This is a genomic window from Cryobacterium luteum (genome assembly GCF_900110125.1).
Classification (GTDB): domain Bacteria; phylum Actinomycetota; class Actinomycetes; order Actinomycetales; family Microbacteriaceae; genus Cryobacterium; species Cryobacterium luteum.
In genome coordinates this window covers 57,672-101,074 of the sequence record NZ_FOCN01000012.1, presented here as the reverse complement: position 1 = coordinate 101,074, position 43,403 = coordinate 57,672, and the positions used below count along the sequence as shown (strand labels likewise).

The following is a 43,403-nucleotide window of genomic DNA, read 5'->3' as shown; positions in this document are numbered from 1 at the left end:
GCAACGATTGCGCGCGGATTATCGCGAGCATATATTTGCGCGTCACCGTGGAGCGAGAGCGCGGCTTTGAGGTCTGCTCGCGCGCGTTGATATCGCGTTCGAGCTGTGGAGGCGCTGATGCCCAAGATCTTGCCGGCTTCGGCGATGGAAAACCCCTCCCAGTGGATAAGCCGAACGAGCTCAGCCTGGTCGGGTGCGAGACGGGCTATGGCATCTCGGACCTCGGCGTCTTCATCGATAGACCGGAGCTCTGCGGGCGTGGTTCGGAGAGTTTCGCGAAGTCGTTCGGCAAGATTCGACTGTCGCCGTTCTGTACGCGCGGCGTTAGCAACGACGTGGCGGGCGATCCCGAAGAGCCACATTCTCGCTTGTTCCGGACCTGTCGGCAACGCATTTGCTCGCCGCCACCCGATGGTCATCAGATCTGCAAGGGCATCGGCGGCATCGTCGCGGTTGAGCCGACGTTCTAGGTATCGCAGTAGATCGGGGGTGTTGAGAGACAGAACATCAGTGAGGCGGAGGGCCGAATCCGTTGGGTTCCGAATCACCAGTCTGCACCGGGGCAGTTGCCCTCCCCGTCGTAGCGGAGATTGGACTCGGATCCATCAATGCCTTGCCGGGCGAGCTCGCTGCTAAGTGTGTTGGTCAAGATGCGATTGACGGCGGAATCATACTCGGAGTCGGCGCTGTAGTGGACAGTTCCGTACCCTGCGGCCTCCGTGGACCCATCGTCGTTCATCCACGTGGATTCTTCAGTCCGGAGTTGAGCGACGGTTTCATCGATCGTTTCTTGGGTGAGAAGGGCATCAATGCTCGCGGCCCGGTAAAGGTCCCGGACTGCACGGACTGCTTCAGGATCGCTTCCGTTAACGTTGCCGATCCGGAGTTCACACTCCGCTCCGCTCGGCAACGTGTAGGTGGCGATGGCGTCCGGGGATTCTGCCCAGGGCGACCACAGTTGAATTGTCGCGGCCGTTGCGGCAGCGGCGCCACCCACCAATGAGAACGTGATGAGCGCTGTTAGGGCTGCTCACGGCGTCCCGCCGGTTGGCGATCCCGCCGCCAGGTGCAGCCCTGCGCCGGGTACCGGGCCGACACCGTCGCTACATTGTGCCGGGCGGTCTGCCGAAGCAGGCTCGGCGGCAGCTTGCCGATCGCCAGGCGGGTCGCCCACACAACGGATCCATTCCCATACGTTGGTACGAGTTAAAGCCCAGATCAGCGGAGAAGTATTCGTGGTGCCCCCACTGGGACTTGAACCCAGACTGTGACGATTTTAAGTCGTCTGCCTCTGCCAATTGGGCTATGGGGGCGTGCCCGAAGACGGGCAGTTACAGCGTAAGTGCTGCCGGGCAATGAAATCGCCCGGCAGCACTTTGCAGTGAACCTACTTCGAAGCGGATGCCTCGGCGGACGCCTTCTCTGCAACCGGTGCGTTGGCTGTGGTGGGAGCCTTGGTGGTGCCAGCAGCGGCATCCGCTGCGGCGGCCTTGACCGTGGGCTTGCGCGGCGCACGGGGCGCGCGCGGGGCGGTCGGCGCCTTGGCTGCGGGTGCTACGGGCGCGGCGGCTGGTGCCGGCGGTTTCGGACGCGACGCGAACTCTTCGAACACGGCGCGCGGGTTCTCGGTGGCGCTCAGCGAGACCACATCGCGGCCGAGGAACACGTTGTTGACCCAGCCCCAGACCACGCGCAGCTTGCGCTCCCAGCTCGGCATGGCGAGACCGTGGTATCCGCGGTGGGCGAACCAGGCCGGCATGCCCTTGATAGCCAGGTTGCCGCTCTGGAACACGCCGACTCCAATGCCAAGGCCGGCGACAGCGCCCAAGTTCTTGTGCAGGTACTGCACGGGCTCTTCGCCGCGCAGCACGGCGACGAGGTTCTTGGCGAGCAGTTTGCCCTGACGCACGGCGTGCTGGGCGTTGGGTACGCAGTTGCCGCCGACGCCGCCGCCGCTCAGGTCGGGGACGCAGCTGACGTCACCGGCGCCCCAGGCATCGGTGATGATGTCATCTTCGGTTCCGACGCGCAGGTCTGCCCGAACCTGCAGGCGACCGCGCTCTTCAATGGGAAGGTCGGTGTGGCGCACGATCGTCGGGTTGGCCATGACGCCGGCGGTCCAGACGATGAGGTCGGTCTCGAAGGTCTCGCCGGTGGAGAGTTCGATCTTGCCGTCGACGGCGCTGGTCAGCTGGGTGTCGAGGTGAATCTGGGCACCGCGGCCGGCCAGATTGTCGATGACCCACAGGCTCGTCTTGAGGGAAACCTCGGGCATGATGCGACCCATGGCTTCGATGAGGTGAAAATTGGTCTCTTCGAAGCTGATCTCCGGGTAGAGGGTGAGCAGCGACGTCGCGAAGGAACGCAGCTCGGCGAAGACCTCGATACCGGCGAACCCGCCACCGACCACGACGAAGGTGAGCAGGCGCTCGCGCTCAGGTCCAGCCGGAAGCGCTGCGGCCTGGTCGAAGTTGGTGAGCACGCGATCGCGAATGGCGACGGCCTCTTCGATGGTCTTGAGGCCGATGGCCTGGTCGGCGACGCCCGGGATGGGGAAGGTGCGCGACACTGCGCCGGCAGTGACCACGACGATGTCGTACGTGAACTCGTACGGCTCACCGATCGGCGGTGTGATCGTCGCGGTCTTCTCAGCGTGGTTCACGTGCGTGACCTTGGCCGAGACGACATTGGTCTTCTTCAGGTGACGACGGTGCGACACGACCGCGTGACGCGGTTCGATGGACCCGGCCGCGACCTCCGGCAGGAAGGGCTGGTACGTCATGTACGGCAGTGGGTCAACAATGGTGACCTCGGCTTCGCCGGATCGCAGCCATTTCTCGAGCTTCCACGCCGTGTAAAAACCGGCGTAACCGCCACCGACAATGAGAATTTTGGGCACGATGAGAAGGCCTCCTACATGATTATGATTGTGCGAAATCTTTGGGGTTGCGCCGAATTCGCTTGATATGCCGAGTGGCCCCAATGCCGAACAGCGTTACTAGGATACCAAACCCCACGAGCACAGCGAGCGGAAGGCTGATATAGGTCAAAGTCAGTTGGTTGGGTAGCCATGCGGTGAGCGCGTTCTGGGCCGGCAGCGCCGGGTCTTCAGTGGCGACCACCGGCGCCTGCTCTGCGGGCACCTCGGTGGGCACGACCTCGATCTCGGCCCGGCGATGCAGCGTGATCCACTCCGTCAGCAGCTCGGTGGGGGTGGCGCCTGTGGCCGGAGCAACAGACCGGGTCACCGCAGCAGCAGCATCGATCAGGCCGTTGCCGTAGATGGGGCTGGGCACCGATTGCCCGTTTGCGTTCGCGGTGGCGATGACCCGGTTCATGACGCCCGCCGCATCCAGGTCGGGGTACGCGGCCCGCACCAGAGCCACCAGACCCGACACGATCGGCGCAGCCGCACTGGTGCCGTCCCACTGCACGTAGGTCGAATCGGGCATGACACCGACCAGTTTCTCGCTCGGCGCCGAAACGGCAATCGTGATGCCCTGCGATGAGGCATCAAAGCTCGCCGTCTTATTGCGATCCACCCCGCCGACCGCCAGTACCCCGGGGATCGTCGCGGGAGCGCCGACCTCGGTGGTGCCGCTCCCCCGGTTGCCGGCCGCAGCCACAACGACGACATCGTTTTCGAAGGCGTAGAGAAAGGCATCGTCCCAGCTCTCCGGCCAGTACAACGTGTTGCGGGTCAGCGACATGTTGATGACGTCAGCCCCGTTGTCCACCGCCCAGCGGATGCCCTGCGCGATCTGGTCATCGTTGCTCACGGTGGATCGGGTGCTGCCGAACCCGACCGAAACGGCGAGGATGGATGCCTCAGGGGCCACGCCGATGAGTCCGGTGCCGTCGCCCGTGCCACGACCCGCGAGCAGTGAGGCCACGAGGGTGCCGTGTTCGCCGTCATCGTCGTCACCGGCGACCGGAGTCTGGCCGTTTGCAGAGCCGAGCCCGGACACATCCGTTCCCCCGATCACCGCCCCTTTGAGCTCGGCGATGCTGCCGTCAACTCCCGAATCGATCACGGCGACGGTGACGCCGGCACCCCTGGTGGTATTCCAGGCTTCGGTGAACCCATAGTCGGTGAGCCAGTACTGCAGGTCGCGAATCTGGTCGGCGTGGGCAGCCGGTGCGTCAAGCACGACGGAACCGGCGACGGTGCCGCCGAGCAGGGCGGTGGCGAGCACCAGGCCGACACTCGCACCGAGCCGACGGGCGGTCACAGTCACGCCGGAGCCGACCCGGGTGTTGCGCCGGCGAAGGGCTCGGCAGAGTAGTCCAGGCAGACACAGACCGTGGGTGACCAGGTAGCGCGCTCGAGCGCGAGGTCGCCGATCGGGTTCACACCGGGTCCGGCAGCGAGCGAGTGGGCGGCGAGAGCGTGCAAACACTTGACCCGGGTGGGCATGCCTCCGGAGGAGATGCCGGCGATTTCGGGCACGCTGCCGAGCTGGTCACGATCGAACAGAAAACTCTCGTGCGCGCGTTCGTAGGCGGCGCGCACGTCGTCATCGACGGCGAGCAGGTCGTTGTACTCGTTCATCACCTGGGTGGCCTCGAGTGAGGAGATCGCTGCGGTCGCGGCCGGGTGGCAGAGGTAGTACAGGGTGGGAAACGGGGTGCCGTCGGCCAGCCGCGGCGCGGTCGCGACCACGGTCGGTGCACCGCAAACGCAGCGCGCGGCGATGCCGACGACGTTGCGAGCCGGGCGCCCGAGCTGAGACGAGACGAGGTCGATATCGGCCGGAGTGAACGGGTCGAACGGCGGACGGGTCACGGAGCCACGGTTTGCGGGGTGGCGGGCGCAGCGGCCTGCGGAGCCAGGCCGGCGGTCATGGTGGAGGCGAACAAGGAACCCAGCCAATCAATTGTCGTGCTTTGAATATTGGTGCTGACCGGGCTCGCGTCCGCTTCGAGCGGGGCGACGACCGGCAGGTCGTTGATGACCAAAAAGCTGATGTCGCCCGGCAGCACGTAGGAAAGTCGTTCGCGTGCCTGCGTCGTGACGTAGGTGCGGTCGTTCCAGCGTTCGCGCTGGCTGGTGAGCTGATCGACCTCCGCCTTCTGGTCGGCGACGGTGGCGCTGAGCTGGCTGATCTGCTGCCGCTGCTCGGCGTAGGTGCGCAGGCTCGGCGCCAGCACCACGACCGCGAGCACCAGCACCACCATCATCACGAGTGAAAATCCCGAGAAGCGGATGCTGCGCAGCCAGCCCCCGGCGGGCGTCTCGGCGGGTGAGACGGCGGGTTGCCGCTGGGCCGACTGAGGTCGGTTGTGGTCCATGGCAACTCCTTTCACAGTTCGAAAAATGCTATCCGGTGTAGCGGGGGCCCCGACCAGCCGAAGAGTTCGGTGGTCGGGAGCCCTCGTTCTGGTGTTGCTCGGTTAGGCCGTGAAGCGGGGGAACGCGGCGCGGCCGGCGTAGACCGCGCCCTCACCGAGTTCTTCTTCGATGCGCAACAGCTGGTTGTACTTGGCGACGCGCTCGCTGCGGGCCGGGGCACCGGTTTTGATCTGGCCGGCATCGGTCGCGACGGCTAGGTCGGCGATGAAGGTGTCTTCGGTTTCGCCGGAGCGGTGCGAGATGATGGCCGTGTAGCCAGCGCGCTGGGCGAGGGCAACGGCATCCATTGTCTCGGTCAGGGTGCCGATCTGATTGACCTTGACCAGAATCGAGTTCGCCGCCTTGAGCGCAAGGCCCTTGGCCAGGCGCACCGGGTTGGTCACGAACAGGTCGTCTCCGACAATCTGCACCTTGTCGCCGAGCTCGGCGGTGAGGTGCACATAGCCGTCCCAGTCGTCTTCTTCGAGCGGGTCTTCGAGAGAGACGAGCGGGTAGTCGGTGACGAGTTCGGCGTAATAGGCGCTCATCTCTGCGGCCGAGAGCTTCTTGCCCTCGAAGTTGTAGCTGCCATCCTTGAAAAATTCGCTCGCGGCGACGTCGAGGGCGAGGGCGATGTCCTTGCCGGGAACGTAGCCAGCGTTTTCGATAGCTTCGACGATGAGGTCGAGCGCGGCGCGATTGCTCGGCAGGTTGGGGGCGAAGCCGCCTTCATCACCGAGGCCGGTAGACAGACCCTTGGACTGCAGCAGCGCCTTGAGCGAGTGGTAGGTTTCGACGCCCCAACGCAGGGCCTCGCTGAACGACTCGGCACCGAGCGGAACAATCATGAATTCCTGAATGTCGACATCGTTGTCGGCGTGCGAACCACCGTTGATGATGTTCATCAGCGGCACCGGCAGGGTGTGCGCGTTCGGGCCGCCGAGGTAGCGGAACAGCGGCAGACCGGCCGAGCTTGCTGCGGCCTTCGCCACGGCCAGGCTCACGCCGAGGATGGCGTTGGCGCCCAGGCGCTCTTTGTTATCGGTGCCGTCGGATTCGATGAGGACAAGGTCGACGATGCGCTGGTCGGTCGCGTCGATGTCTTCGACCGCTGGGCCGAGATCGTCGATGACCGCTTCGACGGCTTTGAGCACACCCTTGCCCTGGTAGCGGGCCTTGTCACCGTCGCGCAGCTCGTAGGCTTCAAACACACCGGTGGACGCGCCGGACGGCACTGCGGCACGGCTGACGGTTCCGTCGCCGAGCAATACCTCGACCTCGATGGTGGGGTTGCCGCGGGAGTCGAGAATTTCGCGTGCGTCTACTGCCTCAATTAGGGCCACAACTGTCTCCTGATTTTGTCGGGGTGAACGTCTCTGCGGACGCCGGGGTTTGGGTCGGGATAAAAGTGGGTGTGCCCGGTGGTCCGCACGGATTCAGTCTAACTAAACCCGTCGGCGGGGCTGCATTAGACGCCGAGCGGTTTGAAGTCGAGATCGGCGGCCGCGTTCGTGTCGGGCGTCACGAACGCGAAACGGCCGTAGCCGGCCTCGCCGGCCCGGTCGAGCAGCGCCTTAAGGTTCTTGGTGCGGCGTTCCAGGCGCACGCGCAGGCCTCCCGCCACGAGGTCGCGCTTGAGGGCCACCAGGCGAGCCGGATCGGCATCCTTCTCGTGCACCAGCACGACCGCGTTCAGAGCGGATGCGGCATCCGCTTCGAGCAGGTCGACGATGCGTTCAAAACCGATCGAGAATCCGCAGGCGGGTACGTCGGTGCCGAGGAACCGGCCGATCATGCCGTCGTACCGGCCGCCGCCGCCGAGGGAATAGGACAGATCGGGGTGGGCGATCTCGAAGATGGTGCCGGTGTAGTAGCCCATGCCGCGCACCAGAGTGGGGTCGAACCTGAGGTCGACGCCGGGCAGGGCGGCGCGCAGGGCTTCGAGGTCAGCGAACGCCGCCGGGTCGAGCCAGCTGGGTGCGCTGCCGTCGGGAGCGTCGCTTCCGAGGCTCCAGCCTCCGGAACCGAGCTCGGTCAGCAGCGTGGCCAGGTCGGGGGCGTCGATGCCGAGGGTGCCGAGTTCAGTCGCGACGCCGTTGACCCCGATCTTGTCGAGCTTGTCGATCACGATGAGCGCCCGCTCGGTCAGCGCGGCGGCGACCCCCCAGTGGGCGAGCAGGGTGGTCAGAATGCGGCGGTCGTTGATGCGAATGGAGCAGCCCGTGAGGCCGAGCTGGTCGAGCGTCGCGGCCGTGGCGGTGATCAGTTCGATCTCGGCGAGCGAGCCGGCTTCGCCGATGATGTCGATGTCGCACTGCATGAACTGGCGGTAGCGCCCCTTCTGGGGACGTTCGGCTCGCCAGACCGGTGCGATCTGAATCGACCGGAACACGGTCGGCAGCGCGGCGCGGTGGGTGGCGTAGAACCGGGCCAGCGGAACCGTCAGGTCGAAGCGCAGGCCGAGGTCGGCCAGGGACAGCAGGTCATCCTGCGCGGCCGCCGCCGCGACATCCGCTGCGCTGAGGCCGCGTTTGAGCACCGCGAAAGCGAGCTTCTCGTTGTCGCCGCCGAGGCCGGAGTGCAGGCGAATGGAATCTTCCATGACCGGCGTTTCGATCTCGTCAAAGCCGTGCGCCCGAAAACTCTCGCGGATGATGCCGAGGGAACGTTCGCGCACGGCCTTGTCGGCGGGGAGAAAATCGCGCATGCCGCGCGGCGGGGTCACTGCAATAGCCATGGGGCCAGTCTCGCAGGTGCGGTGGGCTCTCCGTTGCGGGAGTGGGAGCGCACCCTAGACTCGGGGGAAACAAGTGGGGGTGTTTCTATGTCGGTGACGACAGTTTTCGGCGCAGCGGCCGCGGGGCAGGGGATCGGGCCGAGCGGCGTCGCGGTGAGCGGGGTCAGCCGGTCATTCGGCGCTGTCTCGGTGCTGCGCGATGCCACGTTGACCGTTCCGGCCGGATCGGTCACGGCCCTGATCGGACCCAACGGCTCCGGCAAGACCACCCTGCTGCTCATGCTTGCCACGCTGCTCACCCCCGACACGGGCACCATCCGCATCAACGGTCACGACCCGGTCACCGAACCGGAACGGGTTCGCGCCCTGATGGGTTGGATGCCCGACACCCTCGGCTCCTGGCCGAGCCTGAGTGCCCGCGCTGCCCTGCAGACCACCGGGCGCCTGTACCGCATGACCCGCGAGCAGGCCGCTCTGCGCGCCGACGAGCTGATCGCGCTGACCGACCTCGGCGACTTCGCCGACCGGCCCGCACGAGTGCTGTCGCGCGGCCAGAAACAACGACTGAGTCTGGCGCGTGCCCTCGTGCACTCCCCCGGCGTGCTGCTCCTTGATGAACCGGCCTCCGGCCTCGATCCCGCTTCCCGCGCCTCGCTGCGCCAGCTGCTGCGTCGCCTGGCCGGCGACGGAACTTCCATCCTGGTGTCCAGCCACGTGCTCGCCGAGCTCGACGAGATGGCGGATGCCGCTGTGTACCTCGCCGACGGCCGCACAGCAAGCCCGGAGCAGGTGGCCGCGGCGGGCGCGAGCGCCCGAGCGTGGCGCATCCGCTCTCTGGACGAGGCTGCGCTCGAACGCGCGCTGGCAGCACCCGGCGTGGTCGGCCCCCTCGTGCAGGTTCTCGGTGTGGACCAGCTCGGCACCCTCGTGCAGGTCGAGAACGAGGCCTCCGCCGCCGCTCTGCTGCACAATCTCGTGCTGAGCGGGGTGCCGGTCTGCGACTTCGGCCCGGCCGTCGGCAACCTCGAACACACTTTTCTCGATCTCACCCGGTCGACCGAACCCAATCGGGAGGCCACGAAGTGACCGATTCACGCGTGTTCCTCACCGGACTCTGGCTCATCGTCACCCTCGAACTGCGCCAGCGAGTGCGCGGCGTCTCCTGGTATGTGCTGCTCGGCGTCTTCATGCTGCTCGTGGGTATCGTCACGTTTCTGCTTTGGCTGGCCACCTCGGCCTGGCTGTCGGGCGGCGGCGGCGTGTTCTCGACGATCATCTTCTTCGTGCTGCTGCTCGGCACCCTGGTTTCGCCGGCTCTGTCGGGCAATGCCGTCAACGGTGACCGGGAGGCCGGCACCCTCGCCACCACGCAAGTGACGCTGATCAGCACCGGCCAGCTCGTACTCGGCAAATTCCTGGCCGCGTGGATCACCGCGCTGGCCTTCCTCGCGGCGGCCCTGCCGTTCCTGATTTTCGCCGTGGTGCTCGGCGAGGTCTCACTCGCCACGATCGCGGTCTCGGTGCTCGTGCTCGCCGCGGAGCTCGGCGTCATCGCGGCGGTCGGAGTGGGCCTGTCGGGCATCCTGACCCGGCCGCTGTTCTCGATCGTACTGACCTATCTCGTAGTCGCGGCACTCAGCCTCGGCACGCTCATCGCATTCGCCCTGCTCGGCACGGCAACCCAGCAGCAGGCGACGAGCGTGAACTACTACGTGGTGTCATCGACCTTCGACGAGGCGACCGGTCGGCAGTCGGACATCGTGTGTTCGACGGCGGAAACCACCACCTTCGACGTGGCGCGGTTCGACTACTACTGGTGGATCCTCGCCGCGAACCCGTACGTGGTGGTCGCGGACGCCGCCCCGGGCACCTTCAATGACGACGGATACCCGACCGACCTCTTCGGACAGATCGCCGTCGGTGTGCGCAGCGCGCAGGCACCGCCGGAGCTGTTCACCGAATCCAACGGCTGCGAGGAGGCCGCTCAGAGCAGCTTCAACGACGGCCGATACACCGACGGCAGCTTCAGCGACGGCGGTATGTACTCCGGTCAGACTTACGGCACAGGGCCAACCTCACAGGAGATCTACGACGGCGCGGTGCCGAGCTGGTTCATCGGCCTCACCATGCACTTGCTGCTCGGTGCCGGCGCCCTGACCTGGGCCTGGCGTCGCACCCGAACCCCCGCGCTGCACCTCTCCGCCGGAAGCCGCATAGCTTAGCCCGCCATCCCGCCCCGGCCGGTGGGGTTAGGAGGGAAGCGCGATGATTCCGGCGTCGAAGACGTCGTCATCGGGGGCGGCGGGAGCTTCGGCTGCGCGAATCTCAGCCTGCAGGTCACGCACGGCCGCGCGCAGCGCCCGCTCCGCGTCGAGGCCCTGCGCCCGGGCCGACGCCACGATGGCCAGTAAAAGCGGCCCGAGGTCGGCCTCGGACTCGATCGGCAGCGGGAAACCGGCATCCGCTTCGATCAGGCCGAGCTTCTCGGCTCGGCCGAGCACCTTGTCGGCGAGGGCGAGCGCCGGCATGCCCGCCGGAATGCCGTCGAGCACACTCGTGCGGCCCGGCTTCTCTTGGGCTTTGAACCCGTCCCAGGCGGCCGAGACCTCGTCCGCGGTGTCGAGGGTGACATCGCCGAACACGTGCGGGTGCCGGCCGACCATCTTCTCGGTGAGGCGAGCGGCGACATCCTGAATGTCGAAGTCCTCCCCGGGCGTGTGCGCGGCCAGATCCGCATGGAACAACACCTGGTAGAGCACATCGCCGAGTTCTTCGAGCAGGTCGTCGCGGCTGCCCTCTTCGATCGCCTCGATCAGTTCGTGCGTCTCCTCAACCAGGTGCCGCACCAGCGAGGCGTGGGTCTGGTCGGCGTCCCACGGGCAACCGCCGGGCGCGCGCAGCCGTGCCACCGTACTGATGAGGGTCTCGAGCGAGCTCTGCGGTGCTGCTGTCGGGCCCAGGTCGGCCTCCGGCGCGGGGACGGAGGCGGAGGAAAACAGCGGATTGGTCATGGTCGGCACTCCTCGATCGGTGGCATCACGTACCAATCGTAGGCTGGCCGATCGTTCGAGGGTCGCTCAGGTAGGTCGTGTAATCTGATCAACGGTGAGCCGGGAAGTCTGGTCGGCACATGGATGTGCGCGCCCGAAAGACCAGAGGATACTGATGACCGAACCATCCAACCCACCCACCATTCGTGCTGTTTCCCCCGCACCCTCGACCGCGACCATCCTGCGCCGCGGGAGCCACAACGAGTTTGTGCGCATCTCCGGCATTCTGCGCAAGGAAACTGTCGGCGGTGCCATTCTGCTCGCCGCGACCGTGGCCGCGCTCATCATGGCAAACTCCGGATTCTCCGACGCCTACTACGCCTTTCGCGACTACAAGATCGGTTACGCACCCTGGCACCTCGAGCTGAGCCTCGGCGCCTGGGCGGCCGACGGTTTTCTTGCGATCTTCTTCTTCCTCGCCGGACTCGAACTCAAACGCGAATTCGTCGCCGGCGACCTGCGCAGCGTCAGCCGGGCCATCGTTCCGGTGGCCGCCGCCGTCGGTGGCGTGATCATTCCTGCGGTCATCTACACGCTGATCAACACTGTATTCACCAACACCGAAACTGGGGCTGAAACGCTGCGCGGCTGGGCGATCCCGACCGCGACCGACATCGCCTTCGCCCTCGCCGTGCTCGCCGTGATCGGCTCGAAGCTGCCGCCAGCGCTGCGCATCTTTCTGCTGACCCTCGCCGTGGTCGACGACCTGCTCGCCATCGCGATCATCGCCTTCTTCTACACCACCGACATGAACGTGCCGCTGCTGCTGCTCGCGATCGTGCCGCTGGCGTTGTTCTGGATGGTCACCCACCGGTTCTCGCACATCTTCAAGAGCCAGGCTTGGACGGCCTGGGTGCTGCTGCTTCCGCTTGGTTTCATTGTCTGGGCACTCGTGCACGGCTCCGGCGTGCATGCCACCGTCGCTGGGGTGCTGCTCGGCTTCGCGGTGCCGGTGCTGCGCAGCAAGCGCAGCGGCGGCCCCGACGCCGGTCCGGGCTTGGCCGAGGTGCTGGAGCACCGCATTCGCCCCCTATCGAGCGGGTTCGCCATTCCGGTGTTCGCGTTCTTCTCCGCCGGCGTCACCCTTGGCGGGGTTGACGGCCTGTACCAAGCGCTCACCGACCCGGTCGCCATCGGCATCGTCGTCGCCCTCGTCGTGGGCAAGCCGATCGGCGTGCTGCTGGCGACCTTCATCGTGACGAAGACCACCAAAGCCACCCTCGACCCCGACCTCGCGTGGATCGACGTGATCGGCGTCTCCCTGCTGGCCGGCGTCGGTTTCACCGTGTCGCTGCTGATCAGCGAACTCGCCTTCGGCCAGGGCAGCCCGCACGACGACCATGCCAAGGTCGCCATCCTGGTCGGCTCGCTCCTGGCCGCCCTTCTGGCCACGGCAGTCCTGCGCTCGCGCAACCGGCACTACGGCCGCATCGCCGAGAAGGAAGCGATCGACAGCGACAAGGACGGCATCCCGGATGTCTACCAGCCGGATCAGGCCTCGAAAAGCTAGCTGCCGGCCGGGAGCGCGCTCGGCACGGGCGGCGGAAAGATCGCGGCGAGCAACGTTTTGGTCCACTCGATCAGGGCGTCGTCACCCAGCGGTTCACCGTTCGGCCGCGGCATTGGCACACTGAGCGCACCGGTCGCCGACACATACCGCGAGCCGGGATACATCCGCTGCAGGCGCACCTGAATCGAGTCCGCCAGATCGGCCGGCGCGACCCTCAGGTTCGACCCCATGGCGACGACTTCGCTGAGGTTCGCCTGCTGGGCCTGCCAGCGCAGTCGCGACACGGCCACCAGGTTCTGCACCGGCACGGGCGGTTCGCCGTACCGGTCGGTGAGTTCGTCGAGTACCAGGTCGATCTGATCGTCGGTGGCCGTGGGCGAGCTGGCGCTGGAGAGCTTCTGGTACGCCTCGAGCCGCAACCGTTCACTGTCGACGAAGTCGTGCGGAATGTGCGCGTCGACCGGCAGCTCCAGCCGCAGCTCGGTCTGCCCCTCGGCCACATCGCCGCGGAACGTCGACACGGCCTCCCCGATCATGCGCAGGTAGAGGTCGAACCCGACGCCGGCGATGTGGCCGGCCTGCTCCCCGCCGAGCAGGTTACCGGCCCCGCGAATCTCGAGGTCTTTGAGAGCGACCTGCATGCCGGCGCCGAGCTCGTTGTTCGCGGCGATGGTGGCGAGGCGGTCGTGTGCGGTTTCCGACAGCGGCTTATTCTCATCGTAGAGAAAGTAGGCGTAGGCGCGTTCGCGCCCGCGCCCGACCCGGCCGCGCAGCTGGTGCAGCTGGCTCAGGCCGAATTTGTCGGCGCGGTCGATGATGATGGTGTTGGCGTTGTTGATGTCGAGGCCGGTCTCGATGATCGTGGTGCAGACCAGAATGTCGAACTTGCGCTCCCAGAAATCACCGACCACCTGTTCCAGCTGGGCCTCCGGCAGCTGCCCGTGTGCGATGGCGATGCGCGCTTCCGGTACGAGTTCGGCGAGCTGAGTGGCGATGCGGTTGATGCTCGTGACCCGGTTGTGTACAAAGAAGATCTGGCCCTCACGCAGCAGCTCGCGACGGATGGCCGCGGCCACCTGCCGCTGCGAATACGGCCCGACGAAGGTCAGGATGGGGTGTCGGTCCTCCGGCGGGGTGGCCAGGGTCGACATCTCACGGATACCGGTGACCGCCATCTCGAGCGACCGCGGGATGGGCGTCGCGCTCATCGCGAGAATGTCGACGTTGGTTTTGAGCTTCTTCAGAGCGTCTTTGTGTTCGACGCCGAACCGCTGCTCCTCGTCGATGATGACCAGACCCAGATCTTTGAAGATAATCGACGGTGACAGCAGGCGGTGCGTGCCGATGACGACGTCGACGGTTCCGTCGAGCATGCCGGCGATGGTCTCCCGCGACTCCTTGTCGGTCTGAAACCGGGACAGGGCGCGCAGGTGGATCGGGAAACCGGCGAAGCGTTCCTTGAACGTTTCCATATGCTGGCTGACCAGCAGGGTGGTCGGTACGAGCATGGCCACCTGTTTGCCGTCCTGCACCGCCTTGAACGCGGCACGAATGGCAACCTCGGTCTTGCCGAACCCGACGTCGCCGCTGAGCAGCCGGTCCATCGGAATGGGCCGTTCCATATCGGCCTTGACCTCGTCGATGGTGGTGAGCTGGTCGGGCGTCTCCACGAACGGAAAGGCCTCTTCGAGCTCGCGCTGCCAGGGCGTGTCCGGCCCGAACGCGTGCCCCTTGCTGGCCATGCGTGCCGAATACAATTTGACCAGTTCCACGGCGATGTCCCGCACCGCCTTGCGTGCCTTGGTCTTGGCACTCGACCAGTCGCTGCCGCCCATCTTGCTCAGGGTCGGGGCCTCACCGCCGACATAGCGGGTGACCAGGTCGAGCTGGTCGGTCGGCACATAAAGCCGGTCGCCGGCGTGCCCGCGCTTCGACGGCGCGTACTCCAGCACAAGGTATTCGCGGGTGGTCTTCACCGGGTTGCGGCCACCGCTCGACACCTCCCGCTGGGTGAGTTCGAGAAAACGACCGATGCCGTGCGTCTGATGCACGACGTGGTCGCCGGCCACGAGCTGCAAGGGATCGACGACGTTCTTGCGACGGCTGGCGAGCTTCTTGATCTGTCGCGCGTCATAACCGACCGTGCGGCCGTAGAACTCGCTTTCGCTGATGAGGGTCAGCTTGCTCTGCGGCAGTTCGAAACCATGATCGACGGATGCCTTCAGCAGGTAGGCGATGCCCGGTTCCGGCTCCAGCGGCCACACGTCGACCACCCGCGCCGGCAGTTCACGCTCGGCGAGCACCTGGGCGGCCCGTTCCACCAGCCCGGTGCCTTGGGCGACGATGCCGACGACCCAGCCGTCGTGCAGCCGGGAGGCGACGTGACCCACGGCGCCGTCGACGCTGCCAGCGAAGGTGGGGACGGCATCCGCTTCGATGCGCATGGTGAGCAGTTCGTCCAGCTCGAGGTGCTCGGGCAGCACCGGCGCGTCGGTCGGTGCGGCCTGGAAGGTACTCAGGGTCCACCAGCTGTGCCCGGAGGCCGGCGCGCCCGGCGCCGAGTACTTGACGCTGTCGCGCAGGCGGCCGAGGGTGAGAAAATCACCGGATTCGAGGTCGATGGGCGCGTCGGCCCCGGCCGTGGCGGCGCTCCAGGCGGCACCGAGAAACTCGCGGTTGGTCTCGGCGAGGCTGATCGCCCGGCTGGCGACCCGCTCCGGCGAGATCACGGCGATGGCGGCGGTGACGGGCAGGTAGTGGGTGACCGGTACGAGCCGGTCGACCAGGGCCGGCGCGAGGCTCTCCATTCCCTCCACCGGGATACCCTCGGCGATCTTGGCAAGCAGGCCGGACAGACTCGGAAATTCGTGCTGCATCTCGCGGGCGCGCTGCCGAACGGCAGGGCTCAGCAGCAGTTCCCTGCTCGGTGGCAGGCTGACGGAGGCGACCGGTTCGGGCAGAGACCGCTGGTCGGCGACGCTGAACAGGCGAATCTGCTCAACTTCGTCGCCGAAGAACTCCACCCGGTACGGGTGAGAAGCCACCGGCGGAAACACGTCAAGGATGCCGCCGCGCACGGCGAACTCGCCGCGCCGGGTGACCATGTCGACGCGGGCATAGGCCAGGTTCACCAGTTGCAGCACGATCGCGGCGAGGTCGTGGCCGCGCGCGCCGACGGTGAGGTCGATCGGTTCGTAGTCGGTGAGGTTGTCGGCGACCGGCTGCAGGGCCGCCCGCACCGAGGCGACGACGATGAGCGGATGCCGGGTGGCCGGGTCGGCCTCCTGCCACTCGCGCATGCGGCGCAGAGCGTGCAGGCGTTTGCCGACGATCTCGGCGCTCGGGCTGAGACGTTCGTGCGGCAGGGTCTCCCAGGCCGGAAAGTCGATGATTTCAGCACTCGTCGCAAAGCAGCCGAGGTTGTCGCGCAGCGCCTCGGACTCCCGACCGGTCGCGGTGATGACGAACAACGCCTGGGCGTCGTCCGGTCGCAGGTTGAGCAGCGCGGCAAGCAGCGGCGCACGCAGGCCCTCGGTCAGACTGAAATCAGCATCCCGGCTGGCATAGGCGAGGGCATTGTCGAACGTGGAGGCGCGCGCGAGCGCTGCAATTAAGCCCTGAAGGATCACTGAACGAGTCTACCTACGAGGGCGAGTGGAACTTCTGCTGCGCGGCCACGACGCCGTCCGCGGCGATCAGTTCGATTGCGTCGGCAGCATCCGCTATGAGATTGGGCAGAATGCTACGCTCGGCCGATGCGAAGTCGTGCAGCACGAAATCGGCCGGATTCTGGCGACCGGGCGGGCGTCCGATGCCCATGCGAATGCGGATGAACTCATTGGTTCCGGTGGCGGCGATGATGTCGCGCAGGCCGTTGTGGCCGCCGTGCCCGCCGCCGACCTTGATCTTGAGCGTGTCGAAGGGCAGGTCGAGGTCATCGTGCACCACGATGAGCCGGGAGACGGGCAGCGAGTAGAAGCGCAGCAGCGCGGCGACCGGACTGCCGGAGACGTTCATGAACGTGGTGGGCTTGGCCACCACCAGTTTGGGCCCAGTGGGTGCGATGCGTCCCTCGGCAACGAGGGCGGCCGTTTTATGACGTTTGAAGTTGGAGGTGAGACGGTCGGCAAGCTGCGCCGCCACCATCTGTCCCACGTTGTGCCGATTGCCGGCGTAGTCGGGCCCGGGGTTGCCGAGCCCGACTACGAGCCACAGGTTCGTATCCAGGGGATTCCTCCGTGTACGCGGGCGAAAGCCCAGACGGAACCAGTTGATGATGGGTACGCCGTTGAAAAGTACTACGCGGCGGGAGGCGTGGCGGCCGGGGTGCCGGCCGTGATGACCTCGGTCTCGGCCTCTTCTTCATCTTCGCCACGAGGGGTGTGGATGTAGACGACGAGGGCGTCCTCGTCGGACATGAGCACGGCGCCGTCGGGCAGAGGAACGTCCTTGGCGTGAATCTGGGCACCGTCTTCGAGACCCTCGATCGACACGGTGACGTTCTCGGGAATGTCGGTTGCTTCAACCTCGAGCAGCAGGGTCTTGGTGTCGAAGTCGGCGATCGTGCCGGCGAAGGACTCGCCCGACATGTGCACCTGAACTTCAACCTGCACCTTTTCACCCTTGCGCACGACGACCAGGTCGATGTGCTCGATGATGGCCTTTACCGGGTCCTTCTGCACGTCCTTGACCAGTACGAGCTGCTTGGCGCCAGCGATGTCGAGCTCGAGCAGCATGTTGGCGCGACGCAGCAGCAGGGCGATGCGGTGGGCGGGCAGCGACACGTGCACCGGCTCGGTGCCGTGGCCGTAGATGACGGCCGGGATCTTGCCGAGCACGCGCAGCTTGCGGGCCGCGCCCTTGCCGAAGCTTTCGCGCAGTTCAGCGACGACAGCGGTAACTTCTTTAGCCATGATATTTCTCCTTGCGGGGCCTGAGCCCAGGTCGTGGGATAGTGATTCAACTCGAACGCATGTCAGCGTGAGGAAAAGCCCAGGGCCTCGTCCGCCGCGTCGATAACGGATGCCGCCGGCCTACGAGTCTGGCCCGGCATCATCCCTCGCCGAAGTTCGTTGTCCAGCTTACACAGTTCGCGCCGGGCCTGCAGCCCGGGCGTGTCGCGCACGGCGCGGGTGCCGACGCAGGCGTTAGGGTCGGAGCATGCCATCCAGCCTGCACAACCGCGTGGTCGAGGCGGTCGGCATCCCCATCGTCGACGGGCGCACGCCGGCCGGAACCGTGATGCTCTCGGAAGAGCTCGAGCGCACCCAGGGCGTGAGTCGGTCAGTCGTGCGCGAGGCGGTGCGGGTGCTCGGCGCCATGGGCCTGGTCGAATCGGTCAAGCGGGTCGGAATTCGCGTTCGGCCGCAATCGGTGTGGAACGCCTTCGATCCCCTGCTCATCCGCTGGCGCCTGGCCGGGGCTGGACGTGGCGCCCAGCTGCGTTCGCTCACCGAGCTGCGAGCATCCGTCGAGCCGATGGCCGCCGAACTGGCCGCACGACACTGCCCACAGGCCATGTCGGGCGAACTCATGACCGTGGCCGCGCAGATGCGCACCGTCGGGCGAGCCGGCGACCTCGAGCGATTTCTCGCGCTGGACATCCACTTTCACCGGCTGGTGTTGCACGGGTCGGGCAATGAGATGTTCGCCAAACTCGACGAAGTGATCGCTGCCGTGCTGTCGGGGCGCACCGGCCTCGGCCTGATGCCCGCCCACCCGCATGAAACCGCCCTGCAGTGGCACGTTGACGTCGCCGACGCCATCCAGGGCGGCCATCCGGGGCGGGCCCGGGAGTCTATGGAACTGATCATGCGACGCACCATTGCCGAGGTGGAGGAGTCCTGGGCCCACACTCCCCGCCTGTTCTTCTAGTCGGGGTCAGAGCAGGCTCGCCACGAGGTAGATGGCCAGCGCCAGCGTAAAGCCCACGATTCCGACCAGGGCCTGACCGACGGTCCAGGTCTTGAGCGTGGTCTTGGTGTCCATCCCGAAGAACCGGCTGACCAGCCAGAATCCGGAGTCGTTGACGTGCCCGGCGAAGACCGACCCGGCCGCGAGTGCCAGCACGATGGCGGCGAGCTCAACCGGGTTGAAAGTGTTGTTGCCCATCACGACCGGCTGCAGCAGCGCCGCCGTGGTGGTGAGCGCCACTGTTGCGGAGCCCTGCGCGATCCGCACGAGGGCGGCGATCACGAACCCGGCCACGATCACCGGCAGGCCGATGGCGTCGAGTGACTCGGCCAGGGCGTTGCCGATTCCGCTGGCACGCAGCACGCCTCCGAACATTCCACCGGCGCCGGTGATGAGGATGACGGCAGAGACCGGGCCGAGCGCGCTGTCGACGACCGATTCCACGAGGCTGGCCGACTTACGCTTCTTCCAGCCGAGCAGGGCCATGGCGAGCACCACCGTGATGAGCAGGGCCACCGGTGTCTCGCCGATGGCGCGCAGAATCTGCACCCAGGCATCGTCGAGCGAGACCAGCCCGGCGGTGGCGGCCATGTTGAGGCCGGTGTTGAGAAAGATCAGTCCGATCGGCAGCAGGAGCAGGGTCATGATGATGCCGACCCGGGGAGCGGACGCGAACTCGGTGAAGTCGCCCGTGCTGCCCCGCAGAATAGACGGCACGGGAATGTCGTACTTGCGACCGACGTAGCGGCCGAACAGGTGACCGACGACGTACCAGGTGGGCAGTGCTACCAGAAGGCCGAAGATCAGCACGAGTCCGACGTCGGCGCCGAGCAGGCCCGTCGCCGCAACGGGGCCGGGGTGCGGCGGCACGAAGATATGCATGACCGAGAAGGCCACCGCCGATGGGAACGCATAGCCGAGGAAAGACCCGCCGAGGCGTCGGGCGACGGCGAAGATGATCGGCAGCATGACCACGAGGCCGGCGTCGAAGAAGATCGGGAAACCGAGCATGAGCGATGCGACGGCGAGCGCGATCGGCGCGCGCTTCTCTCCGAAACGGGCGATCAGGGCATCCGTCAGCACCTGCGCGCCGCCGCTGGTCTCGAGCATGCGACCGAGCATGGCGCCGAGGCCGACGAGCAGGGCCACACCGGCCAGCGTGCCGCCGAAGCCGTCGAGCAGGGTGGGCATGAGGCGTGCCGTCGGAATGCCGGTGGCGACCGCGGTGAGCAGGCTCACGATGATCAGCGACAGAAAGGCGTGCACCTTGAACTTCATGATGAGCACGAGGAGCACCGCGATCGCACCGGCGGCAACGCCGAGCAATCCGGGGGTGCCGAGCACCCAGTTCATTTCAAGATCGGTCATCAGTGAGCGTTCCTTTGTGGATCAGGCCGACGATTTCGTCGGGAGTGTGGATGAGGTCGACGCGCAGCCCGGCTTCGTCAGCGGCGAGCGGTTCGAGCGTCGCGAATTGCGAGTCGAGCAGGGTGGGCGGCATGTATTCGTGGTTGCGGTGGGTGAGTCGCTCGGCGATCAGTTCCTGGCTGCCATAGAGCTCGGCGAAGACCAGCGTCGGTACGAAGGAGCGCAGCAGGTCGCGGTAGTTGCGTTTGAGGGCCGAGCAGGCGACCACGAGCGGTTTGCCCTGGTCGACGGCCTCCGCCATGGTCTCGCCGATGCGGGTCAGCCAGGGCAGGCGGTCGTCGTCGGTGAGCGGATGCCCGGACGCCATCTTGGCGCGTGCCGCCGCGCTGTGCAGGTCGTCACCGTCAAGAAATCGGAAGCCCCGTGCCGCGGCGAGTGCGCGGCCGACGGTGGATTTGCCGCAACCCTGAACGCCCATCACGACGATGGCCAATGCGGGGGTGACTCGTTGGATGTGATCAGGCATGGTGCTCCTTTGCGGCCGCTGCTTCACTGCAATAAATCTGATTACAACGAGCAAACTAACACTTATATCTGCTTCAATGAAATCGTGCGCGCCCCCGTTTGTGGGACCGATCAGGCCGGTGGGCTAAACTCGTAGGTGGTCTGCTCAACACAGCCCCGAAGGAGAAAACGTGTCAGAGTCCGGTTCAGCACAGGCAAATATTGGTGTCGTCGGTCTGGCGGTGATGGGCTCGAACCTCGCCCGCAACCTGGCCGGCCGCGAGGGGAACACCGTCGCGGTCTACAACCGCTCCCCCGAACGAACCCGCCTGCTCACGACCGAGCACCCCGAGGCCAACTTTGTCGCCTCCGAGAACATCGCCGACTTTGTCGCGTCGCTGACCAAGCCGCGCACGGCGATCATCATGGTGCAGGCCGGCCGCGGAACCGACGCCGTCATCTCCCAACTCTCGGAGCTGTTCGAGCCCGGTGACATCATCGTCGACGGCGGTAACGCCGAATTCACCGACACCATCCGCCGAGAGAAGGAGCAGAGCGCCAAGGGCCTCAACTTTGTCGGTGCCGGCATCTCCGGTGGCGAAGAGGGCGCCCTCAACGGCCCGAGCATCATGCCCGGCGGCTCGGTGGAGGCGTACAAAACCCTTGGCCCCATTCTCGAGTCCATCGCCGCCGTCGTCGACGGTGTGCCCTGCGTCACCCACATCGGCACCGACGGTGCCGGCCACTTCGTCAAGATGATCCACAACGGCATCGAATACGCCGACATGCAGCTCATCGCCGAGGCCTACGACCTGCTCCGCAAGGTTGGCGGGCACTCCCCCGAGGTCATCGCCGACGTCTTCACCGACTGGAACAGCGGAGAACTCAACAGCTACCTGATCGAGATCACCGCAGAGATTCTGCGTCAGGTCGACGCGAAGACCGGGGAGCCGTTCATCGACGTCGTGCTCGACGAGGCCGGCTCTAAGGGAACCGGCGTCTGGACCGTGCAGAACGCGCTCGACCTCGGCGTTCCGGTCGGCGGCATCGCCGAGGCCGTCTTCGCCCGCGCCGTCTCCAGCCACCCGGAGCAGCGCGGACCGGTGCGCGCCACCCTCACCGCTCGCCCCGAGATCGCCATCGTCGGCCATACCTTTCAGGAAGACGTGCGCCAGGCGCTCTATGCCTCGAAAATCGTCGCCTACGCGCAGGGATTCGACGCGATCATCGCCGGTGCGAAGAAGTACAACTGGAACATCGACAAGGGTGCCATCGCCACTATCTGGCGCGGCGGCTGCATCATTCGCGCCCAGTTCCTCAACCGCATCGTCGACGCCTACGACAACGACGCGTCCATTCCGAGCCTGCTCGCCGACCCGTACTTCGCCGAGGCCGTCGCCTCCGGCGAGGCAGCCTGGCGCCGCGTGGTCTCGACCGCCGCACTGTCGGGCATCCCGGTTCCCGGCTTCGGTTCGAGCCTGAGCTACTTCGACTCGCTCGCGAGCGTTCGCCTGCCGGCCGCCCTGGTGCAGGGTCAGCGCGACTTCTTCGGAGCGCACACCTACCACCGGGTCGACCTGCCCGGCACCTTCCACACCCTGTGGTCCGGCGACCGCAGTGAGATCGCCACCGAGGCGTCCACGCACTAGCCACACGCAGCACGCGTTGCCGGCCGGCAGCATCCGCTTCTCACGCGCTGAGAACGGATGCCGCCGGCCCGCTCTGTTTCACCGGGCGTTTCCCGCGCTGCCCTGCAAGAATGTGAGTACTCATGAGTGACAATCATCCCGAACTCTCCGGCTATGAGCCGAATGACGACTACCGTCCGCTGCGCGGCAAACACTTCACGTCAATCCTGCGGATCGTCGTGGTGCTCGGCATCGTTGCCCTCGTCGTGCCGGGGGTCTTCACCACCATGCGGGTCGCCGCGGATACGGCCGCGAACGCGTGCGTGACCGCGGTCGCCCAGTACTACCCTTCGGCGGTCGACTTCGACGCGCGATTCGAGTTCGCCGGGCCCGGCGGGTTCGGCTGGCAGTGCTACGCGGTCGATGTGAACGAGCGCGAGACCTTCGTCACCCCGCTCGGCATCATTCCCTCGGCGCCGCGCCAGCTGGCCCCCGCCACGCGCACCTAGATTTCGGGCCCCGTGGCCTCAACCCGGCGCTGGGGTGTGACTTTCGACCCAAAAATCACGAAGAATGGGCTCAAACTCACACGTCGGTGAGCCGCGGTGAACGCAAGGATGTCTGCGAAACGCGAGCGGGCAGCATCCGTTAATGGCGCAGTGAATGCAAGTAACTGACTGGAGGCGATGGCCGCAGTCACCGCCTCCAGAGATCAGCCATATACGAGACTGAGCGTTCTACCTACTATGCGGCACCATCGAACATCGAAGTGACCGAACCCTCGTCGAAGACCTCATGGATGGCGCGGGCCAGCAGCGGGGCAATCGGCAGCACGGTGAGGGTCGGAAAGCGCTTCTCCGGCGGGATCGGCAGCGTGTCGGTGACGACAACGGCGCTGATCGCGGGGTTCTGCAGCATGTCGACCGCAGGGTCGCTGAACACGGCGTGAGTAGCGGCGACGACGACACCGATGGCGCCGGCCTCACGCAGGGCCTCTGCGGCCAGGGCGATGGTACGACCGGTGTCGATCATGTCGTCGACAAGCAGGCAGACGCGACCCTTGACCTGACCGACGATCTCGTGCACGGAGACCCTGTTGGGCACCAGCGGGTCGCGACGCTTGTGAATGATGGCCAGCGGAACACCGAGGCGGTCACTCCAGATGTCTGCGACGCGCACCCGGCCCATGTCGGGCGAGACTACGGTGAGGGTGGACGGGTCGAGCCGCGCCCGGAAGTGCTCGAGCAGCACCGGCATCGCGAACAGGTGGTCGACCGGACCGTCGAAAAAGCCCTGAATCTGGGCGGCGTGCAGGTCGATCGACATGATTCGATCGGCACCGGCAACCTTGAACAGGTCAGCGACGAGGCGCGCCGAGATCGGCTCGCGGCCGCGACCCTTTTTGTCCTGCCGGGCGTAGGGGTAGAACGGCGCGACCACGGTAATGCGCTTGGCGGATGCCCGCTTGAGTGCGTCCACCATGATGAGCTGTTCCATCAGCCATTCATTGATCGGCGCGGTGTGGGATTGGATGACGAAGGCATCCGAGCCGCGCACACTCTCGTCGAACCTGGCGTACAGTTCGCCGTTGGCGAAGGTGCGTGCGTCGGTGTGGAGCAGCTCTGAACCAAGCTCCGTGGCGATGTCGAGAGCGAGCTGCGGGTGTGCTCGCCCCGAAACCAGTACTAATCGTTTGTCGCCGCTGGTCTTGATTTCCGACACCTATTCTCCAGTCTTCGTGCTGTCCACGCGTTCTGTGCTGCTCAGGCTGGCGTCCGCGGCGAGAGCCGCGGCCGTGCCCGGACGGTTGGCGTGAACCCAGCCGTCCATGTTGCGCTGCGGGGCCACATTGATGGCCAGTGCGCCGGCCGGAACGCTCTTTCGAACGACCGTGCCTGCCCCCGTGTACGCGCCCGAACCAATTGTAATCGGCGCGACAAACACGTTGTGTGAGCCGGTGCGCACGTGCGACCCGATCTCAGAGTGGTGTTTGGCCACGCCGTCATAATTGGCGAAGATTGTTCCGGCCCCGATGTTCGACCCCACACCGATCGTGGCATCGCCCACATAGCTCAGGTGCGGCACCTTGCTGCCGGCGCCGATCTGGGCGTTCTTGGTCTCGACGAAGGCGCCGATCTTGCCGTCGGCGCCGAGCACGGTGTTCGGCCGCAGGTAGGAGAACGGACCAACGGATGCGCCGGCCTCGATCACCGCGAGGGTCGCGTCGGTGCGATTCACTCGGGCGTTCTCGCCGATCTCGCAGTCACGCAGGGTGGTATCCGGGCCGATGATGGCGCCGGTCGCCACGACGGTGGCCCCGACGATCTGGGTGCCGGGCAGCAGGGTGACGTCGGGCGCGAGCACGGCTTTCAGGTCGATCCAGGTGGTGGCCGGGTCCTGCACTGTCACTCCGGCCAGCTGCCAGCCACGCACGATCAGGGCGTTGAGCTTCCGCGCGGTGTCGCCGAGCTGGGCACGGTCGTTGATGCCCGCCACGATCCAGGCGTCGGCGACGGGAACGGCGCTCACCTCGGAGCCGGCCCGGCGCAGCAGTTCGATCACATCGGTGAGGTACTTCTCGCCCTGCGCGTTGGCGGTGGTCAGCTCGGCGAGCTGCTCACGCAGCGCGGCCAGGCCGAACAGGTAGACGCCGGCGTTGATCTCGGTAACGGCCAATTCGGCATCCGTTGCATCTTTCTGCTCGACGATGCGGTCGAACGCACCCTCCACAGACCGGATGATGCGGCCATAGCCGGTCGCGTCGTCGGGGTAGGCGGAGAGAACGGTACCCGCAGCGGCGCCCTGGCGGTGCGAGGCAATGAAGGAGGCGAGCGTGGCGGCGTTCAGCAGCGGCACGTCACCGTTGATGACCAGCACGTCTCCGTCGAAATCGGCGGGCAGCGCGGCGACGGCCTGTTCAACGGCGCGGCCGGTTCCGGGGATCTCGTCTTGATCGACGATGGTGCTCTCCGGCAGGTTCTCGGCCACGACCGCAGCGAGCAGGTCGCGTTCGTGCCGCACGACGGTCACGACGTGGGCGGCATCGAGGGCGCGCGCGGTCGCCAGCACGTGACTGACGATCGGCACTCCGGCCAGCGGATGCAGCAGCTTGGGCAGGCTGGACTTCATGCGGGTGCCCTGGCCGGCGGCCAGCACAATGATGGCGAGGCGGGCGTCTGTCACAGGATTCCTAACGCAGTTGGGAGAGAAAATGAGGGCTCCGCCACCAGGATTCGAACCTGGACCGAACAACTCCAAAGGTTGCCGTGCTGCCGTTACACTATGGCGGACCATGCTGACCGGAGCCAGCAACCTGTCAAGTCTGCCAGATTCTTGGCGGCGGCATGCACCGACCGGCCCTCTCCCGGGGTCCTCGGCGAAGAAACTCCCCGGTAGGCGGGATAATGGAGCAATGCCTGGCCATGATGAAGTCGACCGAATCGTCGATTCATGGCTGCGCGAACGCCCTGATCTTGATTTTGCACCGTTGCAGGTGCTCAGCAGGGTCGCCCGGTTGTCGAAACACCTCGACCGGGCCCGCCGCACCGCCTTCTCCCGCTCCGAACTCGCATCGTGGGAGTTCGACGTGCTCTCGGCACTGCGCCGGGCCGGCACCCCGTACGAGCTGAGCCCGAAGGCCCTATTGCAGCAAACCCTCGTCTCGAGCGGCACCATGACGAACCGCATCGACCGGCTCGTCGACCGGGGTCTGGTGAAGCGTCGCTCTGCACCCAATGACGGCCGCGGCATCCTGGTGGGCATGACCCCCGCCGGCCTCACCCGAGTGGATGCCGCCATCACCAGGCTGGTCGACGCCGAAGCCGACCTGCTCGACACCCTCTCCGCCACCGATCAGGAACGGCTGGCCGGCCTGCTGCGAAAGCTCAGCCTCGACTTCGACTGAGACCCGACACAAGCTAGCGGCGCAGGGCCTTGCGGGCGAGATAGTTGCCGAAGAACTGCACGACCTGCACAAGCACGATAATGATCAGCACCGCGGCCCAGGTGACGACCGGTTCGTACTGCCGGTAGCCGTACAACAGGGCGAAGTTACCGAGCCCGCCGCCGCCGACGTAGCCGGCGACTGCCGACATGTCCACGAGCGCCACGAAGATGAACGTGTAGCCGAGAATGAGCGGTCCGAGCGCTTCGGGCAGCAGCACCGTGAAGATGATCCGAATCGGTCCGGCGCCGACGCTGCGGGCCGCGTCGATCACACCAGGGGTCACGGTGAGCAGATTCTGCTCCACGATGCGGGCCATCGCGAAGGAGGCGGCGAGGGCGATCGTGAAGATGATCGCGTTATTGCCGATACCGCTGCCGGTGACCACTCGAGCCAGCGGCTGCGCCGCCGCGAGAAAGATGATGAACGGAATCGGGCGAATGAAATTCACCAGCAGGTTGAGCACGACGAACAGGGGCTTGTTCTCGAGGACGCTGCCGGCGCGGGTGACGTACAGACCCAGGCCCACCAGCAGGCCGCCGAGGCCGCCGAAGAACAGGGTGAGCGCGACGATGTAGAGGGTCTCGTAGGTGGCCGTCCACAGTTCGGGCAGCAGATCGATCAGGGCATCCATCAGCGCACCTCCGTGACGGTCGTGAGCGTTCGAATGTGATCGAGCACGCGGTCGATGACCGGGTCATCGCCGGTGAGGGCGAGGGTGAGGTGACCGAACGGGCGACCCTGAATCTCGTTGATGCCGCCGTAGACCACCTCGAACGCCACGTTTGCGGCCGACAGTTCGCCGAAGACGGCCTTCTGGTCGACCGCGCTGTCGCGAAACGTCAGCGTCACGATGCGTCCGGCGTGCCGCTCGCGCAGCACGGCAAGTTCGGCCGCAGACGGCACCCCCTTGACCACGGTCGAGACGAATCGAGCGGATGCCGCTGCCTGCGGGTTCGAGAACACCTCGAAGACCGGTCCGCGCTCGATCACCTGGCCCTGGTCCATCACGGCGACCTTGGTGGCGATGGTCTGGATCACGTCCATCTCGTGGGTGATCACGATGATGGTCACCCCGAATTCCGCGTTCACCCTTTTCAGCAGGGCGAGGACCTCGTGCGTGGTTTCCGGGTCGAGCGCGCTCGTGGCCTCGTCGGCGAGCAGGATGCTCGGCTGGGTCGCGAGCGCGCGGGCGATGCCCACGCGCTGCTTCTGGCCGCCGGAGAGCTGGTCGGGATACGACCCGGCCTTGTCGCTGAGACCGACGAAGTCGAGCAGTTCGGCCACTCGGGCGGCGCGCTGCTCCTTGGGATACCCGGCCACTTCGAGCGGGTAGGCCACGTTCCGGGCCACCGTGCGCGAGCCGAGCAGGTTGAACTGTTGAAAGATCATGCCGATGCCGAGGCGCACCCGGCGCAGCTCTCGCTCGCGCAACGCGGCGATGTTCTGCCCGTTCACCCAGATCTCGCCGGAGGTAGACCGCTCCAAAGCGTTGACGAGTCGCACCAGGGTGCTCTTTCCCGCGCCGGAATAGCCGATGATGCCATAAATATCGCCAGCCTCAACGTCAAGACTCACGTCATCGATCGCCGTGACGCTCGCGCCGTCCCTGGCCGTGGGCGGGTACACCTTACCCACATTGCGCAGACTGACTACAGCCATCCGTTTACCTCGCTCAATAACCGGATGACTACTCGGCGGCCTGGATCTCGGCCTGAATGTCGGCGAGGGACTTCTTGAGGTCGGTGACCGGGGTGGTCAGCATCACCGCGGTGTCGCCGCTCACGGCGAAGACGCCGTCCTGCACGTCCTTGGTGGTCTGGAAGATCTCGACGAGCTTCTGGAACGTCTCGTTGTTCTTGTCTTCGTCGCGGGCGGCGAAGATGTTCGCGTAGGGCAGGGCCTTGGGGTCGGCAGCATCATCGGTAGCGATGGCGTCGTCGAACTTGAGTCCGGCTTTCTCGGCGAAGTCGTTGTTGATGATCGCGGCGGCGACGTCGGGCAACGAACTCGCGGTGAGTGAGGCTTCGAGGGCCGTGACCTTCACCTTGGAGGCCTCTTCATCGATGTCGTCGATGCTGGAGTAGATGGTACCGCCGTCGGTCAGCTCGATGAGCCCCTCGGACTGCAGCAGCACGAGTGCGCGGGCCTGGTTGCTGTCGTCGTCGGGCACGGCGACGGTGTCGCCCGCCACGATATCGTCGACATCGCTGTACTCGGAGGAGTACAGGGCGATCGGATAAATGGCCGTAGCACCGATCGGGGCCAGGTTTTCGTTGCTCGCCTCGTTGTACTCGGCCAGGTAGACGATGTGCTGGAACTGGTTGAGGTCGACCTCGCCGGCGGCGAGGGCCGGGTTCACCTGCGGGTACTGCGCGAAGTCGACGATCTCGATCTCGATGCCCTCGGCCGCGGCGGCTTCGGTGTACACCGCCCAGTAGGGGTCGCTGGCGCCGACGACGCCAATCTTGATGGCGTCACCGTCGGTGCCGGTGGCGGGGCCGTCAGCGGATCCTGAGGCTCCGGCGCAGCCGGCCAGCAGGGCGACGAGCGGGAGCACGGCGAGTGCGGCGAGGACGTTCTTCTTTTTCACGATAATTCCTTCGGGCGATCTGGGTTCCGGTTGCTCCGGGGCACACTGCCATGACCGGTCAAACCAGAAGGCTGCGCCCACGAGGAGCTTTGTACCGCGGCTGCGCAGGTACCCCTTAACGATACGTGCCGAAGCTGCGACGCGTGGCCTGCCCCGACACACTACGTCACAGCTTCTTTCAAATCAGCCCTCGATCAGCTCGGTAAGTTCGACCCAGCGGGTTTCCAGCGTGGCGATGGTCTCTTCGAGTTCGGTCAGTTTCACTCCCAGCTCGCCCAGCCCGGTAAAGTCGGACTGATCGTGCGCGGCGAGCTTCTCGTGCTTCTGCGCGATGCGTTCCTGCAGTTTGACCACCTTGCGGTCGATCGAGCCGAGCTCCTTCTGGGCATTGCGCAGTTCGGCCCCGCCGAGGCTGGGGATCTTCTTGGGCTTGCCGGCGGCATCCGTTGGCGTTGCGGCGGCCGGGCCGGCGACTGCCTTGCGACGCACTTCGAGGTACTGGTCGACGCCGCCGGGCAGGTGGCGAAAGCCGCCGTCCATGACCGCGTACTGGTTGTCGGTGACGCGCTCGATCAGGTACCGGTCGTGCGAGACGACGAGCAGGGTGCCCGGGAAGGAGTCGAGCAGGTCTTCCATGGCGGCGAGCATGTCGGTGTCGAGGTCGTTGGTGGGCTCGTCGAGGATGAGCACATTGGGCTCGCTGAGCACGATCAACAGCAGCTGCAGGCGGCGCTTCTGGCCACCGGAAAGGTCTTTCACCTGGGTGGTGAGCTGGGCGCTCAAGAAGCCCATGCGTTCGAGCATCTGGCCGGGCGTGATCTCCTTACCGCCGGCCATGTAGCTGGTCTTCTGGCGGCCGATGACGTCGCTCACGCGGTCGTTGCGGATCTCGTCGAGTTCGAACAGCTGCTGGGTGAGCACGGCGACCTTGATGGTCTTGCCACGTTTGACGTGACCGGTCGTCGGCTGGAGGGTGCCGGCGACGAGGTTCAGCAGGGTGGACTTGCCGGCACCGTTGACGCCCATGATGCCGGTGCGCTCCCCCGGCGCGATGCGCCAGGTGATGTCGTTCAGCACGGTCTTGTCGCCGAACTTCACGCCGATATCGATGAGGTCGACGACGTCCTTGCCGAGGCGCTGCATCGCCATCGACTGCATCGTGACGGTGTCGCGGGGCGGCGGCTCGTTCTCGATCAGCACGTTCGCGGCGTCGATGCGGAACTTGGGCTTGGCGGTGCGGGCCGGGGCGCCGCGGCGCAGCCAGGCCAGTTCCTTCTTCATCAGGTTCTGACGCTTGGACTCGACCACGGAACTCATGCGGTCGCGTTCGACGCGCTGCAGGATGTAGGCGGCGTAGCCTCCCTCGAACGGTTCGATCAGGCGGTCGTGCACCTCCCAGGTGATGTTGCAGACCTCGTCGAGGAACCACCGGTCGTGGGTGACGACCACGAGTCCGCCCGACTGCGCGGCCCAGCGGGTCTTGAGGTGGCCGGCGAGCCAGGAGATGCCCTCCACGTCAAGGTGGTTGGTGGGCTCGTCGAGGAAAATGCAGTCGTAATCGCCGATGAGCACGGCGGCGAGGGCCACCCGGCGGCGCTGCCCACCGGAGAGGTCGTCGACGAGGGCGTCCCAGGGGATGTCGCGCACGAGGCCGCCGATGACATCGCGCACCTTGGCGTCGCCCGCCCAGACGTGTTCTTCGATGCCGCCGACGATGGTGTGGCCGACGGTCTGGCCGGAGGCGAGGTCGTCGGACTGATCGAGCATGCCGATGGTGACGCCGCGACGACGGGTGACGCGGCCCTCGTCGGGTTCCATCCGGCCGGCCAGCAGACGCATGAGGGTGGATTTGCCGTCGCCGTTCTTGCCGACGACACCGATGCGGTCGCCTTCGTTGAGGCCGGCGGTGACGCTGTCGAAGATGACGCGGGTGGGAAATTCGAGGTGCAGGGACTCAGCCCCGAGAAGATGTGCCATAGCCTCCGAGTTTACGGCACGCTTCTAGATCAGGCGGGCGCCGTGCACGGGGCCGGTGGCGCGCACGACCGTGAGGCGACTGGCGGAGAGCGCGACCTGCAGTTCGAGCGCGCTGTCGGCATCCGCAACCAGGAAAGCGACGGTCGGGCCGGAGCCGGAGAGGATGCCGGCGAGGGCGCCGTTCTGTTCGCCGAGCTGCAGCACCTTACCGAGGCCCGGCGCGAGGTGGAGTGCGGGGGCCTGCAGGTCGTTGTGCAGAACGTCGGCGAGCATGTGCGGGTCGCCGGCGCGCAACGCCTGCAGCACGTTGGCGTCGACGCTGGGCTGATGCTCGGCCGGGAAGATGTCCTGCGCGTGACGATCGCGGTGCCGGTCGAGTTCCTGGTACACACCGGGCGTCGACATGCCGAAGTCGGCGAGGGCGAGCACCCATTGAAACTTGCCCTTGGCCAGGGCCGGGCTGAGTTGGTCGCCGCGTCCGGTACCGATGGCGGTGCCGCCGGTGAAGGAGAACGGAACGTCGGCGCCGAGAGTCGCAGCGAGGGCGAGGAGTTCGTCTTTGGTGGCACTCGTGCCCCAGAGCGCGTCGCAGGCGAGCAGGGTGGCTGCCGCGTCGGCGGAGCCGCCGCCCATTCCGCCGGCGATCGGCACGTTCTTCTCGATCTCGAGGTGCACGCCGCCACGGTAGCCGGCCTTCCGCGCGAGGGCACGGGCCGCCTTGATCGCAAGGTTGCTGCCGCCGGTCGCAAGCGCCGAGGTGTCGATGCTGCCGCTGAACTCGACCGAGAAGTCGTTGGCCGCAGTCGCCCGCACCTCTTCGAACAGGGACACAGCCTGGTAGGCGGTCGCGAGGTCGTGATAGCCGTCTTCCATGACGGCACCGACCTTGAGGAAGACGTTGATTTTGCCGGGCGCCCGCGCGTGCACAACGGTGGTGGCGGCAGTCGTCCTCATGCTGTTAACTTAGCCCAGCCCGTCGGACCCAACGGACAGCGCGGTCAGGCCGGCGCCCAGACGCGGGCGATGGCGAGAAAATCGTGCACGGTCAGCTGCTCGCCTCGCGTCGTCGGGTCGATGCCCGCCGCCGTCATGACAGCGGATGCCGCCGTCGAGTCCCCGAGAACGACCGACAGCGACTGGCGCAGCATCTTGCGCCGCTGTTGAAACGCGGCGTCGACGAGCGCGAAGGTCTTCAGCCGCAGCTCTTCGGATTCCAGCGGCTGGGGCCGCCGATCGAAGGCGATGAGGATGGAGTCGACGTTCGGAACCGGCCAGAACACCTGGCGGCTGACCTTGCCAGCGGTGCGAAAATCGCCGTACCAGGCCGCTTTCACGCTCGGGCTGCCGTAGATCTTGTTTCCGGGCGGGGCGGCGAGGCGTTCGCCGACCTCGGCCTGCACCATGACGACACCGGCGCGAATCGACGCGAAGTGTTCAAGCAGGTAGAGCAGCACCGGCACCGAGACGTTGTAGGGCAAGTTGGCCACGAGACGGGTGGGGTCCCCGGGCAGCTCGGTGATTTTCAGGGCGTCGGCGCGGATGACCGTGAGCCGGGCGCCGGGCTGCATCAGTTCGACGGTGAGCGGCAGCTGCTCGGCGAGGCGGTCATCGATTTCGACGGCGACGACGCTCGCACCGACCTCGAGCATGCCGAGGGTGAGCGAGCCGAGGCCAGGACCAACCTCGACGACGGTGTCACCGGGCGCTACTCGGGCGACCTTGACGATGCGCCGTACGGTATTGCCGTCGATGACGAAGTTCTGACCGAGCTTCTTGGTGGGGTTGACGCCGAGCATCTCGGCGAGGTCGCGAATTTCGGCCGGACCGAGCAGCGTTTTAACGGGTTTGACCGCGTCCGCCGCCTCGTCGGTCATGCGAGCCCGCCGCGGGGGGCCTGCTCGGGACGGGCATCGTCATCCGAGCCGGCGAAGGCGGCGGTGACCGGTTCGGCGTCCCAGCGGCCGTAGACCAGCTCGGTGTTGGCGGTGATTTGGGCGGAGAGCAGGGAGACATCCGTTTCGAGGTGGGCGGCCATGCCGCGCAGCGTGTTGGGCAGCAGGTACGGTGCGTTGGGGCGGCCGCGGTAGGGCAGCGGAGTGAGGAACGGGGCATCCGTTTCAACCAGCAGCAGGTTGCGCGGGGCAGCCGACAGGGCGTCGCGCAGCCTGGCGGCGTTGTTGAAGGTGACGTTGCCGGCGAAGGACATATACCAGCCATGATCGGCGCACAGCCTGGCCATGTCGGCGTCGCCGGAGAAGCAGTGGAAGACAGTGCGTTCGGGGGCACCGACCCGAAGCAGGGTGTCGATCACGGCTTCATGGGCGTCGCGGTCGTGGATCTGCAGGGCGAGGCCCCGCTCCTTGGCGATGCGGATGTGCGCTTCGAACGAACGAAACTGGGCGGCGCGGCCGTTCTCGGGGGTGCGAAAGAAATCGAGTCCGGTCTCGCCGACCGCAACGACGCGCGGCTGCCCGGCGAGTTCGTGGATGGCGGCGAGGGCGTCGTCGAGGGTTCCGGCTTCTTCGAGCGCTGGCGCCTCGTTGGGGTGGATCGCGACGGCGGCGAGCATGCGCGGTTCGATCAGGGCTGCGGCGGCCGACCAGCGTGAGGTTTCAACGTCGCCGCCGACCTGGATCACACCGCGCACACCGACGCTCGAGGCGCGGTCGAGCTGTTCCCGATAGCTGAGCGGATGCTCACCGTCGCTGATCTCAAGATGGGTGTGGTTGTCGTAGACGGGAACCGTGAGCGGCTCCGGCAGCGGCGGATAGCTCAGGTCGCGGCCCCGGGTGTTCTCCCGTTTGCGAATGGCGCTGCCGTAGCCATCGACACCGCCGCCAAGAACGGACAGGTTCTTAGGCATCGGCCGGCTCCACGATCGATTCGATGCGCGGGAACAACGGTTCGAGCGCGTTCACCTGGACGCCGCCGGTCCATTCCCAGGCCCGGTCGACACGCTGGTCGGCGAGGGCGCCGTCGCCGCCGAGGGCGGTCCAGAGCTTGCCGGTGGCAACCGGAATGACCGGGGACAGCAGCACCGCCAGGGTGCCCAGGCCGCGCACCGCGGTGTAGAGCACGGTGCCGAGACGGTCACGGCTTTCCGGGTTTTTGGCGAGCGCCCACGGCTCCTGCAGGGTGATGTAGCCGTTGAGCTCGTCGACGAGCTGCCACACCTCGCTGAGAGCGTCGTGGATGGCGAGTTTGTCGATGGCCGCGGCCGCGGCATCCGTCACGCGCTGTTCGGTGGCCTGGATGGCCAGGTCGTCGGCCGTGAACTCAGCCGCAGCGGGCACGACGCCGTCGCAGTACCGCAGGACCATGGCGATCACGCGGGACGCAAGGTTACCGAAGCCGTTAGCGAGCTCGGACTGGTAGCGGGCCGAGAGGTCTTCCCAGCTGAAGGAGCCGTCCTGGCCGAAGCTGATGGCCCGCATGAAGTAGTAGCGAAAAGCGTCGGAGCCGAAGGTGTCGGTGATCTGGCTCGGGGCGATTCCGGTGAGCTTGGACTTGCTCATCTTCTCGCCGCCGACGAGCAGCCAGCCGTGGCCGAAGACCTGCTTGGGCACCGCGATGCCGGCGGCCATGAGCATGGCCGGCCAGATGACCGCGTGAAAGCGCAGAATATCCTTGCCGACGATGTGCGTGGCGGGCCAGCGGCTGGCGAACTCCTCATCGTTCTGGCCGTAGCCGGCCGCAGTGATGTAGTTGAGCAGCGCGTCGAACCAGACGTAGACGACGTGCGATTCGTCCCACGGCACCTTGATGCCCCAGTCGAAGCTCGACCGGGAGATTGACAGGTCGGAGAGGCCGCGCTTGACGAAGGACATGACCTCGTTGCGAGCTGTTTCCGGCTGCACGAAGTTGGGGTTCTCCTCATAGAGGGCAAGCAATCGGTCGGCGAAGGCGCTCATCTTGAAGAAATAGTTCTTCTCGTGCAGCAGCTCGACCGGCTTGGAGTGGATAGCGCAGACGAGCTGGCCGGTGTATTCGCCGGCGCCGTCGACGAGGTCGCTGGTCTGCTTGTATTCCTCACAGCCGACGCAGTAGTAGCCCTCGTACTCGCCGGTGTAGATGTGGCCCTCATCGTGCAGGTGCTGCAGAAACTTCTGCGCATTCACCTCGTGGCGTTCATCGGTGGTGCGAATGAAGTCGTCGTTGGCGATGTTGACGGTTTCCAGCAGCGGCTTCCACGCGGTCTCGACCAGACGGTCGGCCCATTCCTTGGGCGTGACGCCGTTGGCGATCGCGGTACGCAGAATCTTCTGGCCGTGTTCGTCGGTGCCGGTAAGCAGCCAGGCGTCATCGCCGGACTGCCGGTGCCAGCGCGCGAGCACGTCGGCCGCCACCTCGGTGTAGGCGTGCCCGATGTGCGGCACATCATTCACGTAGAAAATGGGCGTGGTGATGTAGAAAGAGCCTGCGGACATGCGTTCATCTTATGCGGCGAGCGGCGAGCGTCTCGCCCGGCTACGCGCTGATCAGCCGAAGTCTCAACCGAGGGGAAAGGCCGAACGGTCGGGTTTCGGCGTCGGAGCACCGGTCTTGGCCTGCAGCGCGTGCTCGTACAGTTCGCGCTTGCCGAGGCCGCTGGCTGCCGACACGTCGGCAGCAGCCTCCTTCAAACGGATGCCGCCGGCGACCAGATCGAGTACCTCAGCCACGCCCATGGCCAGGTCCAGAACCCGCACCTGGGCGCCCGCGACGACGATGCAGATCTCGCCGCGCACCCCGGCCGCCGCCCACTCGGCCAGCTCTGCTGCGGTACCGCGTTTGACCTCTTCGAAGAACTTAGTCAGTTCCCGGCAGACCACGACTCGGCGGTCGGCGCCGAGCGTGGCGGCGAGGTCGAGAAGCGAATCGGCCAGTCGGTTGGGCGATTCGAAGAACACCATGGTGCGGCGTTCGGCGGCGAGGTCGCGCAGCAGCTTGACCCGTTCGCCGTGCTTACGCGGCAGGAACCCTTCGAAGGTGAACCGGTCGGTCGGCAGCCCGGAGACAGCGAGGGCGGTTAGCACGGCGGACGGGCCGGGCAGGGCGGTGACCTGCACGCCGGCCGCCACCGCGGCATCCACCAGGTGAAAGCCGGGGTCGGAGACGGTCGGCATTCCGGCGTCGCTCAGCACGAGAATGTCCACGTCACGGGCCAGTTCAACCAGTTCGGTCGCTTTGCCACGTTCGTTGTGGTCGTGCAGGGCGATGAGTTTGGGCCGGTTCTCAATGCCGAGGGCCTTGAGCAGGTGCACGGTGACGCGGGTGTCCTCGGCGGCCACGATGGTGATGGTCGTGAGGGTCTCGATCAGGCGCCGGGAGGCGTCGCCGAGGTTTCCGATCGGGGTGGCAGCAAGGATGATCATGGGTCCAGTCTCGCAGTCGCCGCTCAGTACGATGGTCAGGTGCTGGCAACGAGTCGATGGGTTCACGGGAATCGCCGGATGCACTGGATTCGCCGGATGCGCTGGATTCGCCGGATGAACTGGGGCGCGCCCCTCGCCGTGGTTCTGCTGGCCGCCGGATTACGGTTGTGGAACCTCGGTGTGCCGCACGCGCTCGTGTTCGACGAGACCTTCTATGTGAAAGACGCCTGGTCACTCTTCAATAACGGCTACGAATCGACCTGGCCCGCCGATGCCAATGTGCTGTTCGAAGCGGGGCAGACCGACATCTTCACGGCGGATCCGTCCTTTGTCGTGCATCCGCCGCTCGGTAAATGGCTCATCGCCCTCGGTATGAATCTGCTCGGCCCCGGCAACCCGTGGGGCTGGCGCCTGGCCACCGTCGTGGTCGGGGTGCTCGCGGTCATCCTCATCATGCTCGTGGCCCGCAAACTGTTCCAGTCGCGTCTGCTCGGGCTGATCGCCGGTTTTCTGCTCGCTATCGACGGCCACGCCATCGTCATGAGCCGCGTGGCCCTGCTGGACAACTTCGTGATGTTCTTCGCGCTGCTCGGTGTCGGCGCAGTGCTGATGGATCGGCAGTGGCACTCGACCCGACTCGCCGGCCGACTGGCCGGTCTGGTCGATCCCGGCTGGGGCCCCACGCTGTGGTGGCGCCCGTGGCTGCTCGCCGCCGGCCTCGCGTTCGGGCTGACCAGCTCGGTGAAATGGTCAGGGATCTACTTTCTGGCTGCGTTCGGCGTCTACCTCGTCGTCGTCGACGCTCTCGCCCGGCGGCGAAACGGTGTCACGTTCTGGGCCAGCGCCGCAATCCTCAAGCAGGCGCCGGCCACGTTCCTCCTTCTCGTGCCCGTCGCCGCCTCGACCTTCCTGGTGTCATGGACGGGGTGGTTCGTCACCCGCGGCGGGTACTACCGGGAGTGGGCCGATTCAACGGGAGCAGCCTGGACCGGGCCGCTCGCCTGGGTCCCCCATACCCTGCAGAGTTTCTGGCATTACCAGGCAGCCGCCTACACCTATCACGTGGGACTGGCCACACCGCATCCGTATCAGGCCAACCCGCTGACCTGGCTGTTCATGATTCGCCCGACCAGCATGTATTACCGCGGTTCCAGTCAGGGCGAATTCGGCTGCCAGTTTCAGAGCTGCTCGGAGGCCATCACCTCCGTGGGCAACCCGCTGATCTGGTGGGCGGCGACGGCCGCACTGTTCTACCTCGTCTACCGGCTCGCCCGCTACCGGGAATGGCGGGTGGGTTTCATTCTGATGGGCATGGTCGCCGGCTATCTGCCGTGGCTGATGTACCTGAACCGCACGGTTTTCCAGTTCTACACCATCGCCTTTGAGCCCTACCTGCTGCTCGGCCTCACCTTCGTTCTGGGTCTGCTGCTGGGGCGAATTCCCGATCAGGCACGACCGCGACGACGGCACTCAGCACATTCGCAGGTGCACCATTCTGGCACCAAGCCACGTGTCGGGACCCTGGCCGCCGTGACCGTCGGCCTGGGAATCGCGCTGGTACTCACGGCATTCTTCTTCCCGGTATGGACCGGAATGCAGACTCCGTTCGTGTTCTGGCAGCTGCACATATGGATGCCAAGTTGGCGATAGATCGGTCAAATACATTCCATTTTTGGCATATAATGACTGGGAAACGCGTGTGAATTGGACACGCTCACGGCGTTCGCGAACGTAGACTGGCGCATATCTGCTCCACGAGTAATCGCTCACGTCCCGGCTGAGAAGTCCCGATCCACTAAGGCCTCATGTCGGAAGCATTAGCCGCACCCTCGGTCCGCATCATCAGGACCCGGCCGGGTGGAGATACCAAGAACCCCACAACCGAATATTCCGCACTCCTGCACACCGTGCGTAATCTCGGCCTTCTCGGCCGTCGCACCGGCTTCTACTGGATGGTCTTTTCCATTCTGGTGGTCGCCACCCTCGGCGCTGCGGCCGGTTTCGTTCTGCTCGGTGACACCTGGTACCAGCTGATCATCGCCGCAGCGCTCGGCCTCATCTTCACCCAGTTCGCCTTTTTGGCCCATGAAGCGTCCCACCGTGCCGTGTTCACCTCCGGCAAGGCCAACGACCGTGCCGGCCGTATCCTCGCCAATTTGTTCGTCGGCATCAGCTACGCCTGGTGGATGACCAAGCACAGCCGGCACCACGCCCAGCCGAACGTCATCGGCAAAGACCCCGACATCGAACCCGACTTCATCGTGTTCACCGAGAACGACGCCAAGCAGGTCAGCTGGCTGGGTTCCTTTGTCACGCGCAAACAGGGCTATCTGTTCTTCCCCCTGCTCATGTTCGAAGGCATCAACCTGCACATCCAGGGTTTCAAGACCGTATTCGGCAAGAACAAGGTCAGCGAACGCTGGGTCGAGATCACGATGCTCGTCACCCGCATCACCGCATACTTCGCCGTCATCTTCTACTTTCTGCCGCTCGGCATGGCGTTCGCCTTCATCGGCGTGCAGATGGCCGTGTTCGGTGTCTACATGGGCGCATCCTTCGCCCCCAACCACAAGGGGATGCCGCAGCTTCCGGCCGAAAGCCGCGTCGACTTTCTGCGCCGCCAGGTTCTCACCAGCCGCAACATTCGCGGTGGCAGCTTCATCGACACCTACATGGGCGGCCTCAACTACCAGATCGAGCACCACCTGTTTCCGAACATGGCCCGCCCGCACCTGCGCAAGGCGCAGGAGATCGCCAAGGAATATTGCCTCTCGCACGACGTGAAGTACACCGAGACCGGTGTCTTCGAGAGCTACGGCATCGTCATCGCCTACCTCAACAAGGTCGGCTTGGCGGCACGTGACCCGTTCGACTGCCCTATGGTGCAGCGCTTCCGCACGCACTAGCACCACGCACGTAGGTACAGAAGGCCGTTTCCCCCCGGGGAGGCGGCCTTCCTCGCGTCCCGGGTGCCGTACCATGAGGACCGTGACAGCGTACGTCTCAGCCCTGGACCTGTTTTCCATTGGAATCGGTCCGTCCAGTTCCCACACGGTGGGTCCGATGCGTGCTGCCCGGGTGTTCGCTGAAGATCTCAGGGCAACCGGCCGCCTGGGTGAGGTGCAGCGCATCCGCTGTTCACTGTTTGGATCGCTGGGTTCCACCGGGCTCGGCCACGGTACTCCGGATGCCGTGCTCGCCGGCCTGACCGGCCTCTGCCCGGAAACCTGCGACCCCAACGAGGTGCGCGGTGCCTGGTCGGGCCTCACTGCTGGTGCCACCCTCACCCTGCTCGGCGGCCACAGCATCGCCATCAGCGCGCAGGACGTTCGATTCGAGCCACGCACCCGGCTGCCAGGCCACCCCAACGCGCTCACGCTCACCGCCTGGGCCGGCGACAGTGCGGCGCCTGGTGCCGTCCCCGTGCTCGAGGAGACGTTCTTCTCGATCGGAGGCGGGTTCATCCGCCGGGGCGCCGAACGCTCGAGCGTGCAAACGAGCGTCGTCCAGCCGCTCCCCTACGATTCCAGCGCCGAACTGCTCGCGCTGTGCGACGCCCACAACCTCGCGATCTGCGAGGTCGCCCGTCGCAACGAAGAGGCCATCCACGGCGCCCTGGCGCTCAATGCGGGGCTCGATGCCATCTGGGAGGCCATGCACACCTGTGTGGAGGCGGGACTCACCGGCACGGGAGTACTGCCGGGCGGCCTCAAGGTGAAGCGCCGAGCCGCGGCGGTGCGTATGCGACTGGAAGAATATGACGGCCAGCCGCTGCGCGACCGCGATACCTCCACCGAATGGCTGCACGCCTTCGCGCTCGCGGTGAACGAGGAGAACGCGGCCGGCGGCCGGGTCGTGACCGCGCCGACCAACGGAGCTGCCGGCATCATCCCGGCCGTCGGCCACTATTACCTGCGTTTCGTCCCTGGAGCGGATGCCGCCGGCATCCGTCGATACCTGCTCACGGCCGTCGCGATCGGCTCCCTGGTCAAGGCCAATGCGTCGATCTCCGGGGCCGAGGGTGGCTGCCAGGCCGAGGTGGGCGCCGCCTGCGCGATGGCCTCCGGTGCCCTCTGTGCGGTGCTCGGCGGCACCCCGCGACAGGTCGAGAATGCGGCCGAGATCGCCATGGAACATCATCTCGGGCTCACCTGCGACCCGGTCGGCGGCCTCGTGCAGGTGCCCTGCATCGAGCGCAACGCGATCGCTTCATCGACCGCGGTGTCGGCCGCCCGCCTGGCGCTGCACGGTGATGGAACGCACCTGGTCTCGCTCGACACCGTCATCGAAACGATGCGGCAGACCGGGCTCGACATGATGACGAAGTACAAGGAAACGAGCGAGGGCGGTCTCGCCGTGAACGTCATCGAGTGCTGACCGGCACCCCCGAACAGGGGTAGTCCACACGGTTGGTGCGCCACCGTAGCGGCCTAAGCTGGCTGAACGTGCGCATCGATGCGCGCCTCACTGGAAGGGTCGAACCATTCGCAGCTCACTCGCACGCCGCCCGACAGGCATCATCGTGGCCGCTCTTCTGCTCGTGACCGTGGCTGGCTGCGCCGGCGAACCGGCACCGGCGGTCACGGTGACCGTCACGCCGACCGTCACCCCCACGCCGACACCGAGCCCGACTCCCACTCCGGCACCCGCGCCGGCACCCACCGAGGAAGCGGCGCTCATTCCGAACCCGGCCGTACCCGACCTCGTTCCCAACGCGGAACCGGTGCCGCTGCCGCAGGGACCGGCCGTGGACCTCGGCAGCACCCCCGGGGCTCGCGGCACCACGACCGCTGACGGTGCAGGAGCCCTGCTCACCTACACGGTCGTCGAGGGCGATGCGTTCTTCGACATCGCGCAACGATTCAATGTTCCGGTGCAGCTTATGCTGACCATGAACCCCTCGGTGCCCGGGCTCGGAGAGAACATCTACATCAAACAGATCATCAACCTGGACTGGACCACGACCCGGTAGCCGGCCGTGGGGTTCAGCGGTGCCGTGTGTCGCCGAATGACTCGCACCGGTTCCGATTCCGCCCTGTGTCGGTGGCCCCCGTTAGCCTTGAATCATGAGTTCACCCGTTTTCTCTTCACCCGTCGTGTCCACCCCCGTCGTGTCCACCCCCGTCGTGTCCACCCAATGGCTGGCCGATCACCTCGGTTCCGACCACCTGGTCATTCTCGACGCCACCGTCTTCGCCCTGGCCCCGTCCTCGACCGAGACCGGCGCAGCGGGGCCACGCTACCTCAGCGGGCGTGACGACTACCTCAGCAAGGGCCACATTCCCGGAGCCGTGTTCGCCGGCCTCATCGACGTCTTCTCCGACCCCGCCGGTGACTACGATTTCTCCCGGCCGAGCGCTGAGCTGTTCGAGGCGGCCGCGGCATCCGTCGGTATCGACAACAGCACAACCGTTGTCGTCTACGACGCCGTGGTCGGCCAGTGGGCGGCGCGCATCTGGTGGCTGTTCCGTTCGTTCGGCTACGACGATGTCGCCGTGCTCGACGGCGGACTCGCCAAGTGGCACGCCGAGACACGTCCGTTCGCCACCGGCGGCACGCGCCCGCGCGCTGCCGACGGTTTCACCACAACGCCGCGCCCCGAGCTGTGGGTCGACAAGAGTTTCATCGAGTCGATCGTTGCCGGTGAAACGGATGCCGCCCTCGTCTGCTCGGTGCCGCCGGCCGAATTCGCCGGAACAGCCGGCGCACGCCCCCGTGCCGGGCACATTCCCGGCAGCATCAGCCTGCCAGCCGCGGGGCTCGTCGACCCCACCACCAACGCGTTCCTGCGCGGGGACGAGCTCAACCGGGCGATCGCCCCGGCTGTCGCAGCGGTCGGGGCATCCGGTCACCTCGTGACGTACTGCGGCGGCGGTATCGCCGCCGCCGCGAGCGCCCTCGCACTCATCCGCGCCGGCAACGAGCACGTATCGATCTACGACGGCTCGCTCAACGAGTGGGCCGCCGACGCCTCGGCGCCGCTGAGCACGCCCGGCCGGTAGTGCACAGCAGCCGCAAACCCACCGCCCGCTGACACACCGACAGCGGATGACCGCGCCAGATCTGGGCGGCCGCTACGCCGATTACCGTAGCGGCTGCCAAACCAGGCGGGACCACGGGCACGCGGCCGCCTCAGAGCCGGTTCACCCCGGTCACCCGCACGACCGCAGCGCCGAGCTCGTCGGACGCGCCGAGGTTCACGCTCGCGCTGATGCCCCAGTCGTGGTCGCCGGCCGGGTCGTCGAGAATCTGGCGCACCGTCCACTCCTCGGCACCCTCCTCAATCATCAGCAGCTCGGAGCTGCGCGCGTCGCCACCCGTGAGCACCTGATCGTGCTCGGCGAAGTAGCCGTCCATGGCGTCAGCCCAGACATCCGCCGAGTAACCGTGCTCCCGGTCGAGCTCACCGAGCTCGTCGTAATGCTCGAGCGCGGCCAGCTGCACCCGACGGAACAGTTCGTTGCGCACCAAAATGCGAAAGGCCCGCACATTGGTGGTCAGCCGGCGCGGGGGTGGCGGCAGAATGGCGTGGGCTTCGGCCTCGTGCGCGGCGAGGTCGGGATGCAGCAGTTCCTCCCACTCGTCGAGCAGGCTCGAGTCCACCTGGCGCACCAGTTCGCCGAGCCACTCGATGAGGTCAAGCAGGTCTTCGTTCTTGGCTTCGTCGGGGATGGTCTGCCGCGCGGCCCGATAGGCGTCGGACAGGTAGCGCAGCACGACGCCCTCGCTGCGGGCGAGTTTGTAGAACGCGATGAACTCACCGAACGACATGGCCCGCTCGTACATGTCCCGCACGACGGCTTTCGGCCGCAGCTCGAAGTCGGCGATCCACGGCTGGGAGGCCTTATAGGTCTCGAACGTGTAGTTCAGCAGCTCTTCGAGCGGCTTGGGGTGCGTGATCTCCTCGAGCAGCGCCATCCGCTCGTCATATTCGATGCCGTCACGCTTCATCGCGTTCACGGCCTCACCCCTGGCGGCGAATTGCTGCCCCATGAGTACCGGCCGGGGGTCGTCGAGGGTCGACTCCAGAATCGAGATCATGTCGAGCGAGTAGGTGGGCGATTCCGGGTCGAGCAGCTCGAAGGCGGCCAGAGCAAAGGGTGACAGCGGCTGATTCAGCGCAAAGTTCGCCTGCAGGTCAACGGTCAAGCGGATGCTGCCGCTCGCACTCTGCTCCACAATGCCGGCCTCGCGCAGGGTCTTGTAAATGCCCAGCGCACGCCGGGCCAACACCAGCTGGCGGCGCCACGGTTCATGGTTGTCGAACACGAGCGCGTGCACATGAGCGAAGGCGTCGCCGCCGCGTCCGATCACGTTGATCAGCATCGCTGCGGTCATCTGCATGCTCGAAGACAGGGTCTCGGGCTCGGCATCGACCAGCCGACGAAAGCTCGGTTCGCCCCAGGAGACGAAGCCGTCCGGTGCCTTCTTGCGCACGATCTTGCGCTTCTTCTTCGGGTCGTCGCCGGCCTTCTCTATAGCCTTGAGATTGTC

The 43,403-nt window shown here is 66.2% G+C and carries 37 protein-coding genes and 2 tRNA genes (1 of these 39 only partly in view); 12 read left to right on the top strand and 27 right to left on the bottom strand.

What is annotated here, in order from left to right:
* The 8 genes from BMW72_RS12690 to hisS all read right to left on the bottom strand — a co-directional run.
* Positions 1-548 (bottom strand): RNA polymerase sigma factor (locus BMW72_RS12690; protein ID WP_244151244.1); only part of this gene is annotated, 548 nt, incomplete at its 3' end.
* 688 nt (positions 549-1,236) lie between these two features.
* A tRNA-Leu gene (locus tag BMW72_RS12680) sits at positions 1,237-1,313 on the bottom strand.
* A 74-nt stretch (positions 1,314-1,387) separates the two neighbouring features.
* Positions 1,388-2,899 (bottom strand): NAD(P)/FAD-dependent oxidoreductase, encoded by a 1,512-nt coding sequence (locus tag BMW72_RS12675; protein ID WP_092111090.1) that lies wholly within the window; start codon positions 2,897-2,899, stop codon positions 1,388-1,390.
* Positions 2,900-2,921: 22 nt separating this feature from the next.
* Positions 2,922-4,238, bottom strand: a complete 1,317-nt coding sequence (locus BMW72_RS12670) for a S8 family serine peptidase (protein ID WP_241983869.1) — start codon at positions 4,236-4,238, stop codon at positions 2,922-2,924.
* Positions 4,235-4,786 carry a DUF501 domain-containing protein gene (locus BMW72_RS12665; protein ID WP_092111086.1) on the bottom strand — a complete coding sequence of 184 codons (552 nt, stop codon included), beginning with the start codon at positions 4,784-4,786 and terminating at the stop codon, positions 4,235-4,237. Before BMW72_RS12665 ends, BMW72_RS12670 begins: the two co-directional genes overlap by 4 nt.
* A complete protein-coding gene (locus BMW72_RS12660) occupies positions 4,783-5,292 on the bottom strand; it encodes an FtsB family cell division protein (protein WP_092111084.1) in 510 nt (169 codons plus the stop codon). The genes BMW72_RS12665 and BMW72_RS12660 overlap by 4 nt, the downstream gene beginning before the upstream one ends.
* 102 nt (positions 5,293-5,394) lie before the next feature.
* A complete protein-coding gene (eno, locus tag BMW72_RS12655) occupies positions 5,395-6,675 on the bottom strand; it encodes a phosphopyruvate hydratase (protein ID WP_092111082.1) in 1,281 nt (426 codons plus the stop codon).
* A 125-nt stretch (positions 6,676-6,800) separates the two neighbouring features.
* Positions 6,801-8,069, bottom strand: a complete 1,269-nt coding sequence (gene hisS / locus BMW72_RS12650; protein WP_092111080.1) for a histidine--tRNA ligase — start codon at positions 8,067-8,069, stop codon at positions 6,801-6,803.
* Between the two features lie 87 nt (positions 8,070-8,156).
* On the opposite strand from hisS, the gene BMW72_RS12645 reads away from it, so the two are divergent.
* Both BMW72_RS12645 and BMW72_RS12640 read left to right on the top strand, forming a co-directional pair.
* Positions 8,157-9,155 carry an ABC transporter ATP-binding protein gene (locus tag BMW72_RS12645; RefSeq protein ID WP_174721724.1) on the top strand — a complete coding sequence of 333 codons (999 nt, stop codon included), beginning with the start codon at positions 8,157-8,159 and terminating at the stop codon, positions 9,153-9,155.
* Positions 9,152-10,291 (top strand): ABC transporter permease, encoded by a 1,140-nt coding sequence (locus tag BMW72_RS12640; protein WP_241983868.1) that lies wholly within the window; start codon positions 9,152-9,154, stop codon positions 10,289-10,291. The genes BMW72_RS12645 and BMW72_RS12640 overlap by 4 nt, the downstream gene beginning before the upstream one ends.
* Positions 10,292-10,318: 27 nt before the next feature.
* Here the strand turns inward: BMW72_RS12640 and BMW72_RS12635 are convergent, their stop codons facing one another.
* Positions 10,319-11,080 carry a nucleoside triphosphate pyrophosphohydrolase gene (locus BMW72_RS12635; RefSeq protein WP_092111078.1) on the bottom strand — a complete coding sequence of 254 codons (762 nt, stop codon included), beginning with the start codon at positions 11,078-11,080 and terminating at the stop codon, positions 10,319-10,321.
* A 154-nt stretch (positions 11,081-11,234) separates the two neighbouring features.
* On the opposite strand from BMW72_RS12635, the gene nhaA reads away from it, so the two are divergent.
* A complete protein-coding gene (nhaA, locus tag BMW72_RS12630; RefSeq protein ID WP_092111076.1) occupies positions 11,235-12,629 on the top strand; it encodes a Na+/H+ antiporter NhaA in 1,395 nt (464 codons plus the stop codon).
* Here nhaA and mfd read toward each other — a convergent pair.
* The 3 genes from mfd to BMW72_RS12615 form a co-directional block, all read right to left on the bottom strand.
* Complete coding sequence (gene mfd / locus BMW72_RS12625) at positions 12,626-16,258, bottom strand: transcription-repair coupling factor (protein ID WP_092111074.1); 3,633 nt, start codon at positions 16,256-16,258, stop codon at positions 12,626-12,628. The genes nhaA and mfd overlap by 4 nt on opposite strands.
* 13 nt (positions 16,259-16,271) lie before the next feature.
* A complete protein-coding gene (gene pth / locus BMW72_RS12620) occupies positions 16,272-16,856 on the bottom strand; it encodes an aminoacyl-tRNA hydrolase (protein WP_092111073.1) in 585 nt (194 codons plus the stop codon).
* 71 nt (positions 16,857-16,927) lie between these two features.
* A complete protein-coding gene (locus BMW72_RS12615; RefSeq protein WP_092111071.1) occupies positions 16,928-17,542 on the bottom strand; it encodes a 50S ribosomal protein L25/general stress protein Ctc in 615 nt (204 codons plus the stop codon).
* A gap of 247 nt (positions 17,543-17,789) precedes the next feature.
* Between BMW72_RS12615 and BMW72_RS12610 the strand changes: the two genes are divergently transcribed.
* Positions 17,790-18,503 (top strand): FadR/GntR family transcriptional regulator, encoded by a 714-nt coding sequence (locus BMW72_RS12610; RefSeq protein WP_092111069.1) that lies wholly within the window; start codon positions 17,790-17,792, stop codon positions 18,501-18,503.
* Positions 18,504-18,509: 6 nt separating this feature from the next.
* On the opposite strand, the gene BMW72_RS12605 is transcribed toward BMW72_RS12610, so the two are convergent.
* A complete protein-coding gene (locus BMW72_RS12605) occupies positions 18,510-19,910 on the bottom strand; it encodes a GntP family permease (RefSeq protein WP_174721725.1) in 1,401 nt (466 codons plus the stop codon).
* Positions 19,897-20,436 carry a gluconokinase gene (locus tag BMW72_RS12600; RefSeq protein ID WP_241983867.1) on the bottom strand — a complete coding sequence of 180 codons (540 nt, stop codon included), beginning with the start codon at positions 20,434-20,436 and terminating at the stop codon, positions 19,897-19,899. Before BMW72_RS12600 ends, BMW72_RS12605 begins: the two co-directional genes overlap by 14 nt.
* Before the next feature lie 169 nt (positions 20,437-20,605).
* Between BMW72_RS12600 and gndA the strand changes: the two genes are divergently transcribed.
* Positions 20,606-22,063 carry an NADP-dependent phosphogluconate dehydrogenase gene (gene gndA, locus BMW72_RS12595; protein WP_092111065.1) on the top strand — a complete coding sequence of 486 codons (1,458 nt, stop codon included), beginning with the start codon at positions 20,606-20,608 and terminating at the stop codon, positions 22,061-22,063.
* Between the two features lie 122 nt (positions 22,064-22,185).
* Positions 22,186-22,551 carry a hypothetical protein gene (locus tag BMW72_RS12590; protein WP_092111063.1) on the top strand — a complete coding sequence of 122 codons (366 nt, stop codon included), beginning with the start codon at positions 22,186-22,188 and terminating at the stop codon, positions 22,549-22,551.
* A 235-nt stretch (positions 22,552-22,786) separates the two neighbouring features.
* Here the strand turns inward: BMW72_RS12590 and BMW72_RS12585 are convergent, their stop codons facing one another.
* From BMW72_RS12585 to BMW72_RS12575, 3 genes are all read right to left on the bottom strand, one after another.
* Positions 22,787-23,764 carry a ribose-phosphate diphosphokinase gene (locus BMW72_RS12585; RefSeq protein ID WP_092111061.1) on the bottom strand — a complete coding sequence of 326 codons (978 nt, stop codon included), beginning with the start codon at positions 23,762-23,764 and terminating at the stop codon, positions 22,787-22,789.
* Positions 23,765-25,225: a bifunctional UDP-N-acetylglucosamine diphosphorylase/glucosamine-1-phosphate N-acetyltransferase GlmU gene (gene glmU / locus BMW72_RS12580; protein ID WP_092111060.1), complete on the bottom strand. Its 1,461-nt coding sequence runs from the start codon at positions 25,223-25,225 to the stop codon at positions 23,765-23,767.
* 35 nt (positions 25,226-25,260) lie between these two features.
* Positions 25,261-25,332 (bottom strand) — tRNA-Gln (locus tag BMW72_RS12575).
* Between the two features lie 122 nt (positions 25,333-25,454).
* Between BMW72_RS12575 and BMW72_RS12570 the strand changes: the two genes are divergently transcribed.
* Positions 25,455-25,946, top strand: coding sequence for a MarR family winged helix-turn-helix transcriptional regulator (locus BMW72_RS12570; protein WP_092111058.1), 492 nt, complete (start codon positions 25,455-25,457; stop codon positions 25,944-25,946).
* A 13-nt stretch (positions 25,947-25,959) separates the two neighbouring features.
* Here the strand turns inward: BMW72_RS12570 and BMW72_RS12565 are convergent, their stop codons facing one another.
* The 9 genes from BMW72_RS12565 to rsmI all read right to left on the bottom strand — a co-directional run bounded on the left by BMW72_RS12565 (position 25,960) and on the right by rsmI (position 35,909).
* Entirely contained in the window at positions 25,960-26,619 is a 660-nt protein-coding gene (locus BMW72_RS12565) for a methionine ABC transporter permease (RefSeq protein ID WP_092111056.1), read from the bottom strand.
* Positions 26,619-27,647, bottom strand: coding sequence for a methionine ABC transporter ATP-binding protein (locus tag BMW72_RS12560; protein ID WP_092111054.1), 1,029 nt, complete (start codon positions 27,645-27,647; stop codon positions 26,619-26,621). Before BMW72_RS12560 ends, BMW72_RS12565 begins: the two co-directional genes overlap by 1 nt.
* 28 nt (positions 27,648-27,675) lie before the next feature.
* On the bottom strand, positions 27,676-28,578 hold the full coding sequence (locus tag BMW72_RS12555; protein WP_370448745.1) for a MetQ/NlpA family ABC transporter substrate-binding protein: 903 nt from the start codon (positions 28,576-28,578) through the stop codon (positions 27,676-27,678).
* Positions 28,579-28,761: 183 nt separating this feature from the next.
* Positions 28,762-30,555 carry an ABC-F family ATP-binding cassette domain-containing protein gene (locus tag BMW72_RS12550; RefSeq protein ID WP_092111052.1) on the bottom strand — a complete coding sequence of 598 codons (1,794 nt, stop codon included), beginning with the start codon at positions 30,553-30,555 and terminating at the stop codon, positions 28,762-28,764.
* A gap of 24 nt (positions 30,556-30,579) precedes the next feature.
* The gene (locus tag BMW72_RS12545) at positions 30,580-31,509 is read right to left on the bottom strand and encodes a 4-(cytidine 5'-diphospho)-2-C-methyl-D-erythritol kinase (protein WP_092111050.1); all 930 of its coding nucleotides are present in this window, start codon (positions 31,507-31,509) and stop codon (positions 30,580-30,582) included.
* A 44-nt stretch (positions 31,510-31,553) separates the two neighbouring features.
* Positions 31,554-32,429 carry a 16S rRNA (adenine(1518)-N(6)/adenine(1519)-N(6))-dimethyltransferase RsmA gene (gene rsmA, locus BMW72_RS12540; protein ID WP_092111048.1) on the bottom strand — a complete coding sequence of 292 codons (876 nt, stop codon included), beginning with the start codon at positions 32,427-32,429 and terminating at the stop codon, positions 31,554-31,556.
* Positions 32,426-33,418, bottom strand: a complete 993-nt coding sequence (locus tag BMW72_RS12535) for a TatD family hydrolase (RefSeq protein WP_092111046.1) — start codon at positions 33,416-33,418, stop codon at positions 32,426-32,428. The genes rsmA and BMW72_RS12535 overlap by 4 nt, the downstream gene beginning before the upstream one ends.
* Positions 33,411-34,982 (bottom strand): methionine--tRNA ligase, encoded by a 1,572-nt coding sequence (metG, locus tag BMW72_RS12530; protein WP_092111045.1) that lies wholly within the window; start codon positions 34,980-34,982, stop codon positions 33,411-33,413. Before metG ends, BMW72_RS12535 begins: the two co-directional genes overlap by 8 nt.
* A 63-nt stretch (positions 34,983-35,045) precedes the next feature.
* Positions 35,046-35,909 (bottom strand): 16S rRNA (cytidine(1402)-2'-O)-methyltransferase, encoded by an 864-nt coding sequence (gene rsmI, locus BMW72_RS12525; protein ID WP_092111043.1) that lies wholly within the window; start codon positions 35,907-35,909, stop codon positions 35,046-35,048.
* Between the two features lie 78 nt (positions 35,910-35,987).
* On the opposite strand from rsmI, the gene BMW72_RS12520 reads away from it, so the two are divergent.
* The 5 genes from BMW72_RS12520 (at position 35,988) to BMW72_RS12500 (ending at position 41,911) form a co-directional block, all read left to right on the top strand.
* On the top strand, positions 35,988-37,559 hold the full coding sequence (locus BMW72_RS12520; RefSeq protein WP_092111041.1) for a dolichyl-phosphate-mannose--protein mannosyltransferase: 1,572 nt from the start codon (positions 35,988-35,990) through the stop codon (positions 37,557-37,559).
* A gap of 155 nt (positions 37,560-37,714) precedes the next feature.
* Entirely contained in the window at positions 37,715-38,815 is a 1,101-nt protein-coding gene (locus BMW72_RS12515; RefSeq protein WP_092111039.1) for a fatty acid desaturase family protein, read from the top strand.
* Positions 38,816-38,897: 82 nt separating this feature from the next.
* Positions 38,898-40,286: an L-serine ammonia-lyase gene (locus BMW72_RS12510; protein WP_092111104.1), complete on the top strand. Its 1,389-nt coding sequence runs from the start codon at positions 38,898-38,900 to the stop codon at positions 40,284-40,286.
* Positions 40,287-40,431: 145 nt separating this feature from the next.
* Positions 40,432-40,881, top strand: a complete 450-nt coding sequence (locus BMW72_RS12505) for a LysM peptidoglycan-binding domain-containing protein (protein ID WP_092111038.1) — start codon at positions 40,432-40,434, stop codon at positions 40,879-40,881.
* Positions 40,882-40,975: 94 nt separating this feature from the next.
* Complete coding sequence (locus BMW72_RS12500; protein ID WP_092111036.1) at positions 40,976-41,911, top strand: sulfurtransferase; 936 nt, start codon at positions 40,976-40,978, stop codon at positions 41,909-41,911.
* A gap of 130 nt (positions 41,912-42,041) precedes the next feature.
* Here BMW72_RS12500 and BMW72_RS12495 read toward each other — a convergent pair whose 3' ends face one another.
* Positions 42,042-43,403 carry the 3' portion of a DEAD/DEAH box helicase gene (locus BMW72_RS12495; protein ID WP_092111034.1) on the bottom strand. It continues 1,137 nt past the right edge of the window, so only the last 1,362 of its 2,499 coding nucleotides appear in the window; its start codon lies beyond the right edge, outside the window — the gene reads right to left on this strand; the stop codon is at positions 42,042-42,044.

Excerpts from the sequence above, each read along its gene's own strand:
- BMW72_RS12660 (WP_092111084.1), bottom strand. The coding sequence starts at position 5,292 with ATGGACCACAACCGACCTCAGTCGGCCCAGCGGCAACCCGCCGTCTCA.
- hisS (WP_092111080.1), bottom strand. The coding sequence starts at position 8,069 with ATGGCTATTGCAGTGACCCCGCCGCGCGGCATGCGCGATTTTCTCCCC.
- BMW72_RS12645 (WP_174721724.1), top strand. The coding sequence starts at position 8,157 with ATGTCGGTGACGACAGTTTTCGGCGCAGCGGCCGCGGGGCAGGGGATC.
- BMW72_RS12635 (WP_092111078.1), bottom strand. The coding sequence starts at position 11,080 with ATGACCAATCCGCTGTTTTCCTCCGCCTCCGTCCCCGCGCCGGAGGCC.
- nhaA (WP_092111076.1), top strand. The coding sequence starts at position 11,235 with ATGACCGAACCATCCAACCCACCCACCATTCGTGCTGTTTCCCCCGCA.
- BMW72_RS12615 (WP_092111071.1), bottom strand. The coding sequence starts at position 17,542 with ATGGCTAAAGAAGTTACCGCTGTCGTCGCTGAACTGCGCGAAAGCTTC.
- BMW72_RS12610 (WP_092111069.1), top strand. The coding sequence starts at position 17,790 with ATGCCATCCAGCCTGCACAACCGCGTGGTCGAGGCGGTCGGCATCCCC.
- BMW72_RS12605 (WP_174721725.1), bottom strand. The coding sequence starts at position 19,910 with ATGACCGATCTTGAAATGAACTGGGTGCTCGGCACCCCCGGATTGCTC.
- BMW72_RS12600 (WP_241983867.1), bottom strand. The coding sequence starts at position 20,436 with ATGCCTGATCACATCCAACGAGTCACCCCCGCATTGGCCATCGTCGTG.
- BMW72_RS12590 (WP_092111063.1), top strand. The coding sequence starts at position 22,186 with ATGAGTGACAATCATCCCGAACTCTCCGGCTATGAGCCGAATGACGAC.
- BMW72_RS12570 (WP_092111058.1), top strand. The coding sequence starts at position 25,455 with ATGCCTGGCCATGATGAAGTCGACCGAATCGTCGATTCATGGCTGCGC.
- BMW72_RS12565 (WP_092111056.1), bottom strand. The coding sequence starts at position 26,619 with ATGGATGCCCTGATCGATCTGCTGCCCGAACTGTGGACGGCCACCTAC.
- BMW72_RS12560 (WP_092111054.1), bottom strand. The coding sequence starts at position 27,647 with ATGGCTGTAGTCAGTCTGCGCAATGTGGGTAAGGTGTACCCGCCCACG.
- BMW72_RS12550 (WP_092111052.1), bottom strand. The coding sequence starts at position 30,555 with ATGGCACATCTTCTCGGGGCTGAGTCCCTGCACCTCGAATTTCCCACC.
- BMW72_RS12545 (WP_092111050.1), bottom strand. The coding sequence starts at position 31,509 with ATGAGGACGACTGCCGCCACCACCGTTGTGCACGCGCGGGCGCCCGGC.
- rsmA (WP_092111048.1), bottom strand. The coding sequence starts at position 32,429 with ATGACCGACGAGGCGGCGGACGCGGTCAAACCCGTTAAAACGCTGCTC.
- BMW72_RS12535 (WP_092111046.1), bottom strand. The coding sequence starts at position 33,418 with ATGCCTAAGAACCTGTCCGTTCTTGGCGGCGGTGTCGATGGCTACGGC.
- metG (WP_092111045.1), bottom strand. The coding sequence starts at position 34,982 with ATGTCCGCAGGCTCTTTCTACATCACCACGCCCATTTTCTACGTGAAT.
- rsmI (WP_092111043.1), bottom strand. The coding sequence starts at position 35,909 with ATGATCATCCTTGCTGCCACCCCGATCGGAAACCTCGGCGACGCCTCC.
- BMW72_RS12520 (WP_092111041.1), top strand. The coding sequence starts at position 35,988 with ATGCACTGGATTCGCCGGATGCGCTGGATTCGCCGGATGAACTGGGGC.
- BMW72_RS12515 (WP_092111039.1), top strand. The coding sequence starts at position 37,715 with ATGTCGGAAGCATTAGCCGCACCCTCGGTCCGCATCATCAGGACCCGG.
- BMW72_RS12500 (WP_092111036.1), top strand. The coding sequence starts at position 40,976 with ATGAGTTCACCCGTTTTCTCTTCACCCGTCGTGTCCACCCCCGTCGTG.